We start from the raw sequence: 57,671 nt of genomic DNA on the forward strand, positions 1-57,671 counted from the left end.
GGGTACCACATCGCTTCGCGATGTGCAAGCGAACACCCGTGCTGCGCACGGGTGTTGCGCTCCCGCTCCGCGGGAGCGCTGGCGGCTCGCTGCGCTCCCCGCTCAACTCGCTTGCTTCGCAAGCGAGTTGCTGTCCCTTTCGCTGCGCTTCAGGGACAGCTGGCCGCTTTGCGGCCTAGGCCGGGCTTCGCCCGGCCGGCGGCTTCCGCTGCGCTCCAGCCACCCCCGCACTGCGTGCGGTTGGTGCGCCACGCTCCGCGCGGCGCACCGGCTGGCAGCAGGGGACGGTGGGGGTGGTTGTCTTGACGGGAAGTCAGGGTGGTGTCTGGTCATGTGATTCTGCTTGGGCTTGACGATAGGCCAGCGTGAACAGGTGCTGCATCAAAATTGACTGCTGATAGACTCTGGAATTATTGCAACCCAGCGGAGGGCGGTCATTGACTGTGAATGACACCGTATATCTGCGTGAGTGGGGTGAGGATATGGCTCGGCTCGCGGACGCATTCTCGGCCGGCTTCCAGGCTGCCCAGGGTTACCCGCCTGCAGAGCACGAGGTGCGTCTCGTCTCCGCTGAGGAGGGTACGGCCGCTGTCGCACTGCTCGTTCACGCGGGGGCGGCCGAGGCACTCCAGGAGTACTACGCCCGGCTCGGCTCTGTCGTCCTGCCTGATCTGGGCAGTGGCGTCTGGATTGATGACGCTTCCTCAGTCGTGTTGCAGGCCGAGGCCGGCAACTCCCCCAAGAAGCTTGCTGGGGCCGTTCATGACACCGTGACAGTGTTCGGGACAGACGGCGGAGGAGGCATGTACGCGGTCAGCCACACCAGCGGCGGGATCTACCACCTCACGCTCGGCGCCCTCACCAACGACAGCTACGACCTCGACGCCGACGGCTACCGCTGCACAGCCACCAGTCTCCGGGGCTTCCTCGAGCAGCTGCGCACCGACCTCGCCGGAGCCGTCCTGGCCCAGCAGGCTTCACACCCGCGACGGGGACGACAATAATCGGTAGGAGAAAGGACGCTTCGGTGGAAAAGAAAACCCTCCGTCCCCATCAGAGGGAAGCCGTCGACGCCATTGTCAAGGCGCTCGAATTGCCTGCAAGATCTTTTGTGCCTGAGCGCGGGCTCCGGACTCAGGTGATCATGGCCACCGGATCCGGCAAGACCCTCGTTGCCGCCCGCAGCGCGCAGGAGCTCCACGCGGGACGCGTTCTGGTCCTGGTGCCCTCGTTGGACCTGCTCGCCCAGACCGAGGCCGCCTGGCGGGAGGGCGGACGTGGGGGGCCGATGATCGGGGTGTCCTCGCTGCGCGGGGACGAGGTGGTCTTCCCCAACACCACGGACGCGGACGAGCTGGTCGCCTGGGTGAAGCCGTTCGACCACGTCACCGTGTTCGCCACGTACGCCTCCCTGGGCCTGGGCACCCTGGAGCGCGCGCACCGCGCGGGCCTGACGGGCTGGGACCTGATCGTGGTCGACGAGGCGCACCGGGTTTCCGGCCGGATCGGGAAGCCGTGGGCGGTCGTTCACGACAACCAGAAGATCCCCTCCCTGCGCCGTCTCTACATGACGGCCACGCCCCGGCTGTGGCAGCTCGGGGACGAGGACGAAGAGGGCGCGCCGGGCGAGCTGGTCGCGAGCATGGACGACGCCCCCGAGGGCCCCTTCGGCAGCAGGGCGTTCACTTTGACGCTCTCGGAGGCCATCGATCGGGGAATCTGTGCCCCCTACCAGGTCGTATGCGTGGACGTCACCGACACCGCGCTCCAGGCCGCGCAGCTCCTAGGCGCGGAGGGCCATTCGGCAGAGGTGCGCGGGGCCCGGCTCGCCGCTCTGCAGACCGCCTTGGTGAAGGCGTCGGCCGAAGAGGGCTTCCGGCGCACGCTGGTCTTCCACCACGTCGTGAAGGAGGCCGAGGCATTCGCGGCCGGCCTTCCCGGTATTGCCGCGCAGTTGCACGCCGCCGACCCGCAGCTGTATCCGCGCACGATCTGGGCCAACTGGCTGTGCGGCGAGCACAAGCCCCTGTACCGCCGCCGTGTGCTGGAGGAGTTCGGCGACGGTATCGCCACCGACGGCACCGTCGTGGAGAAGAGCTACCTCGGGTCCGTGAAGGTCCTCGGAGAAGGCGTTGATACATCCCGGTGTGACTCCGTGTACTTCGCGGACGTGCGCGGCTCCATGCCCGACCTCGTCCAGGCCGTCGGCCGGGCACTGCGCATCCAACCCGGCGAAGGCAAGGTCGCGTCGCTCGTCGTACCGGTACTGCTCGGGCCCGGTGAGACGGCGGACAACATGCTGACCAGCCGGGCGTTCGGCGGGCTGGCCAAGCTGCTCGAGGCGCTGCGGGCGCACGATGCGCGCATCGTGGAAGCCCTCGCGGAGCAGCAGGCCCCCAGCCGGTCCCCCAAAGGCCGCGAACGGGGAGCCGAGAGTGAGGAGCCAGGCACAGTGTGGGAGGGACTCAGCGGTGGCGCAAAGGCGCTGCTGAAGTTCTCCACGCCGCGAGATCCAGCTCAGCTCGCGGCGTTCATCAACCTGCGCGTCCTGCATCCCGAGCACGAGCACTGGCGGCGCGGCATCGAAGCAGCCGTCATCTACGGCCGTGAGCACGGTGATCTGCGGGTGCCGTTCACGTACCGCGTGCCCGCCGTCGCCGACCAGGAGGCGGAAGCCGCGGGGTGGCCGGCCACGCTCGCAGGTTTTCCACTTGGGCAATGGATCGCCGACGCCCGCCGGTTCTACGCCCGCGGCGAGATGGACCAAGACCGCGCCGTCCAGCTGGAGAAGCTCGGCATGATCTGGTCGCACTTCGACGTCGCGTGGGAGGAGGGCCTGTCCGCCGCACGCGGGTGGGCCGCTGAGAACGGCCACCTCCTGGCGCCGCTGGACGCCACCTTCCAGGGCGCGGCGGTGGGCATCTGGTTGAAGAACGCGCGGGCCGCTGCCCGGAAGGCGCAGGAGATCGAGCGGCGGCGCACGGAAGGTCTGCCGGTTCAGTCGTCGGCCGGGGCGCTGTCGACCGAGCGGCGCGAGCAGCTCGAGGAGATCGACGCGTCCTGGTGCCCGTCGTGGCCGGTGACGTGGCAGCGGTGCTTCCACCTCGTGCGGATGCACCTGGACGCGGGCGAGGCGCTACCCACCGAGGCAGGCGAGGTCGTGCGCCAGGGCGAAGACCTCGGACGGTGGGTACGGGCACAGCGGCTCGGATGGGACCAGCTCACCGGCGTGCAGCAATGGATGTGCGAACAGGTCGTCGGGATCACCCCCGCGGCCGAGGACGAGAAGCCGAGGCCGCGCCGTACGCAGGCCGACAAGTGGACCGCCAACCTCGCCGCCGCCCGGCAGTTCTACGAACGCGAAGGGCACCTGAAGGTCCCGCGCAAGCACGTGGAGACCGTGCTCTCCAAGGACGGCCTAGAGGACCAGTACCGGCTGGGGGCATGGGTCAACAACCAGCGCAGCAGGGCCGCGACGCTGTCGCCGGAGCGGATGGAGCAACTGTCCAAGGTCGGCATGCGCTGGTCGTGAATTCAGTGCCTGTGTCGCGGGGCCGTGATCGCTCACCGAAGGTTTTCGTCACGGATCATCCTGCGGAGACTGCTGTCCCCCAGGGCAATGAGTGGTCTGTCAGGTGAAGCTGGCTGGTGGTGTTGTGGATCCGGGCCGGTAGTGGGCGACTCCTGCGTACGACATGCCCAGCGAGGCGGTGAGTACCTTGATGTCGAGTTCGTCTGCGAGGGTGAGCAGGCGGGTGGAACGCAGGATGCGTGGCAGCAGGCCGAGGGGGGCGAGGCTGTCGCGAATATGAGCGGCGCCGGCGGGGCCACGGTGCGTCCGGGTGAGCCGGGTGACAAGCAGGTGAGGGTTGTCCGAGCCGAGCCCGCGTCGGTGTTCTCGGCAGCGCTCGAGTGCTGTCCAGGTCGCGTTGTCCAGTGGGAGGGCCGCTGATCTGCCGGGGAACTGAACGCTCTGGTGGTGGGAGTTGATGCCGCTGTCGGTGAGCCGGCGCAGCTCGGCGATGGACGCTGCGTGGAGCAGGGCGGCAAGTCCGATGAAGGCCTCGTGCGGGTGGATGTTCCGGCTGGTGGCCCACCGCCGGTACAGGGTTCGCTGCTGGGACGGCGTGAGGGTCGGGCCGTGAAATCCCCTCTGCTGCACCGCAGTTACCGGGCCGGCGGGGTTATGGAGGACTGCCTTGGCGCGGTGGGCGCAGGCGAAGAACTGACGCAGTCCCGCGAGGCGGGAGGCGCGGCGGGCGGGGTTGAGAGCCAGGAAGGATTCCAGGTCTGCAGTGGTGACGCCCGCCCAGCTCATATGACCCTCGGCGTGAAGGTGGACGGCCAGGTCACGGACGGCGTCCAGGCGGATCTCAATGGTCTTCAGCTGGTTCGGCCGTAGTCCCAGCTGCTGCGCCTGCTCACGCTGCAGCAGCAGGGTGTCGGCGAATCCGGTGACCTGGGGGCGCAGCAGGGCGGGGATGGCCTCGATACGGCGTGCGCGGCGGGCTGCTGCTCGTTGGTCGGCGAGGCCCGGCGGCGGGTCGAGGTGGCCATGAGTTCGGAAGAAGTCGGTGAGTGATCCGACAAGTTCGGGGGTGTCGTTTCGGGCGTGGGCGAGCAAGGTGCGGGGCTCGGAGGTTGTTGCCGTGAGGATCAAGCGCGCGATGGTGGCAACCACGTCGGCCGCGTAGATCGGGTGGCGGTGCTCCGCCAGGTGAGCGGCGAGGTCGCTCCACCAGGAGGGCGGGGTGGGCATACGCTCTGCCCAGCCGGCCGCACGGGTCAAGACGGTGCGCGGTGAGTGCTCGTAGCAGCGCTTGCACAGCTCCTTGGCCCACTGGCCGCTGGTGCCGCACCCCTCACAGCGTGCCGGGAGCTCAGCGGTGGTGGGGGTGCTGCAGGGGCGGCAGCACTGGGTCGCCGCGTCGAGAACGCGTCGGCGTCCGCAGCGCTGGCACTTGCCTCGTCCGGGTTGTCCCGCGGTGCGGCGTCGGCACGCCGCGCACTGCTGCTGCGTTGACCGGCGAGGGGCTCCGCAGACGGCGCAGGTACGCGAGCACCAGGCGCAGCGTCCGGTGTCGGGGCGCAGCCAGCGCAGTCGGTGGCAGGCCGGGCAGCTGTCCTTGACGGTCCGGGATGCGGCACCGGCGGTCGCGTGCGGGTTCGTTGCGCGGTGGCGTGCGGTCACAGCGGCGGTAAGGATCGGTGGCGGGGTACGGACTGCTGCGGGGGCGGTGGGGCCGGGTCAGGGGCAGTGCGTGGCGGCGGAGCTGGAGACGCGACGGGCTCGCGCAGGGTCAAGAGGTCGCCCGGAGTGCAGTCGAGGGCAGCGCACAGCGCGGCCAGCGTGGACAGCTTCACCTGGGAGGGCTGTTTGGTGAACAGCACGGACACCGATGCCGCGGACAGTTCGAGGCCGGCCCTCTCGGCCAGCAGACGGCGCAGTTCGGTGCCTGTCCAGATGCCGCGCTGTGCCGCGGCCATCCGGAGCTTCCACTCCACCTGGAGTGGCGGGGCGGCAGAGGCGATGGCGTGCAGTTCGGGTGTGGTCATCGGCACTCCTGCCCGTGGGTCAGCCGGCCAGGCCGGTGACGGCGGTGACCGTGGCGCGGCGCCAGGCGTCCTCGACGAAGTTGAGGGAGGGGCGGACGTAGGCCATGGTCGCGGCGATGTGCCGGTGTCCCAGGAGCTGCTGGACGGTGAGCAGGTCCATGCCCTGCTCATAGTGGTGGGTCGCGCAGGCGCGGCGCAGGTCGTGGGGAGTGAACCGGTCGCCTTCGGGCCGGGCTTCCGCATCCAGGAGGCGGGCCAGGCGATCTCGCACGGATTCCGGCTTCAGCGGTTGTCCCTGGACATCGCAGAACAGCGGGGCGGTATCCGGGAACAAGGGGCGGACGTCACTCTGGTACCAGGCAAGGACCCGGTCCAGGCCGTCGAGCAAGGGGGCCCATCTCGGGCGCGGTCCCGAGGCACTGGCCGCCTTGCCGAACCGTACGTGGAGCTTGCCTGACGGGCCGAGTCCGGGGTGAACGTCGCACCGGTCGAGGCGGACCGCTTCGCCCACCCGAGGCGCGCAGTGGTAGAGAGTGCGCAGCAGCGCATAATCCCGTGCCGCGGCCGGATAGTCAGACGTGGTGGTCAGACGGGCACGCGCGAAGGCGAAGAACGCTGTCAGGCGCTCGGCCGTGGGCGGCAGCCGAAGAGAGGATGTGCCGTCGTAGACGTGCCGCAGCCGGTTGAACCGGTCCAGCGGATCACCCACGGGCACGCCGTACAGAGCCCGGATCTCGGTGGCGTACCGGTCCTGGACAAAGCCGTGGAACATGCGCAGCATCTGCAGATACTGACGCCTCGTCCCCGGGGCCCGGCCCGCACGCAGCAGGTCCCGGAGCATCGCATCCACGTCCGCAGGCTCGATCTGCCATACCGGCCGTCCGAAATGGTTCAACACCCGTTCCAGCAAGGACGTGTAACAGCCGACCGTCGTGGCGGCAAAACCCCGTACCACCCACGTCGAAGCGAACGCCTGCGTGCAGCGGGCCTGGAAAACCCACGCATCCGGCGCCTGACCGGCATCAGACGCCGGATCGGCAAGCCCGCCCTCGACCAGCCGCAGAAACCGCTCCCCCATACCCCACCGCCATCTCGCAACGACCCATACCTAAGGCGCCACCTGAACCATGCACCTGCCACCGAAGCCATCAACGAGACACCACAAGAAAAGCAACCCTTGCCTTACACACAACCGTGTAACCCACACGCCTCCCCGTTGAGCCACTGGGCCTCGTCAACGAGGAAGGTGCGGGGGCGCTCGGCCAGGGCGGTTTTCAGCAGGCGGTCGAACTCGCTGGGGTGGCGCGGTGGTTCACCGGCCAGGTCGAGGGCGGTGAACAGTTCGTAGCGCACCGCGCGGGCGGTGGGTCGGGCCCGGAAGGTGATCTTTCGGATGTCCTCGCCGGGTTCGAGTGCGTGCAGGCAGGTGTTGACGGCGAGGGTCTTGCCGAAGCCGGCGCCGCCGTGGATGCACATCATCGCGCGGGCGGCGACGGTGTCGGAGATGTTCTCCCGGGCAATGAGCAGGGCGCGGGTGGTGACGACGGAGGCGTCGGGCAGGTCGACGTACTGGTAGGTGGCCGCAGTCATCAGGCGTCTCCTGCGGGTCGGGAGTCGGGTTCCGGCGCAACGTCCGCCGACGGGTCGGCGGGAGCGGGAGCGGGCGGGGGCGGCGCTGTGCCGGCCGCAAGGGCGGGCGGGGTGCGCCAGTGCGCCGGAGGCGCGGCGTGCGGGATCAGGTCGGGGAGTGCCAGCCGTGCGACGTCGGTGTAGTCGGCGGCGGCGAGTTCACGCTCGGCTTGGGCGGCCGTGACGGCTCCCAGCCGCTGGGCGGGCTCCGCGGTGGTGGCGGGGGCGAATCGCTGGCGGCGTAGGCGTTCGGCAGCCTTCGCATCGGAGCGCAGGCGTCGGGCGCGCTCCGCGCGTGCCTCGCGTAGTGCCTGCAGCTGCACGGGGGTGGCCGCGTCCGCGAGGTGCGCCGGGCCGAGGTGGCGGCCACGGGCATCACAGACCTCGATCTCGTGATCGTGGTGCGGCGTGTAGCGCACGCGGACCTGGCGGCCGGCCTGGCCGGTCATCCAGGGGGCGATGTAGGTGCGCCCGCGCCACCGCACGCCGTGGCTGGTCAGCTTCCGCGGGCGGCCGTCGTCTTCGAGGGTGAACGTCCACAGGTCGGCGGCGGGGACGTCCGTGACGGGAGTCGGATCGGCCTGCCATGCCTGAAGTGGCGTACGGCCGGACAGCGCCTGCGGCCGGTGCTCGGTATTCCACCAGTGGGTCCAGGCCAGCACCTCCGCGGTGAAGTCCTGAAACGACATGGCACCGGACGTCTCCGGCCTGCGGCCCGCGCCTTTACTTCGCCGGCCGGAGCGGCGCTTGATGGGGGTGAGGGTGTAGCCGGGCAGGGCCGCGAACAGCATCCGGTCGACGGCTCGGTTGAGGTTTTCCACTGTGCCCTTGAGGTGAGGGCTGTAGGCGGGAAGGTCCTTCACCGTCACGCCCATCGTGCCGAACGCCGCGGTGACGGTGGTCGACAGGAAGTCCTTGCCCCGGTCCACCCGCACCTGCTCCGGTGTCCCGCCCGCAGGGCCGTAGGGATCTTCACGCAAAACAGCGGCGCGCAGCGCGACCAGTACGGAGGCGCGGGAGGGGACGCCAGGGGTGACGGCGGTGCCGGTGATGACTTTGGTGGCGGTGTCGATGAACCAGGTCACCCACGGGCGCACGAGGTCGCCGTCGGCATCGACCAGTAGCGGTGCCTGGACGTGATCGGTCTCCCACACGTGATTGCGCCAGGAGGCCGCCCGTTTGCCGAAGACGTCGTGCGCGCGTGCCGCATCCGGTCCCGTCGCAAGACCGGCCCGCTCCCCCGCGGTGAGATCACGACGCACCGCGCGCAGGAACGTCGACAGCGACGGCACCGGGTCCAGCAACGGCACCGCAGCCTGCGGGGCGCCCGCGGGAGAAGCCGCGGATTCAGACGCCGTCGTCGGCTGACCGTCACGGCCGCCGGTCTCGGCCCGGGCCACCAACTGGCGGTGGACCGCGGAAGCGTTGCTGTGCCAGTACGCCAACAGCACCCGGATCTCTCTGGTGATCTCGAACCGGTCACCGCGGCGTTCCCCGGGGCGGGTCGCGGCCCGGGGCGACCGGGAGGCCTCAGCCAGCCACCGCCACACCGTCCGCTCCGACACGCCCAGGCACTCCCCGGCCAGGCGCACATGCTCCCGCGACAGCCGCCGCTCGGCGCGCAGCGCCAGCAGACGACGCACCGCCGGCGCCCGCAACGCCGTCAGCGACTCCTCCCCCAAAACACCAGCCGGATCCTCCGGCGGTGCCATCGGCTGCCCGTCCATGCCATGCCCCTTCGTTCTCATCCGCTTCCGTGGAGCCCGTCTTCGTTCACCCCGTCGGAACAGGTGAAGGCCCCCTACACGAGCCCTCCGAGCAGCCCGGACCGTCACGGGTAGGGGCCAAGACGCGCGCAGGCCTGCTCGATCAACTCCCCGTCCACACGCCTCGCGGGGTCGCGCTCGCGGGCCGCGTAGACATGCGACGTGATCTTCGCCCACGTGCGGAAATTGCCGCGCGCTATCTGCTCATCGGCCTGAGCAAGGTCGTCCGGGTTCGCCTGCGCCCACACGGGATGGAACAGAGTCAGCATCTGCGGTACTTGAGACGGCTCAAGCCGGCCGACCTGATGCCAGGTCAGCACGCGCGAGCGCAGCGCCGAAGCACGGGCGAGGGCCCGCTCGCTTCCAGCCCCACACAGCACCAGCGCCGCCGCACAGCCCGGCGCATCCCACAACTGCCGCAGATAATCCAGCAAGGGCGGCGTCAGCCGCTGGGCGTCATCGATGAACAGCACACCCGGCTCGGCCAGGGCCCGCGTCAGAGCATGGCCGACCGGTCCGGCCCGGTGCGGCAGTGCCCCCGACGGCAGCCCGAGCGCTTCACACAGCGAGGCCCGCAGCTGCGGCAGACCGGGCGCCACGCCGGCCACCGCCCGCCACACCGGCACCCGGCCGGGCAGAAAATGCAACGCCTGCTCGACGGCGACCGTCTTCCCCAGGCCCGCGTCCCCGTACACACAGCACATCCCGCGGGCCGCGACCGTATGCCCCACCGCCTCCGCCACAGCGGCCACCTGCCGGGTGGACACCAGCCGGGCCGCCGGCACGTACAACCGCACACCGCCGCCCCGCACCCCCGCATCCGCGGAGCCCTCCGCCACCGGCACGTCGGCGGACGGCCCATCGACAACAAGCGGACCACCCGCCCCGTCCACGAGCCCCAAATCCGCCAGCGCCCTGTCATACCGGCTCGGCTCCAGCCCCACCCTGGCCCCAGCCAAACGGGCCACCTCAAGAACCCGGCCCGCCCCCAGATCCCGCTTGATCACGCGGTGCAACGTCGGCAGCGAGGGCACACACTGCGCACCCCACCCCTCCAACGCCCCCTCTTCCTGGGCCCGGAGCATCCTGCGCCGCAACTCCGCGACGTTCCCGCCCGCCTGTGCGAGGACCTCCCACAACGCGTCACTCAGCGAAAACCCGTCCTGCCGCGGCCGCGCCTCGACATGACCCCGGCGCCCATCGGCCAGCCAACGCCACACCGTCCGCTCCGACACACCCGCCAACTCCGCCGCGATCCGCACATGCAGCGCCGACAGCGTCCCCTCCCCATCCACCGCAAGAAGCCGCCGCACCACCACACCCCGCGCCAGCGGCACACCCCCGGCCGGCACAACAGCCGATCCCGCCTCGGCCCCACCCGCCGAAACCCCCTGAACCGTCATACGGCCAGCCCACCCAACCCCGCCAGCCCCTCACACAGGAACAGCGAAAGCCATGACAGCCAGCAACCAACCTGCTAACCGCCCCACAACACCCGTTTGGTCACCCCATGACAGCGACCACAGCCCAGCCCCACACCCACTACCAGGACATCCACACCGCCATCCCGCTGACGCCCACCCGCTGCCACCCCACCACCCACTCACACCAGGAGCAGGTCACGGACAGGGACCAGCCGGGCCAGCGGGCGGTACAGGTGGCTGTGGGGGCGTGGGAACCCGGGGGAAAGAATGTGTCCGACCAGACGGCGACCATCCGAGCCCGGCAGCCTCACCGTCCCCTCCCCACGCCACGCGCCCGGCACATCGGCGGTCGGCCGGGTGGGTGAGATCGGAGCCCGAGTCAGTGACCCCTCGTTCCTCCAGGCGTGCGCGGCCCAGTACATGGCGGCCGGGTTCGGGGTCCGGGTGAGAGCGAGGTGCGCAGCTGGCGCAACAGCTGGCCGCCTCTGCTTGCGGCTTCGCCGCGGGCGGGACTGCCGCCGCGGCCCTGCAGCGCCTGCCCGCCCCCGGCGAAGCCGCGGTGCCCACGGGGGACGGGTGGCGTACGCGAAGCGAACCGGCGTGCCGTTCCGGGTGCTGTGGCCTGAGGGCGCCAGTCGCTGACCGACGGGACGTGTGGTTAGAAGTCGTCGTCCTCGACCCTGACGCGTGCTCCTGCCTGTTGTGCCTTCTGCTCAATGGCCCCTTGTGCGCCCTCCGCGGTGATGAGCGTGACGCTCAGGCTCATGAGTTGGTGGTTTGCGCTGGGGGCATCTAGGACCTTGCTCAGTTCCTTGAGGAGTTGCCAGACCTGCTCACGCGTTTCCGGTGCTGTGATGCTGCGATTGGTGAGTTCGATGATGTACCGCTTGAACGAGGCGGGCTCCAAGTTGGTCGGAGCAGCGTCTTCAGTATTGGCCTCGCGGGCCCTTTCTGTGTTGGTGGCCCGGTATTCCTGGTCGTCGATGCCGAACAGCTCACTGGGGTCTCTGCCGTCGGCTGGCTCGCCTGACTGCTTAGGAATCGGGATCGTCGTGGTGCTCTTGGACGCGCCAGTGGCGGCGGACACGGCCTCAGCTGTCTTGACCGCGCGGCGAAGGTTCTGGCTGATGGAGCCGATCGAGATTTGTTCCGGAGAGGCGATGGCGAGCTTGTCACCGTCGGAGTCCGCCAGTTCCCAGCCGTTTCGGAGCAGAGCGTAGATTGCGTGGCGTATCTCGTCGGTCGCGGTGACCAGGGGGAACAAGGGGTTCTTGTAGAAGGATTGGACGACTTCGCGGGGGGTGAGGGTGCGCTCGAAGGTTTCTAGTAGGGCTGCAAGGTAGTCCGGCGAGAGGCCTGTTGTGTTCGTTGCGCGACCGGCCTCGACGAGCGCCGCCCACACCTGGTCCCCGCGCAGGGATGACTTGGTGTCGTCGTCGAAGCGCTTGAACTCGACGTGCAGCCCGTCCGAGGCGCGGACGAGGTAGGCGTAGTGCTGGAAGGCCTTCTCAATGTCCTTCTTGAGCTTGTTTTCAGCCTCGGCCACCTTGGTGGTGGCCTCGTGGAACTCGTCGGTGTCCTCGGGGTTGATCTGCTTGAGGACACTGCGCCAGGCGAGGACTTCTCTGGCGCGCTTGCGTGCCACGTCCCGCCGCTGTGTGTTTACACAGGCCACGATGCAGCTGGCTGCATTGTCTACGCGTAGCGGGTCGGGTCCGAGCCCGAGGAGAGCGGTGATCTCGGCGCGGCTGAGGGTGTCCTTGCCGTTGAGTAGGGTCCAGCGGCGCGGGTCGAGCACGACGAGGCGGGTGACGGCCGAGTCCACCCCGTCAAAGGTGCGCGCACGGTCGATGTCCCCGGTGGCGGTCGGCGCGTCGATGAAGCGGATCTCGTCAAAGATTCCACGCCGAGCAAGACTCTGCGTCTGCTCCCAGACCAGCTTTTCGCACGAGGGCGGGTCCACCAGCGCGAGGGATGCGGTGAAGTACATCCGGAGTGTCTGCCTGATGGACAGGTAGTAGCGCCCGGGTGCGTTGGCCGGTTGGGTGATCTCAAGTGCGCCGAGGCCGTCCTCGCCGGTGAGGGCGTTGAATACCTCCTCAGCGTCGGTGTAGGGGGTACCGGTGGCCGGAGTCGGCTCGAGGATGGCCGCCAGCATCTCGGCCTTGGTCGCTCCCCGGCCGCCGCGCGGGCGGGCGACCATCGAGTAGCAGAACAGTGCGGTGGCCATGCGCACGCCTGCGTGGTCCTGCAGGGCGGTGACGCCGGCAGTGCGCAGTCGCTGATCGATGGCGACGGCGCGTCCTGCGGAGCCGTCGGTGCTGGTGATGTCGGTGGTGGCCACGGAGCGATAGCCCTGGATAGCCCGGTCGTTGCCCATGAAGAGGCCGGAGGACAGCAACTGCTCGAGGGCGATGGTGAGGGGGATGTCGCCAACTCCGATGAGAGCCGGCGCCCACCGCCCGTCCTCGTGCTCGGTGACCCAGTGCAGCGCGGTCCGGGCGAAGATCGCGACCGTGGAGCGGACGCGCTGGAAGTTCTGGACCTGTGACCACTCCTCTCGCACCAGTCGCATGAGCTCGGGGTGGAAGGGGTAACTTGCCTCGACTCGCTCGGCGAATCCGGTCACTCCGCGGTTCGGGCCGAGCTTGTCGAGCACCTTGTCTCGCCAGCCGGTCTCGCTCGCCGTGCCGTACTGCTCGGCCACACGGGACGCGGCAGCGCCCACCTCGGCTGGCTCGAACAGGCGGCGCTGGATGATCGAGGTGAAGTCGTGGGACTCAGTCACCGCGACTCTGCCGTCCGGGCCGTTACGCACAAGCCGGTCGGAGACGTAGCTGCGGAAGTCATCAGCAAGCGGCGGATAACCGCGCTCGTCGAGCTCGCTGCGTATCATGACCACGACACATACGACGCGGGGAACGTCGTCGCAGGCGTCCATGAGGGCGTTGAGGAACGCCTTCTCGTTGGGCATGCGGTCGACGTTGGTCGCGTCGGCGAGCTGCAGCACGTAGTCCATGAGCTCGTCGAGCAGGATGAGTACCGGCCGTCCCGCGTCGCTGAGCGCCTGTTGCAGGGTCCCCTTGTTTGGCCCGCCCGCGACGTAGCGCTTGTAGCGGTCCATGTCGCCGCCGGTCAGCGACCAGAGAAATCGCTCGAACAGGTTCGTGGCCGGGCCGAATGTCTCGCTGGGCCTGCCCGGGCTGAAGTAGTCAGCCGTGAGGACGACGGCCTGGGCGTTGGTGAGGTCTACGTCGCGGCCGCCCTGCTCTGCTTCACTGCGGACCTTGCGGCCCAGCTCCGTGGCGAAGAACTCCTGCGGTGAGTTGGCCATGTGGTATAGCCCGACGAGAGCGTGGCTCTTGCCTCCACCCATACCTTGGTCCAGGTGGAAGAGCGCCGTGGTCTCGGCGTCGGTGCCCAGCCGGCGAGCGACGCGGCTGAAGAAGCCGACGAGATTGGGGGTGGGCTGGGTGATGTCGCCGTAGTAGTCGACCTTGCGGTAGGGCACGTCAATGGTCTGGTAGACGGCTTTGTGCAGGCTCATCTGCAGCTCGCCGACTGAGCCGTCGGATGCGGTGACCTCGGGCCGCAGCGTGAGGACGTCGGCCCAGTGTGAAGCGGTGCGGGTCGACATGCTCAGGACTCCTTGGTGGCGAAGGGCAGGGTGGGCTGGTTGTCGCGCTCGCTTTCGGCGAGTTCGGTGGCGACGCGGTGGGTGAGGTTGGCGATGGTGCCGGCGTTGCGCTGAACTGCGGTGAGAGCCTTGGCCACTGTGTCGCTGGGCGGCAGCTGCGAGAGGATCTCGCCGACTACGGCCCACAGGTGCGCGTCAGTGGGCTGCCGGTCGGACTGGGCGACGACAGCGGCGACTGATTCGGTGGCGCCTTGGTCCCAGGCGGCGGCCATGGCCCGGACCACCTCGAACGTCGAGGACTTGTCGCTGACAGTGCTTGGGGCGTCGATTCGCAGCTTGTAGCCGCTCTTGCTCTCAGTGAGGAGCGCACCGCGCAGATCCTCCAGGCGCAGGTTGTCCGCCTGCGCCTGAAAGCGGGCCTCGCCCTTGGGAACGTCCGAGCGCGCAAAGAGCCGCTGCCAGAAGACGGCGAAGCGGGTTGGCGCGTCGAACGTCTCAAGCGGGAGCTCGTCCAGCTTGAGCGCCGTGGCATCGCGGACCGCGGTGCGCGCCAGGGTGAGGTAGCGGTCGAACTCGGCCTGGGTGCCGTCAGGCTTGAGGATCTTGGCGTAGCGGCCGTAGACCTCCATCGCCGGTCCGTAGGCAGCCATGAGCTGGTCGGTGAGGGCCAAGCCGTCGCGGTCCCACTCCCGCGCAGCCGCCTTGACCCGCTCGGCGACCTCACGGTCGACCTGAGCGGCCGTGGCGACCGGCCGATTCACGGTGGCGACGCGACAGCCGATCGCGACTGTGACCTTGATGCTCGCCACACCGGTCGAGGCTGTCTCGGTCCTGGAGGGCCAGGAGCTGGTGACGACGAAGCCGGCATCGTGCAGGGCACCGACCAGCCGTCGCCACGCATCAGGGTCAGAGTGTCCGAACACGACGACAAGGTGGCCGTCCGCGCGCAGCACGCGCCGCGCCTCGCCGAAGGCACGGCTGAGCATTTGCTCGTAGAAGTCGCGGGTTCGGTGCTCGCCAGGGGCATTGCCGTTCTTGACGATGATCTCGTCGGTCTTGTCCTGCAGGCCATCACGTCCGGGGTGTTCGAACAGGTCAGGCATCAGCTCGCGAAGCGCGCGGCGAAGCCAGACATAGAAGAGGTCCGACGCGTCGGCGTAGTCGATCATGTTGTAGTAGGGCGGGTCAGTGATGACGGCGTCCACGGATCCGTCCCGGAAGGGCAGGGCGATTGCAGAGGCTTGCCGGAACCGCCCGGGGCCGTCGGCGGGCGACTCCGCAAGGACTTTCTTAAGAGCGTTGATGCCGCTCTCGCTGACGCTGGACCACGTGCCTGGGCCGTTCCCCGGCCCGGCCTCGACATAGTCGAAGTTGAACGAGACCTTGCTTTCGTTGGAGAAGACGTGGTCAACCTGCACACGGTTCTGAGCTGTGCCAATCGGGTTGCCGTGACTGCGCAACTTGGCGCCGCGGGTGGCCACGCGCAGCTGGCGCTGTAGGTTCGCGGCTGCGTAACCGGCCAGCGCAGTGGCGTACTCGGAGCTGACGCCAGCCGCGACGCACTCAGCAGTGATCTCCTGAATTGCACGGGCGGTTGCAACGAACTTGGTCGTCTGCCGCTCATTCATCAAGTCCCCGTACGTGCGATAGCCGTACGCGCTGGCCCTGACGGTGTGGTTGTTCCCTGCTGGTATGACCTCATCGGGTACAGCGCAAAGGCCGGCCAGCGACGGTAGTGAGGACAGGTCAACCGAAGTTACTACGTCTACCTCTTGCTCGGTTGGCGCCCTGAAGACCTTGCGGGATCCCTGAAGCTCCTCGCCCACGGCTAGCAAAGCGTCACGGTACTGTCCCGCGTGTCCCATGCTCTTCACGGACTCGAGTGTGTGCACGTGCCCGCATGTGGGGAACGGGCACCGCGCGCTCTTCCCCTTCTTGCCGGAAGCCGCGGCGAAGGTCGGCTCCTGGGGCGGCGGCCCGTCGATGACCTCGGTGCGCCACGTGTCCTGCTCGGTGACCAACCGCAGCGACTGCCCGTCATCCTCCGTACGCGTATAGGGGTGCCGGAGGACGAGAGAGCCAATCAGGGGAAAACGGCGCTTGCAGTGGTCGCAGGGGATGGTGACCGCCCACACGTAGGCCCATGGAAAGGCGCCGTTGCTGCTGCGCGGGTAAAGCGGAGATGTGGCCGCCGCGACGCGAGACCCGACCTCAGCCAGAACCAGGCGTACGTCCTTGAGGAGGCGAGGCTCGTCTTCCTCGAAGAGGCCCTCATCCGTTGAAGGACGCCCGAAGGGAAGATCCGGCTCCGCAGACCAATCGCGCAGCGTGTAGTCGGCCAGCAAACGACCAGCCAGGGTGGCGACCGGGCTGAGGTCCGTGCCTACAGCGGTCACGCCGAGGCGGGCGGCTTCGAGTGGAATGATGCCGCGACCGCTAAACATGTCGAGAACGACGGGGCGACCCGCCGGATATTGAGCGGCGATCGCCTGACGGAGGCGCTGCTGAGCGCCCAAGTCCCCTCGCTCGATCGCAAGACGCACATCATTGTGGTGGATCGCTTGGTTCGGCAGAAGCGCCGCCAGCACAGCGGCGCGCGCTTGGGCGATAGGGCGCGAGGCGAACCAGGTGAAGAGTGCCTTTTCACTGCGGCCGGATCCGGCCGGGGTGCCGACCGCGGCATCGACTGAGGAACACGGGAACCAGTGATCGATGAGGCGGCTGCGCACGTCACTGGTTGTGTCCGTAGTGATCGTCGGCGCCTGAGTGGTGGTGGTCACCGCTGCTCTCCCATCAGCCGACGCAGGTCGGCAACCTTGATCTGGAACCGTTCGATGCGCCGTGGCCCGGTGGCTAGGAGCTTGGCTGGGTCCTGGGCGCGAACGAGGACTGTCGGGGATGTGGCGCAGTCAGTGACGACGTAGAGCCAGTAGTCCTGGCCGCGCTGCTGCGCCTGCGCCCACTCGTGCTGCTCCAGCCACACCGGCTCCAAGCCCGCGTGGAAGCCCTTGACTTCGACGAGGCGTTGTTCTCGGGTCGTGCGGTGTCGGGCGAGCAGGTCGTAGCCCACGCCGGCGGTCTGGCGGTCGTCCACGTCGAACCCAAGCCGGTCCAGCTCGGTCAACACGGTGGCCACCGCGACCGCTTCACTGTCCGGGTCGTAGCCGAGTTGGTCGGCGCGAGCTTCACCGACAACGTGTGCCCAACCGGCCAAGCGGGGAGCGCTCTGCCCGACCTTGCTGATGTCTTCGAGCTGGGCGAGACGGTGTTGCTTGAGCTCCTCGAAGCGGGACATCCGCTCACGCCGTTCGGTGGCGGGCAGGTCCTCGAGCTCGTCCATGTAGCGGTATTCGACCTGGTCAAGCTGCTGCCGTGCCTTGTCGACCCACGCCTCCCGCTCCGCGCGGGCGCGGGCAACTTCACGTGTGAGCGCCGCGCGGGCTTCCAGTGCGCTGTCGTGCCGCAGGGCCGGGGACAGGGGCGGGGCGCTATGGCTGGCACTGGTTGGCCTGAGCAGCATGAGGGACTCCCAGGCGCTCTCGAATGCTCCGGCGCCGGAGTAGCGGATGAGGACCGGGGACTTGCGCCGCTGGCGTCGGATGCCGTCGTGTACCTCGACTTCGGCGTCGTAAACCAGGACGGTGTAGTTCGTGAGCGACGCGGGGTCGCTGAGGACTGTGCCCCGGATGAGTTCGCTCTCGCCGCTACGCAGCGCGAGGTCGGTCAGTTCGGCGAACGGCTCCTCGGTAGGGCCAAGCACGATGACGTCGTCCAGCCCCTGGGAGCCGTCGTTGATCGCCTGCCGAACAAAGGCGCCGTCTGCAGCGAGCAGCGCCTCGTGTTCACCGCCGAGTGTGGGCGGCAGTAGCCGGTTCGAGGTGACACGGCGGATGCCCTTGGCCGGCCCCGGGCCGAGGCTCCACTGCTCGGCGCGAGCGAGTTGGTCGACGAAGCCGTCAACGATGACGGGGTTGATCGCTTCGAGACGGTCGCTACGGAATCGGTCGAGCGCGGCCTCGGTGTTGGCGGGCGTGTGGAGCCGGTCCTCGTCGCTGACCAACTCCTGTGCCTTGGACAGCAACTCGGCTGTATCGGGAACCGTGACGGCTTGACCGGCTTGGGCGTCGATGAGCGCGCGGGTGTAGTCGAAGCCAGTACGGGCGGCGGTCGCGTCGAGCAGGTCGAAGATGCGTCCGTCGAGCGCCTCTCCGGCGGCCTCCAGGTTGCCGAGCATGACCTCTTGGACCCGGCCCTCGCGGGTATCGGGCGCAACGAGGTGGTAGATGTGCACCGGCTTGGTCTGGCCGATCCGGTGCAATCGGCCCATGCGCTGCTCGAGGCGGACCAGGGACCACGGAATGTCCCAGTTGATCATGACGTGGGCGGACTGCAGGTCGATGCCTTCGCCGCCGGCATCGGTGGAGACGAGGATCTGGAACTCGCCGGCGAGGAACCGCTGTTGGAGCTGGTCGCGATCATGGTGTTTTACTGCGCCTTCGAGGGTGTCGACGCTGTACCCGGCGTGGGCGAACTGGCCGGCGAGCCAGCGGGCGGTGTCGGCGAACTCGGTGAAGATGAGCAGCTGGCCCTGCCCCGGTGCGATGCCGTGCTGGGTGAGCAGCTTCTGGGTGCGTAGCCACTTTGTGGAGGGGCCGGCGGTCGTGGCCAGTTTTATGGTTGCGATGACTGCGTCGATCGCTGTGAGCTCTTCGCTCTTGCTGCGGCTGCGGGCGTTGACGACGATGCCCTCGGCGCGCTCCCATGCCTCGTCGTCCTCTACGGCCAGGTTGACTGACCCGTCGCTTTGACTGAACTCGTCAGGTATGGGGCGGTCGACCCGGCTGGACGCTGGGCCCTTGAGGGCCTCGTGCCGTCGCGAGATTGTGGCGGCGGCGGCCAGCAGTGCAGAGGCGGCTCTCTTGCCGTAGATCGAGCGGGCCAGGGTTGCGTTGTCGCCGTAGTACGTGTCGACGTAGTCCATCACTGCGGTGTAGGCGGCGAGTTCGGGGCCGCTGAGGTCGATGGACACCGTCTCGGCGTACCGAGGCGGGAAGAGATCATTTCCGTCGAAGTCTTTCAGCTCCTCCTTCATCCTCCGCAGGAAGGACAGAGTCGAGGGCCTCAGGGCGTTGTCGTACTCGGTCTGCCGCGGGTCCCAGGGGTACAGCGTGGGGTCGAGGAGGCTGAGCAGGCCGCGGAAGTAGTGCTCCTTGCCCCGGTGAGGTGTGGCGGTGAGCAGCAGGAAGTGGTGGGTGCGGTTCGCCACCTCCCGTGCGGCGCCGAGGTACTGGGACGTGGGCGTCAGTCGGTGCGCCTCATCGAAGACTGTGAGCGACCACGATGCCCGGGCTCCGGAGATCTTGCGCCGAACGTCCGGGTTGTAGGTGTACAGGTCCACGCTCACGACCCATACACTGACGCGTGGATCGAGGTCGCGGGGGTCTCTGGCGACGTCAGGAGTGACTGTGGCCGCTTCGATCGCGAAGTATCGGCGTAAGTCCCGCTTCCACTTTTCCACGAGGTGCGCGGGAACGATGATCACCGTTTTGCCAGGTATCAGACCCCGCCTCGTGCCCTCGGCGATGTACATACCCGTCATGATCGTCTTGCCGGTGCCTGGTTCGTCGGCGAGCAGGAACCGCAGGCGTGGCTGGGCCAGCATGTGGCTGAACACGGCCTCGTCCTGGTGCGCATACGGCCGCAGCGGGCGCGTGGCGAGGACGGCGGACCGGATGCGGGGGACGGCGTACTGCATCCATCGGCCCCACAGTGCGCTGAGCGCCCGGGCAGGATCACCATCAGCGTCGTTGACGGGCACGACAGCCGCATGCAGTTCAGCAAGGCTCAGCGCAACGTCGGTGAGCGTGCCGTCGCTGCGGCGCACGACGAAGTCAACTCCATCGCCAGCACCGGTAGCTGCGACGACTGTGGCCATCCCGCCGTCGATGAAGAGTTGGCTACCAGGGGACGGCAAATCGTCCGAGCCCTGCGCACTCATACCCAACCCCGCCTGCAACTGACAGCGCCCACCGGACCACGCCCCTAAAAGCCTTTGCGGCGCCCAGTACCCCCCGAACACCACAGCGAATCGTGCCGAACTGTACCTATTTCTAGGGGAGTTGGTTACCAAATGACCTCTGGATCGCCACCCTCGAGCACGCCACTGAGGCCCCCTCAGAGGTAGAGCTTCGCTGGTGAGCGACCATGTGGATCATCATTCACATAGCGAAGATAATGTGAAGACTATGTGATCAGAATGTGATCCACTAGCCTCATGGTCAGACTGCACCGCGCGCCTGCGTCGGCACGGCGACGTCCCCAACTAAAGTCGGCTTCCAACCCTCTTGGCCGGCGATGATCCTGCTGTGGCTTCATCGGCATGCCTGCCATGCCGTTCCGGCAAGAGACGCAGGAGCGACGCCTCCTCGAGTGTTCTGCCCGCAGATTCGGCGGATCGCGGTGCGGCCCCTCGGTGGCACTGGCCATACCGCTCACCGGGTGCGGATACCGGGCGTACACACATGCCGTCCTGACCCGGGCACTCGGGATTCGCCGCAATCACCGCCACCTCGAGAGGATGCCGTCCGGCGGGTTCACCAGCCGGTGCGGGCGGCGTGCGGTGTTCGGCGCGGGCCTGGTCCGCGGTCGCTGCGAGGCGTCCGAGTTGGTCCAGGCGCGCGGTCGCGCTCGGCCACAAGCTGCAGGAGGCTGTCGATCAGTTCGGACAGATGTGGCCACTCGTCACCGAGTCCGAGGTCGCGTTTGTCGAGTTCGAGGATCCTCTGGAGGCCGGAATGCCATACACCGTTCGCCACAGATAGCCCTAACCCAGTAGCGGTGCTCTGAACCCTTGCCGTCCACGGTAGAGCGGCCGACTGACAATCACTCCTGCAGCGCGGCCGCGCGGTACTCCCGGCACGGAGGCCGGGGTCTACTCGGGAAAGTGGCCCAGCAAGGCCTTGAGTCGGCACACAAGGGCACGACCCGTCACCGCCTCATCCCAGGCCTACCGGGGGGCGAATTCGCGTCAACTCTCACCGCCCGGAGTGAGACACAGTGGGACACCAGCGGACCACAACGGACACCAATGAACAACGATGACTGCCAACGCCCGTGACCGGCACTGGCCGACGGCCGTGCCTGCGTTGTTTTGGCACGTCGCCCCTGCGCAACACTCCCCGGTATGACGAGCTTTCAACGAAGGAAGGATGTCGGCGACGCCCACGAACAGCGCGTCGCGCGGGAGCTGGACATCCGCGGGTGGGCCGTCGACGAGTGGGGCCAGGGCGTACTGAGCCCCACCGTCAGTGCCGCACTGCGCAGCACCGACAGCTTCCTGCGCTGGACCCCTGACCTCATCGCCGCGCAGGGCCGGCACCTGTTCATGATCGACTGCAAGAGCCGGATGACCAGCAGCACCACCGACCGGCACGCGGTCGAGACCGCAGCCGTCAAAGCCCACCTGCAGCTGGCGGCCTGGACCGGGCTGCCGGTCTGCTACGTCTTCGACAACCTGGACGTGCTCACCCCACTCGACATCCTCACGACCGGCCGCACAGGCCCTCAGACCGTCCGCGGCTCGGGAAGCCCTTACCACCTCGTGCCCGCCAGACACGCACTCGCCTTCGATACTGTCTTCGGACGAGCCCCCGGCGACGCGCAGCAGTTGCCCGCGGCTTGACGGACCGCCTTCCCCACGGCACGGCCCCTCTCAGCCGCTCCGGCACCTGCACGGGCAGACCCTCGGCTCAGCGTCAGTCACCAGCCTGCAGGAAGGAAGGGCCATTGCAGCATCGCCGTCACGCTGCTCGTCTCCGTCATCGGTGTGCTTGCGGCCGAGTCGGCCGGCGTGGCCATCACGGTGGTGGCGGTCATGCGGTTCACGGTCGTACCCGGCACTGACATCCCGGGTGCGCCCCGCTCACTCTGCGGGCCGACGGCTCTAGATCGCCTGATTCGATCACGTAGGCATCCGTGGACAGGTAATCTGTCGCTCAAGCCCTTTCTCAAGCTTCAACTGCCCTACTCGTTTTGCGGGTTCGTCCGCCCGGCGGCGCCGGGTGGCGCCTCCGTGCCGACTGGGGCGGGCCATTGCTGAGAGAGGAATCCTCTTGCACGCGGAGAAGTACACCAAGCGGCGGACCGTTCTGCGGCACGCCGGGCAGGCCGTGACCAAGGTGGGCGTCTACGTACTGGGACAGCTCATCTGTTCCTGGCTCGGTCTGTAACTAGCGAGAAAGGGCCCAGCGCTGGTCGGCCGGTACGGGCTGACCAGCGCAAGCTCATCGCCTTCTGCAGGCGACGGTGATCATTGGGCGGGCTTCGCCGCACGGGGGATGTCGTTGACAGCACAGGCGGCTTGAACGCCTCTCCTGCAGAAGAGGGCCCTGCGGCGGGTCGGGGCCCGGCCGGCCCATCACGTTCGGCCTCGGCCGCGCAAGCCAACTCCACGATCGTGTGGACTAGTTGCGGCTGATATAGATCATGCATGCGGATCCTGGTGTCGACGTCCGACGTAACGCGGGGGTGGATGTGACCGACGTTCGTCTTCCCCACAGCTGGCTGTGGGTTCGGCTCGCTGATGTCCTGGCGGAGCCGCTGGTCAACGGCCAGGCATCGCACGGCTCCGCCGACGGCTTCCCCGTTTTGAAGCTCACTGCACTGACGGAGGCCGGGGTTGATTTCACTCAGGTGTCAGAAGACGATCGGCCTCGTGGATGGTGCGCACCGCTTCTGGCCGGCGAGGGGGACTTTCTCGTGGCCCGCAGCAGCGGGTCGGGCAACCGGATCGGACGGGGCGCGCTGGCACGCAACGTGCCCGGGCCGGTCGCCGTCCCGGGCACCATGACGAGGGTCCGGGTGAGCCCCGAGGTCCTCGCTCCCGGCTTCTTGGAGCCCGTCTGGGCGTCTGCCGTTGTGCGACACCAACTGGAGAAGGCCGCAGGCAGTGCCTCCCGCAAGTCACTCAACCACCGTTCGCTGGAAGCCATCCGACTGCCTGTGCCGCCTGTTGAGGAGCAGCATCGAATCGCCGCAGTGCTGGGCGGGCGCCTGGACCGTCTTGATCGCGGCGGTGAGGTCTTGCGAGCCGCCTTCGCTCGTCTGCCGGCTCTTCGCGCTGCGGCTCGTCGCGCCACGACGCCCGGGGGCGACCCTCTCCTGGGTGACGTCCCTCCAGGATGGAGACTGGGGAAGATCAGTGATGTGGTCTGTCGAATCGAAGCGGGAACGTCACTTCCCAACGAGGCCCGGCCTGCCCGCAGCGGCGAGTGGGGGGTGATCAAGACCAGTGCGATGACGCGAGGGGTCTTTCGCGACACCGAGCACAAGGCAGTGCGGTCAGACGCGACGGTGAACCCGGGCAAAGCGATAAAGCCCAACGACGTCTTGGTCTGCCGCGCGAACAGCCGTGACTATGTCGGCACCGCGGTTCTGGTCACCGGCTGCCGTCCACAGCTTCTGCTGAGCGACAAGAGTCTGCGCCTGGAACCGAAGCCTGGTGTTGACAGGCGTTGGCTTGTCCACCTGCTCACTTCGCCCTACGTCCGTGAGCAGATCGCCCGGAGGAGCCGTGGATGCCTGGATTCCATGCAGAACATCACCCAGCGCGACCTGCTGGAGATCCCCATCCCCGTTCCTCCGCCGGGAGAGCAGGAACGCCTTGGGCGGATGGCTCAGAACTGGATCACCGGCGCAGATCGCCTCTCGGAACAGATACAGACGGCGACGGCTCGCGCAGCACGTCTGCGTCAAGGGCTTGTGGACGCCGCCTGCGCCGGCCGGCTGGTGCCCCAGGAACCGGGTGAAAGAGCCCTCACGCAGGCCCTCCTGCGGCTCCTGAGCGCCGAGCCGGCGCGGGGTGGACCCCCCGCGCAGTCTCCACGCAGGCGCAAGAAGGCTCGGGCCGCGCTTTCCCCCGCCATGACCACATCCGCTGTGCAGCTGGAGTTCGAGCTATGACCAACACGCCGGACGCTCACAGGGGCAGCACGGCCGAAGAGTTGACCAACCGGCTCTGGGAGTACTGCGGGCTGCTGCGCGACCGGGGACTCGCCACCATCGAGTACGCAGAGCAGCTCACCTATCTCCTGCTTCTCAAGATGGCGGATGAGCAGTCGCGACAGCTTGAGAGACGGGCACTTGCGTTCGGTGAGCCGGAAGCGGCGCACCTCGTTGTTCCACCTGAGTGCGGATGGGAGTCGCTCACGCGTTTGCGCGGAAAGGCCCTTCGCGATGGGCACCGCCAGGCCCTCGCTCACCTGTCTGCGCAAGATCGCGGAACGACATTCGAAACCGTCTTCGCCGACGCCAAGAGCAGGATCCACGATGCCGGTCTGCTCGAAAAGTTGATCGCAGACTTGATCCGCCCTGTGGAATGGACCTCCCTGCAGCCTGACGTGCTCGGCAGCGCATACGAGTTCCTGCTTGAGAAAGGAACGAACGAGGTCAGGTCCGGCGCGGGGCAGTTCTTCACCCCGCGACCGCTCGTCGATGCGATCGTCACTGTCATACAGCCACAGCTCGCAGACACGGTCACCGACCCTGCGTGCGGCACGGGAGGGTTTCTCATCGCCGCACACCAATATCTCCAGAAACATATTCCCGGGGGGCCGTACGGCCGGCGCGGGCACGACCTGGGCCCGGGTCGGATCTGGGGCCAGGAACTGGTTCCCCGGACTGCTGGGCTCGCGGCCATGAACCTGCTGCTGCACGGACTCGGGTCCATCGACGGGCCGTCGCTGGTCACCGTGGGCGACGCGCTCGCCGAGCCGCCGTCCCGGCGTGCTTCTCTTGTCCTTTCCCACCCTCCGTTCGGAACGAGGCAGGCGCTCCCCCACGCCGGCACACCACTGGCGGACGGCCGTTACCGCCGTGCCGACTTCCCTTTCCCTACCGCGAACAAGCAGATCAATTTTCTGCAGCACATCATGTCTGTGATGGACGCGCCTGGCCGTGGCGCCGTCATCCTGCCTGACAACGTCCTGTTCGAGCCGAACGCAGAACCTGTACGGCACCACCTGCTGCACGAATTCGACTTCCACACGCTTCTGCGTCTCCCGACCGGGATCTTCTTTGCGGGGGGCGTGAAGGCCAATGTCCTCTTCTTCGAGAAGGACCGGCAGTCCGCCGCTGCCGGGCCCCGGACCTCACAGCTGTGGGTCTACGATCTCCGCTCCGGCAGCCGGTTCTCGCCAGGCCGCAATCCGCTGCAACGTACACACCTGGATGATTTCGTCCAGGCCTACCTGCCCGGCAGGCCACGCACAGAACGTCGTGACACCGAACGCTTTCGCGCGTTCGGTGTCGACGAACTGCTGCAGCGCGACCACCTCAATCTCGATCTCTGGTGGGGTCATGATCCGAGTGAGGATCCCGGCAGCCTGCTCCCCCCGGAGCAGATCGCGCAGGACATCGTCGCAGATCTGCAGGCTGCCCTAGGCGAGTTCGAAGCGCTGGCGTCGGCTGTGCGAAAGGGCTGAGTCCAGGCCTCGCGCTCGTGCCCTCATGCCTCCCAACCGTGTTCCAGGCCGTGAGCCGCGCCGTGCAGCACGGCAGGTGCCGGCGGCGCGGAAGCGAGTCGTGGAGCCAGGCTCGGTGGCGTGTCCGGCCGCCGGCTTGTTGACGGTGGCAGCCGGCCAAGGCCAGAGATCGCTTGTCGGCATCCTGAACCGCTGGGATACTCGTCCATCTCGTTGACACCAACGGCACCACTGTCAACGCCTTTGGCGTCCACGTGATGTGTGCAGTCGGCAACGGGGAGTGCGTGGACATCATGGCAAGCGGGTCGGAGTGGTCGGAGCTCGAGGCGTACTGGCCCGCCGAGGAGATGGTCCGGGACCGGGAACGCGTCAAGGACAAGATCGCCGCGTGCTACCGCGCCGCACACCCCACCGGACAAGAGCCATCGACCGGTGACATCGACTCATGGCGGGAGAGTGTCTACGAGGTCGCCACGGCTCTCAAGGATCTCGGGCTCGGCCAGGTGTGGGTCTTCGTGGAGTACCGGGTACATCCGAAGATGAACCCGATCGACGTGCTCCTGGCCGGCCACCACCCACAAGGCGGGCTCAGTTTCGCAGCCGTCGAACTCAAGCAGTGGAGCTCCGTCGAACGCCCGGGCCTGGCTCACCTTGCCAAAGGGCTGTGCGCCGAGTGCCGAAAGCCGGGCGCAGCAGCGCTGTGTGCTCAGTGCGCGATCGAACGCGTCTACGCGCCGTGCTTCTCGGCACACAAGAAGCATCCGGCCGTGCAGGTGCGGGACAACCTCGAATCCCTCAAGCAGCACCACAGCATGTTCGACGACCGGTACGTCCGCATCGCGGGCGCTGCTTACCTGCACAACCTGAAGGATCCGCAGTCACAGTGGGTCAGCCAGGTCATGCCGTGCCCCGGCATCCGCACCTTCACAGCCCGTCAGCCGGCGAAGCTGCGGGAGTTCCTCAAAGCCACGTTCAGTCCACTCAGCGGCGCGGATGCCGCGGAGGCACTGCTGGAGCGGCGTCGTTCCACCGCGCTGTTGACCTCGGAGACCGGGGCAGTCGTCAACGGTCACACCCGCTTCAGCTTGGTGGAGAACCAGTTGAGGGCCGTGAACGAGGTCATGGATTGCGTCCGTACGCCGTCAGCCGGCCTGAAGAAGGTCTATGTGGTGCGCGGACGGGCAGGCACGGGGAAGTCTCTGGTCGCGCTCACCTTGCTGGGCGACGCGATCAGGGAGGGCTACGACGCACGCTTCGTATCGGGAGGTGTGGCGTCCCGCGAGAACTTCCGAAGCGGCGCACGCGGCTACGGCCAAAAGTTCATGACCCTCAACAAGCTTGCCGACAAACACGCTCCAAACGAAATCGACCTCATCGTCTGCGACGAGGCGCACCGGCTGACCGAACGCCCGATGAAGGGCTCCTTCTACATGCGGGACGGCGAATCGTCCGTGGAGGTCATCGCGTCGCGCGCCAGGGTCCCTGTCTTCTTCATCGACGGAGACCAGCGGCTGTTCGCTGACGAGGTCTGGTCCGAGGACCTGCTCATCGAAGAGATCCTGAAGCTGCCTGCGGAGGTCGTGGAGATCGGCTTCGACCGGCCACTGCGCGCGGTGGGCAGCTCCACGTTCGACACCTGGGTGAAGCGTCTGCTCGATGGCGCCCCCCTTGAGTGGAAGGCCGGTGACGGCACCGAATCAGAGCCCTTCGAGCTGTACTACAGCGATAGCGCCGCACGGATGGAGAAGTTTCTGCAGTCCAAGCTCGACACCGGTGCGAGCGCCCGGATGACAGCCGGCATGTGCTGGGAGTGGACCGATACATCCGGCACGTTCCCGGACGTCGCCCCGGAGGAGGACTGGGCACGGCCATGGAATGCCGAGGACTCCCACGGCACACCGGGCGTCCCCAAGCGCCACTACTGGGCAACAGCAGAGGGCGGGTTCGGGCAAATCGGCTGCGTACACACCGCGCAGGGCCTGGAGTACGAGTGGGGCGGGGTCATCATGGGCCCTGATCTGACCTGGAACAGCAGCTCCTGGCATGTGAACCGGGAGTACGTGAAGAGCAAGGCGATCCGCATCGACTCCGACGAGATCCTCACCGAACGTCTCCGCAACGCCTACGGGGTCCTGCTGACACGCTCGATCCGTGGCACTGTTGTCTACTCCACCGATCCGGCCACCCTAGAGCTCTTCGCACGGCTGAAGGTGCCGAAGCTCTGACGCTCAGGCCGCCGGCGGCCGGGCTTGGTCAGACCGCCGACCGGGCCCGCGAACCGACTCGGCCCTGCGGCCCTGCGCGTAGGCGAAGAGCTCGCCGCACTACGCCGCGACGCCCTCGGGTCCCCGCGTTCCAGCCCGGGTTCGTGACCGCGGAGAACGGGCCCTGCGAGCCGGTCCTGAAGCCGCACTGGAGTCAGTGGAGCAGACGGGGCAGGGTCGCCGTGAAGAAGCCGCCGATGCGCCGCGTCAGCCGCGTTGCCTGTGTCAGCCCGGCGCAAAAGCGAGCAGTGCATTGTCAGTGGACTGCCCGACGCTTCGGGCATGAGTCTGGCCAGTGCGCTCAAGAACCCCAACTCCCCCCTGTCCCGTTTCCTGGCAGCGCAGTTGCCCACGCCGGACGGTGTACTCGACGCCCTGCGTGCTCAGTTGCCACCGCGCTCGGCCACAGTCGCTCCGCAAGGAGCTCAGCGGTTCAACCACCGCAGCCTGGGGCGTGCGACCGACCGCCGCCTGCGCGTGGCGTTCGCTGCACCGGCCGATGCCCCGCTGACCGCCGGCGTCGGTTTCGCTCCCGGCGAGCTGGCCACCGCATCATCCCGAGTCGAGGGCCGCGCGGAACGGGAGGCGGGGCAGGACTTGCCGGCCGCGTCAACGGAGCAACGTGCGGCACACGACGGTGTCATGCAAGCGGAAGCGCAGGCAGAAAAGCGGCTCGCACGGTTGTGTGACGCCGCCTCCCGTTTCGAGGAGGTCTACCGGGCCGGCTTGTTCCCCGGCAACCCGCTGACGGACCGCTACGCCTGCGGACGCGCTGCTGGAATGCCCTTCCGCCCCGCAGTGGGAGACCATCACCCCGTCCGCTCACGTCAGGCAGCTGGTTGAGGAGTTCGCCAACCGAGCACTGATCACCCCCCCTCCAGCGACGAAGCCACCCGACCACTGAGCCGGTCTCCATCGATCCTGCCGGCCTGAGCCATGGTTGCAGCCAGCTCAGACAACGGCAGGACGATCTCGCCGAGGACGTCTAGAGGACGAGTATGTGGTCGGCCCTCGCGTTCCGTGCTCTGTCCCGGCATTCGCCTTCCAATCGAAGACACAGGCCCGCGCTGACGCTTTCGAATCCTTGGCATACGAAGCGAGCAGCGCGGTGCGCGGTCACAGGTTCCACCTTGCCGTGCAACAGGCCGTCTACCGGGCGCCGGGCATCGGCCCAGGCGCCAGTCCGAAGTGCGCAAAAGCCGCATGAACGCAGACAGTAACCACTGAGGGGCAAGTGCCCACCGCAGAGCCGATGTCGATGAACCGCAACCGCCCGCTCAGGCCTCACCCGCAGTTGTCCTCGGCGAGGGCGTGCAGGGTCGTCGTTGCCCCGCGCCGAGCCTGGGCAGCCCCAGCTGTGTCCCGTGCCGCTGCGCCTGGAGCGGAAATCACGACTCCGCGCACCGGCTCGGTGTGGGCACGGCGCGATGGGAGACGGCTTCGGCTTCCAGATCTGGCACCCGCGGAGAGAGTAGCTATCACCTTCGGCCTGTCGACCTTGCAGCCCTATCCGGCGCTGCCCATCTCCCCCGGATCTGCTGCGCGCGATGGTGAAGACGTTCGCCGACGCGCTCATGTACATCCCTGTCCTCCTGGACGACGCCGATACGGACAGGGTTCGGCAACCGGGTGCGCCGTGGATGTTGCCGGTGATGCCGAGTTCTTCGCGAAGTCCCCTATGCTCGCGGGGCAGTTGGTATGAACAATCCGTTGAGGGGGCGCGGAGCCGCATGGTCGACGAGATCAGGTACGAGTACAAGACTGTGCAGACAATTCGCGGCACCAACAGCTTGGTGATCTCGAAGATGGAGAAGGATGGCTGGGTGCTTGTGGAACAGGCCCAGGGCACGCTTCGCTCCACTCTCAGCTTCCGTCGGCCGAAGAAGCCGCGGCCGTGGCTCCTGATCGGCGCGGCGGCCGCCGTCCTCGTGATCCTCGCCATCGCCATCGGTGCTTCCTCTGTGCTCAGCGACGGAGGCGAGAAGAAGGACGAGTCAGACAAGTCAGCGGCCGCTGCGAGCGAGGAACCTTCCGCTACGCCGACTCCGACCACGGTCGAGTCGGCTGCCACTGAGGTGATCACGCCTCAGAACAACCGAGAGTTCGCGGCGCTGCTGAAGGCGGACTCGTGCGACGACGCGAACCTGGACTTCGCGACCAAGCACGGGGGCCAGACGGTCGCGTTCAACGGCTCGATCGTGAGCATGGCGCCCCGCGGTGACTACGACACCCGCTACGACTTCCTCCTGGGCCCAGGCGACAAGGGACCGAACACGACGGTCGGCCCGGCCTTCAAATACGAGGACGTCAACACCTTTGACCTGAAACTGACCGGCAAGAAGATCCCTGCCACTGTCCGCGCGGGCGACGAGTTCCGCTTCGTCGCCGAGGTGGGCAAATTCAACGCGGACCAGTGTGTCTTCTTCCTCGACCCGGTCTCGACGGAAATCCGGTAGTCAAGATGGGCGGCCGCGTCACCGCAAAACAGCGTGCCTGGCCATTTTCTCAGCGGTGATCATTTCCAGATTCCGTTGAGGACGAGGGCGCCACGAGCGATGCCGCCGATCCGGCTCGGGCTGAGGGAAACGTGCTGCAGGATGCGCCAGTGTTGCGTGCGGTCGAGTTCCCGGCTGCCTTGCGTCACGGCTGGGGGTGCCTCGTGATCCGCCGCAGCTGACTCTCGATCTCACAGCGGTTGAGGCGCTTTCGCCGCGCATACTGCGTCACAGCACTTTGCGCAGCGGCTGCTGCCCTGAACCAGACGGCACGCTGGATTGTGCGCTCCTCCTCGCTGGTAAGGCGCTGCAAAGTGCGGTGCTCGGCGTCGGCGGCCCGCTGCAGGGCGAGGAGGCTGTCGGGCAGATCTGGCGGCGAGGAAGCGGTGCCGGTGTGCGCCGCGGGCGCGTCCTCGGTGGGGGGCGTGAAGGGCTGCTCGGGCACTTGTGACTGCGGGACGGGACGTGTCATCACGATGCCGGGCCGGCAAGTGGGGCGGTTCCGGCTGGCAGTCGCAGGAGCTTCAGTCTCCCGGGCCGGGGGCAGCTGTGCGTCGTCGCTGTTGAGGTCGTCGAGCCGGTCGCGGTCGGCGCTGGTGACCCAGAACCGGTGCAGCCTGGTGGTGATGCGGTGCTCGATGGGCACGATGGCTCCGGCGGCGGTGTGGCGCACCAGGTCGTCGAAGAGGATGTCGCGTGGTTTGGGGGTGACGTGGGTCTTGCCACAGCGGCGCGTCCCGTGGGGGCAGGGATAGAGGGCGCGGAGGTCGCAGTGCCAGAAGTCCAGGGCACGGAAGCCTGAGATGACGCGGAGGTCGCCGGTCTTGGCGATGACGTAGGCGGGGAGGTTGTTGCTGCGGGTCCAGTGGGTGTCGTGGCGCTGGGCGTAGTCGGCACGGTCGGTGTGCCAGGCGGGGGTGATGCCGTTCTTGTGCGCTTTGGATGCGCGGGCGCGGACACTGCGCGGTCCGTTGGTGGCGGCGGAGGAGAGCTGTACTTCCCAGCCGATGCGGCGTCCGCCGGCGCCTTCTACGAGGGTGTCGGTCTGGATCCAGCTGCGGCCCACACGGGTGCGTACCTCGCTGTTGCCGTGGAAGCCGCCTTCCTGCGCGGCCCGCAGGATCCGTTCCTGGTAGGCCTTGTGCTCGTCGCTCACGGCGGTGGTGTGGCGGTTCTCGTCCTCGGTCTTCTCGTGGACGGCTTCACGCCGGCCGTTGGCCCGCAGCCGCAGATGCATCCACGCCTCAACACCGGCATCCCGGCACACGCCTGCGCACTGCAGGTCCCGTTCGGGCACCGGGACGTTGCGCGCGGCGTACAGCCGGTCTGCCCCGTAGATCGTCTCCCACAGGTTCGGCAGCTCCTCATGCCCGAGATCGTCCTTGGTGAGATCGAGGTAGATCCGCAGCTTGGTGTGCCAGACCATGTTGGCCACTGATACCGCCCTTCCCCTGTGAAACACCGTCAAATCACGGTAGGGGAAGGCACTGACAACAGCAGCAGCGCAAACCGGGCACACTTCTCGGAAGGGAACAGAGCGCGAACTCAGCGGTCCCTCTGCTCCCTCCCGGACGGAAGGGTCGGGCAGGGATCGCAGGCCTGCAGAGGGACTGGGACAACGTGCACGGGCGGCACAGAGGCCCAGCAGTCTCTGTCCCACCGGCTAGGAGATCGCACTAGCGGCCTGAGCACCGCACCGATGGCGTCTGCCGCCGGGGGGATGGGCACGGTGCATGCTGCGGTGGACGCGAGCGGCAGGCGTCTGGCGGTGAAGGTCGTCCACGCCGCTCAGGCCGGTGACGGGGAGTTCCGTGCCCGGTTTCCGGCGTGAGGTGGCCCTGCCGAGCAAGGTGGCCCTCCCACGACAACCGGGCCCCTGCACCTCCGACAGGTGCAGGGGCCGTGCGACAGATGATGGGCGTCTTCTCCGAGCTGGAGCACTCGATGATCGTGGCTCGGCTCCGGGCAGGACATAAGGAGAAGGCAGTGCAGGGCGGGTACGCCTACGGCGCCCCGCCCTACGGTTGGCAGGCCATCGCCGGAGAACTGGTCGAGCACCCCGCCGAGCAAGCCGGTCTGACCCGAGCTCGGGAACTACGGACAGTGGGCGCCTCACTCCGTGAGATCTGTCGGCGCCTCGCGCTCCGTGTTCTTCCCCGACTTCTTATCGGTGAGGACCCGGCTGCAGCCGGCCGCTTCCAGAGCGGCGATCTGCCGGTCGAGCAACTGCCCCTTCGTGGAGGCCCTGCTCTCGTATAGCTACGGCCGGGTGGCGAGTAGCCCTGTGTAGCGTTCTGGGCTGCGGTCTCGGCGGTCCATCAGCGTCGAGCATCGGCTACGAGGGCGTTGACGCGGGAGCAGCACCCTGGCGTGCGCGTGGACATGCTGGAGGTGGAGACAAGGGCGCTCGCCCCGTTCCTCGCAGTAGCAAGGACGACGCCGTGCTCTCCTCCGTAGGGGTGTCGGTCTTCGACAGCCTGCGAAGGGCCCGCGGATAGGGACGGATGGGTGCTGTACGACGCGCTGCGCGCCTCCATCGGCCTGGGGAATGCGGTAACGACCTGCTGGGGTGCACACCAAGTCAACGACGCTGCAACGCTGTTGCTCATTTCGTGATCTCCGCTGGGCGGCCGGAAGAGATCACCAAGCCGCTATGCTGCCGCACCTTGGAATGCTGTGCGCACGCCTACAGGGGACCCATGACGACCACGGACGACACGAATAGCCCTGACACCTCCAACACCAGCTCCGGCTCGCCCGATACGAAGCGCTTCCGAGACGTCTTCAAAGACCACAAGTGGGTGGTCACCACTGCCGTGGCGCTCATCGCCGTAATCGTCCCCGCAGTCATTTCCATCGTCACCAGCGATGACGGGGGCAAGGATGACAAGGCTTCCACCCAGTCGCCCACCCCCACGGTCTCCGCACCGACAACTCCAGCAGGCACCTCCTCGCCCACAGAGTCTTCGGCATCATCCGCAGCGCCGTCACCGAAGGCGCCCGCCGTTCGCTCCTTCCCGGTGACTCTGACCATTGGTGACAGCTACGAAGCCATCGACTTTGATGCTGCTCCGGAGGAACCGGTGACTCGCGGGATCGCAACGGACGAGTTCGAGTCCATGACCGAGGCCGAGAAGGCGCGGTACGACATGGACACGAACGACCGGGGAGCGCCAACTGTGGAGTTCTTGTCGGCGTCCGGCGCCGCAGTCCTACAGCCGGACGAAACAGTCACTGCCGAGGCATGCAGGCAAGCGAGCAGCGGCGGCGGCATCACCACTTTCGAACTGGACGACAACAGCGAGATGTCGAACCGAACTGCGGGAATCAAGAAGGGCGCCACCTTCTGCATCCGCACCGATACGGACGCCGTGGTGGCAGCCAAGATCAAGGAGATCACGTTCCCCTACACCAATGGGATCATGAAGCTTGATGTCACCGTGTGGAGCAGCTGAAAAGCGGATCAAGCACCGCCTCCGCCCAACGAGCACGTGCACCTATGGCTGGGCTGGGCCTGGGACCAGCTGCCTCGCTCTACTCGCCGGTAAATCGAGACCGTCGGGCGCTAGCCAGGGTCTTCAGGCGTCGCCCTGTGGCCTCGATCGGCGGCGGAGAGGTCCACTAGGGCCTGTGTGAGGTTGTGATCAGTTGCCGGTTCTACCCTCTTGGTGGGGTGGAACCCGGTAGGAATTGATGACGGACAGCGGCGCGAGATGGCCCCGGCGGGTGGATGGCATGTGGGGTCGTTCACGATGTGGCCCGGGAAATCACTGAGGCGACCGCGGCGACGCGGTGGGACAGGTCGCCGGCGGGAATGTCGATGAGCTCGTAGCCGAACGCGCGGTAGCTCTGTTCGTGGATCTTCTCGAAGACCAACGACTCCTCAAAACTGATCCGGCGGGCCGCGGTGGGCTCGCAGAAACCCAGATGGCGAACGAAGAGCACTTGCCGCTCGTAGATCCCCAGGGAGGTGATCCGTTCGAGCTCCGCGGCCAGCGCCGGGGACACTGACCGCCCCAGGTAGGTGGCGAGTGCATGGGTGCAGACCGGCGACCGGTCGAACACCTGGACAGAGCCGGGGGTGATGGCCTCCAGCTGTCGCTGTCGCTGCAGAGCGACGATCTCGTCGATGAACGATGCCCGTGTCCATGGCTCGTCCTCGCCCTGACCCTGCGATTGCTCGATGACCGCGGTTGCCGCCTCCTCGACAACCCCGTAGCCAAGCTCAGCCAGGAGCCGCACGATCGATGTCTTGCCCGCACCTGGCGTGCCCGTGAGAACGTACCGCTGCATGATGCGAAAGCCTTTCGTAGGTGTCGGGACACGACACACTCGTCCTCGACGGGACCTCTGGTGGAGGCGTCGAGCGAGTGGCGTCTGGGGATGTAGCAGTGAGAGAGGGGCGGATCCTCGAACAGCTCATATGCCGGAGATATCTCTGATGCCCCAGGTGTTGAGCAAGGCGGCCACTGCCGGGTCCGGACGGCAGATCAGATGACCGGCGGTTAGCGCACAGTGCTGATCGGAACGGACTGATCCAAGTCGCCCCCAAGCGCAGTGGACTGGACAGTGGAGCCAGCTTTCGGCCCAGTTCCCCGACATGCCGTTGGCTCTGATGCGACTCAATCGACGACATGGACGGGTGAGGGCTGCTGCGTTCCCTCAGGGTGCACTACGTGGGTCTGCTCAACCTCTTCAACAAGGTGCCGTTGACCCGTTCATGAATGATCGTGACCAGAGTTCCGCGAAGTCAATTCCCAGGAAGGCCTCTGCGGAGAGGGCCACGGCTGGCCGTCAGGTGCTGCAGCGGGGCGACCAGCCAGTACGTAGTCGCGGTACTCGTCGCCAGCCATGGACTGATTTACCCATCGTCCGCGCACGGATCCGGTGCTGGTTTCGGCAGCGTCCAAGGCGGCAATCGGATCGCTCCCGGTTACCAGAAGAAGACCGAAGTCCTCCTCCTCGCTGTCAATCAGCGGTGGCAGCGCATCCAAGTCGCCTGTCAGCGGTTCACAGTCGAGAGCCGAGTGCAGATAGACCTCGCAACTGCCGCCGGTCGGCCGTATCTCGACCCCATAAATTCCCGGCCACTCAGGGCTTCCTGCCGGTCCGAGGAACTGCTCGACGGCACGCCCCCGCTTGAGTTCGCTGGACCAGGTAGCGCATCTGCGCGGGCGCACTCTTGGGCGCCAGGCGGGTGAACGCCTTGTGCACCGCGGCGTCCAGGCCGTCCCCGATCATGCTCATCGCCTGCCCACTCCCCTATTCGCCGTTGTCGGCGTCGGTGACGGTGCCGTCCTTGATGTACCGGGCGAAGTTGAGGTCCGGGCGTTGAACCGTTCGCGGACCTCTTCGCCCCCTGGACGGACTGGGTGCCCCCCACCACCGATCCCACGTTCCACCCGCGGTACGCGGCCGAACCTGAAAGGCATTGTGCAAGTGCTCCCCGTGCTGGAGAGATCCGGGATCATGAAGCATGCTCCCGGATGACTGGCACCTCACCCAAGATATTGACGACTTCCTCACCCGAGCCGGGGACTTCCTGCGCTCGCGCCCTGCCCTGCACAACACGCCGCTGACGGACATCGAGAAACTGCGGATACGCGGGGCGGGCGAACACGATGCTGCAGCCCCCGTCTTCGGCCGACTGCAGTCAGGAGGTGAAGTCCACGCGGTCTTCTATCTCACTCCGGGCGGCCGTCTGGGCCTCACCCCCCTGTCTGTCGAGCAGGCCGACGCCCTCGCCGCTCACCTGGCCGGCCTCGGCCACGCGCCCTCCCACGTCATCGCGGACCGCGACACTGCCGACGCTTTCGCCGAGTCCTGGCAGCGGCACACGGGCGCTGCGCCGGTACCGCCCTTTTGGCGGACGCATCTCTACCGTCTCGGCACGCTCACCCCGCCGCAGCCGCGCCCAAAGGGCCGGGGGCGCCTCACGGGCGGGCAGGACCGTGAGCAAGTCGTTCACTGGTGCCGTGAGTTCTGTGTCGATGTCGGGGAGCAGCCCTCCATCGACTTGATTGACGCCGGCTCCTGGGACGACTCGCGCTTCGGCGACAGGCATTTCACGTTCTGGGAGACCCCTGACGGCACCCCCGTCGCGATGGCGGCCGTGACCTCGATGGTCGGCGGCATGGTCCGGGTGGAACCCGTCTACACCCCGGCCCACCTCCGGGGCCGCGGCTACGCGGGCGCCGTGACGGTCGAGGCGAGCCGGGCAGCACTGACCGCGGGGGCGACTGACGTCGTCCTGTTCACGGACCCGGACAACCCCACCAGCAATGCCCTCTACCAGCGCATCGGCTACGTCCACGTCGCTGACTTCGCCGGGTACAAGTTCTCCTACGGCGCACCACAAGCCGGGTGAGGGGCATGACCGACGCACACGCACCTGCCACCAGTACCGGCTGCGACCGCCGCGAAGCGGCTGAAGCTGCGTCACAGCGATCCCGTCGATGCCAAAGTTGTGGGCGACACCGACCCCGTGGCGCGGGGCACTCGCCGTGCGTCTGCCCGACGGGCGCATCGCCTTGTCGCGGACCCTGCCCGGTCCGCTCGTCGCTCACCTCGGAACGCTGCTGGCTGAGTCCGGTCCGCCCCATCGCGCTCACACCGCCGCGGGGCGACTCGTACAACACCGTCCCGTACGACCTGCCGTCGAACGGCCCGCTCTGTCTCGCCGCCGATCAACCTTCGGCACCCGGCGGCGGAGTCTCAGCCGGACTCGATCACTCTGTCTCGACGGGTCTTGCGCATCACGGCCTGCGGCGACGCAGCGGCATGCCTCTTGCAGCCGTAGAGCACGAACGGTGGCCCGCTCGGCCGCTCAACCTGACCGACGACCACGGGCTCGTCCGTCATGTGCGCGCCGGTCGCGCACCACTCACTCACTGGTCGCCTCCGGCGAACTGGTCGAGGGTGCGCAAGCAGCGACCGAGTGCGGCCACAGCGAGCGCCGCGGCGAGCGGGCTGGGGCTGAGCCCCTGCGACAGCTCTTCCTCGGCGTCGGCGATGGCGCGCTCGCGGGCGTAGAACGCCGTTGTGCCGTGGGTGATCTGGTCGGCCTGGCTCCGTACGCAAGGGATGAGATGCCGGAGTTCTGCTCGGATCACGAGGTTGAGCTCTTGCAGACGAGCGAGGCCGGGGATGGTGCGCGTAGCCGACATCGCTTCTTGGATCAGCTCGGGGATCCGGACGGCCGGCTGTGTGACTGGGGCGTCTTCGGTGGTGGGCATTGCGCCTCCGCAGGGCTGTGCCCGCGCACCTTGGCGGGCCGTGGTCGTTGCTGCGTGACCACGACGCTAGAACCACGCCGTGCGGCGGCTCCACTTCCGTGCACCGATGTGCACAGAATCAATTTGCCTCGGCAGATGGCGCGTTCGCGGCCTTGACTCGCGGCTACCGAAGAGTGACGGTGGTGCACATCCCAGCACCGCCCACAGAGAAGGGGCAGTCATGGCCTTAGAGTTCATCGGCATTGACCCGAACACCGGACAGAGCGGATCCCCAACCGCTTGGGTCGACGCAGAGACCGCCGACATCGTGTTGCAGAGCTACACCGCCGACGATGCGACCCGAGCCCAGTGCATCGAGAACACGGCGCCTGGGCACGCGAAGGGGATTCCCGCCCATGAAACCGTGATCCGCATCCCGGCTCACCTGGTACCCATGCTGAGGGAGGCTTGCGATGCCGCCGAGCGGCGAGCTGCGCTTTAACGACCTGTTCGAAGCCGCCGAGCACTCCGCCGTACACCTGGAGATGCGCGACGTGTACGGCGTGGGTGATGAAGCCGACGACTTCCGCCACTGGCAGGAAACAGGGCGGCGCGATACTGACCCGGATTCCGCGTACTGGGCGCCCTGGGTTGACCTCATCTCCCCTGCGACATCGCGTGGTGTCGAGGTCCGCCGGGCGCGCATCGTCTCGGAACCGGTGACGGACTACATCCGGTACGAGCACGCGGGGACCAGCGTCAACGTGAGAGCCGGCGAGGACGTGCGCTGGCTTGCGCGGCGGCGCGCGGCCGACCTGATGTTGCCCGGCTGCGACCTGTGGATCTTTGACGGATCGAGCGTCCTGTTCAACCACTTCACCGGCGAAGGCAACTGGGCCGACCCGCCCTTGGAGCTGTGGACCGAGCCCGCCGTGGTCAAGCAGTGCGTTGACGCGTTCGAAGCGGTCTGGAGCCGGGCGACGCCTCACGAGCTGTACGAGATCCACTGACGAGAGAACCGGATAGGCCCGTTCATGCCCAACTCCCCGTCGTCCTCCGCACAAGCTGCCCGCGAGACCGTGGCCGGCCGACTGCGTGGCCTGCGAAAGACTGCCGGCCTTACGGTCGTTGAGCTGGCCAGTCGGTGCCGGTGGCACCATGCCAAGGTCTCTCGTATCGAGCACGCCAAGACGCCGCCCTCGCCCACCGACATCCGCCTGTGGTGCACTCACTGCGACGCCGTGAGCGAGGTCGAGGACTTGATCGCGTCGTCTCTCAATGCGGAGTCCCTGTACACGGAGTGGCGGCGGCGAACTCGCCAAGGGCTGCGGCAGCTTCAAGACAGCTACGTGCAGCTCTACCAGTCGACCCGCCTGTTTCGCGTGTACTCACCGACCCTCATTCCAGGACTGCTCCAGACCGAGGGATACGCGCGCGCACTGCTGAGCATCAACGCAGAACTACTCGACGTTCCCAACGACGCCGGGGCCGCGGCGGACGCCCGCGTGGAGAGATCGCAGATCATCCACCAGGCCGGGCACAGATTCGTCCTGGTCGTCGAGGAAAGCGCCCTGTACTACCAGCTCGGCGATCACGACGCGATGGCCGCACAGCTCGGCTACCTGCTCACCGCCGGCGCCCTCCCGGCGGTGTCCCTGGGCATCATCCCCATGAACACGCCAGCACGCGGCCAGTGGCCCCAAGAGGTGTTCCACGTGTACGACGACACGCTCGTTTCCGTGGAGCTCCTGTCAGCCCAAGTCAGTGTGACGCAGCCATCAGAGATCGCACTGTATCTGCGTGCGTTCGAGCAGCTGCGGAGCATGGCCGCATACGGCGCGGACGCGCGAGCGCTGATCGTGAAAGCCATTGATGCACTGGGCTGACCGTGTGGCTTCGTTCTTGGGCCTCGTGCGACGGCTAGCTCAGAGTGTGAGCGCGAACCGGCGGCAGACATGGATGCGCGCGAACTCGCTCCTCAGCTGCCGTTCTTCCTCGAGGCGGGCGTGCAGGAAGGCAGCCATAGGCTTCAGGCCCGGTCGACGACTTCCTACGGCACGATCCGGCTCCCCAGGCTCGCTTAGTAGTTCGCGTAAACGTGCAGATAGTGGTCGCTCTCGATGAACCCCATGGCCCGATACCAGCGCAGAGTCTCAGGAAGGTCTCGAGTCCAGGCATCGAGCGTGTCCAAGCCCAGGAAGCGTGCGCGAGCTTGAGCCTCTGTGAGGAGCGCCCGGCCGTGGCCTTGGTGCTGATGGTCGGGATGGACAGCAACCGTGTCGATGGTGGCCAGACCGCCGTCGACCGTCACGTCCATGGCGCCGAGCACGGTCCCGGAATCCCCCGTAGCGACCAGCTCGAACCCTGGTGCAGGGATCTCTGGTTTCGTCTGCAGAACATCATCGAAGTAGGGGGTGTTCAGGAAGGACAGCACTCGGCAGCGGAGCCATGATGCTTCGTCTACGGGGGTGTACTCACGGATGATGCGGCTCACGTTCGTGGTCCTCGTTCGTCGTAGAGTTCAACGGGGCGTGGTCACGAATCGGCGAGATCATGGACGTCAGCCTGACCCTGAGCCCACCTGGCAGCAAACGTATTTCCGTGCCAACCGAACTGGTCGAACGCCGCGGCCAGATACGGCGGTCGTAATGGGCGTCGTGGTCACCGCGGCCGCCGCGCTCACGGCTGGCTATCTGCTCGGACGGCTGCGCCCGTGGCGGCGTGCGGGCGACTGGGCGGCCGATCAGGTCCGCTTCACAGGGGCGTGGGTCCGGGACGGCAAGGGGCGCAGGCGGTCGCCGTCCTGGTCCACGTCGTCACCGCGCCGCGCACCAGCTGGCGCACCCCAGCCACCGACACGCTGGCGCCGAGGGCAGGCCGCAGAAGCACTCCCCCAAAACCCCCATCGTCCACGCACTAAGCACACTCAAGAGGTGCCGTGCCGAGCAGGCCCCTGAGGATCGGCGGGCCTTATCCGTCACCGGTCCTCAGCGCAGGCGAGTCATAGTGACCACCGCGTGCCGCGTGGTCCCGGCGGCGATCTCCACGACCAAGCTGTGTGGGAGCGTGGCGTACCTGTCGCCGGATGCGGTCCGGGCGCGACGGGGCGGTCCCGCGTCCGTGAGGAGCGGGTGACTTCGGGTGGTGCTGTGGTTCAGGTGGGCTGCTGGACCGGCGCACGCGGGTCAGGCTCTGCCGTAGTCGGTGCGGGGACCAGTAGACGCAGTCGTGCCTGGGTTTCGGGGTCGGTGGAGTACAGGAGGGTTCCGGACATGCCACGAGTGAGGAGGACTTTGTAGGTGTTGCGGACCAGGCGGAGGAAGGTGACGCGGTCGGTGCTTGTGAGCGCGGGATCCCTGCTGGCCTGAGGGTTGGGGAGCCAGCGGTCCTGACGCCAGACGAGGTCGTCTCCGAGGATGACGCCGTTCCAGTCGTACTCGAAGCCCTGGGCGGTGTAGATGCAGCCGACCTGGCCGAAGCCGTCGGGGTCGGTGGCCCACAGCCAGGACGGGGGGACGCCGTCGAGGCGGGACTCACCGCGCAGGTTCCACGGCTTGCGCCAGGAGCCGATCGTGATGTCGTCGACCAGACGGCCGCGGCGCGGGTCGCTCCATCGCCAGCAGAAGCCGGCCGTGATGCGGGCGGTGAGGTGCTGCGACTCCTTGGCCTGCAGGATGTCTTCCATCTGCTGGGGAGAGTCGACCACACGGACGTGGAAGGCCCGCTCGTCGGCCCACTCGGTGGCGGGCTCGTCGGTGAGCTGCAGCAGGCGCAGGACCCACTGTTCGTAGGCTCGGCTGCCGCCGTTGCGGAACTGGCCATTGAGGTCGATGTGGCGTGGGCGCAGGCCTCGGGCGGCGGCGGCCTGGTCGATCGCTTTGCGGCTGCCCATTTCGCCGGGGCGTACGACTTGGTGGTCGTCCAGGAGGAAGACAGGGACGCGGGCGGCGTCGAGGAGTTCGTCGACCTGGCGTACCCCGCGGTGGCGGACGGAGTGGGCGCGGATGCGGTGGGCCTCGTCGCAGATCAGTGCGTCCAGTCCGTTCTTGGGGGCGTCGGCGAAGTTCATGAAGTAGCCGAAGAGCTTGCGGACGCGGGGGTTGTTGGTGCCGACGGCGTGGTGGAGGGTGCGGGTGAAGGACTTGGATCCGGTGGCGTGGACCACGGTGTGGCGGTCGTGGGCGAGGTGGCTCATCAGGTGCAGGGCGATGACGCTTTTGCCGGAGCCGGGGCCGCCGGTGACGATGAGGACTTCTTTGCTGTCCGCTTCGCGGGCCTTCTTCACCGCGCGGCGGACCAGGGAGACAGCGACCTGTTGTTGGTCGAGCAGGACGAACCGGTCGGCGTGCAGGATCTCTTCCGCGGTCGCGCGCAGCAGGGGACGGCTGGGGGCCAAGGGGCTGTCGACGAGTTCGTCGGCGGCCGCGGTGCCGTGAGCGGGTGAGAGGCGCGACTGCAGGTAGGTGATCAGCTGATCGCGGGTGCTGTGCGTGAACAGGCGTCCGTGGTGGTCGGGTTCAAGGTCGAGCAGGTCGGCCACGCCGTTGGTATGGGCGTTGTGGAGGTAGGCCACGCCGGCCACCGCGTCGGGTTCCGCGTCCAGCACGGTGGTGAAGTCCTGCAGGTACTGGCAGTAGCGCCGTACTTGGGCGACCGGGTGCAAGAAGGCCCGGTTGTTGTTGCCGACCTCTGGCAGGCAGAGGTCTTCGGTGTCGGGCAGGGCTCGGGCGTGGGTCCACTGCTTGAGCTCGACGATGACGTAGGACGGCTGGGATGTGTGGGGGTGCCAGCCGGCCAGCACCACGTCGGCCCGCAGGCTGGACAGGGCCAGCTGGTACTCGATCAATACCTCAACATGCTGCAGTCCGGCTTCGTTCAGCACGCGGGCCAGGGCGGGCAGGCTGTTGCGCCAGGACTGTATCTCCCCGTCTTCCAGCCGGCCCAGTCGCGCCTGCCGGTGGCATTCGGTCAGATCATCGGCCACCGTGTCCTGTTGACAGCGGTCGACGAACTCGTGCACGGGCATGCGGAGTAACGGCATTGTCGTCTCCTTGGTCGGATGCGTTTCATGAAGGAGCGCGGGTGGCCCCGCGCGGGGTGAGTGCGGCCCGGTGGTGGTCGGGCGGCGTTGCCTGGGCACGCGGATCCGGCCCGTTGGGGGCTGTCCCCGCCCGGCACCACAGGGGTCCGCCGCACCCCGCGTGTGCCGCGCGTGTCGTGCAGCCGCGCCCGTGGGTGCAGGAGGCCAGATCGGGGCGAGCCGGGCCGTGGTTATTGCTGGGGGGCAGCTGGGGGCTGGGGGACGAGATACTGGTAGCGGGTGGGGCGCAGGTCTGCCTCGGCCGGCTGCCAGTCCTCGAGCAGCAGGACGTCGCCGCCGCTGCAGTGGTACGCGCCGTCCGTCTTGGTGACCTTGATGTCGCTGACGATGAACAGGTCGACGGTGTGGCGGGTATCGCGGGCGTGGAAGACCTCGTTCACGGTCAGCTCCACGCTGGTGGGGGCGCCGGTGGTGCCCTTGACCTCCACCCGCCGCTGCCGTCCTTCCCGCTCCAGGCGCAGGTCGTAGGGCTTGCCGACCTTGTGCGCCGTCCAGCCCCGCTCGGGATTCTGGTAGTGGGTGACGGCCTTCTCCTCGGCGTACAGTTCGACCGCCTTGCGCTTTTCCGGGTCCATCTGCCGGCCCGCGCCCCGCCGCCCGCGCCGGGGGCTGTTGGGGCCCTCCAACTGCTCAAGCGTGACCCCCGGCGTCGCGGCGAGCGCGACGTCATGGTCCCCGGCCCAGTCGGCCTCGATGCCGGCCGCGTCGAACAACGGCTGCGGGTCCATCGCCACCAGGTACCCCACCCCCTGCTGGGTCCCCGACCGGCGCGCCGCCTGCGACGCCTCCGCGCTGAGCGGACCGTTCGGGCCCAGTGGCACATCGTCGAGTACGGCCAGCGGTTCAAGGCCCAGCCGGTAGGGGTAGATGACCCGCTCCTCGGCGGCCTCGTCCGGCCAGTGCGGCGCCGTGCCCTCGTACACACCGACCTGCACCTTGCACAGCACCATCCGCACAGACTTCGCTTCCCACTCCCCCGGCTGCACCCGCGGCGCCGCCCCGGTCACCAGCACCGCGAAGTCCGGCTCCCGCCGTCCGTACCAGTCCGGCTTCCTCGGAAAACCCCAGGAACGCGTCACCATCCCGTGCTCCAGGTTCCGCTGGTGCCCGACCTTCTGCCCCACATGAATCATCACGAACAACGCCTCAGAAACCACCAGGGCACCTTAAGGAACTCGCTAACGACAGGTCAACAAGGTTTCATTTACTGCTCCCTGGCAGCTCGACGAAGCCCCCGCCAGCCGACGGTGCACTCCGCAGGCATCGCCGACAATCCAGGACGCTGAGTGCCACGACCTCAAGTCCGCTGCCAACGGCAGAACACCACGTACAGCTGCTCGGCATCCCGCATAGCGGCGCGCAGAACGGTGCGCTGCAGGATGGCAGGGTTCCATCATCGCCGGTGCAAGTGACCTGCCTGATGCCCTCTTCGCGCCCCGCCGGCCGTCTCCCGACCAGGAGGAATCTGTCTGGCCCGCGCGTATCCACGATCCGCATCACGAGGCGTTCGGCAGCCATCTGAGCACGGCGGAGGGTGAACGAGTGCTGGTGCGGCTGTGCGAGGGGCGACGCGACGCCGATCATGCGCTGCGTTCCCTGGCCCTGGCCCGCGGCGTGGCCGACCTGGGCCAGTTGGAGGCTGTCGGGTACGACGGCCGGGATTTTCCGCACCGTCCTTTCGCGTCGGCGGTCTGGCACGGTCTGCTGGCCATGGAGCAGCTGGACCTGGAACCCTTCGAATCCGTCACGGACACCGGATGGCAGAGTGGGTCGGGGCTGCCGCTGGGCATCCTCGCCGGGGTTCAGGCCTACACCTCGGACGCGGACGGCCGGTATCAGGGTCGGCCCACTCCCCCGATTGCAAGCACCGGTGTCCGGAGCGCGGAGTCAGCCGCGACGATGACCTGATGACCATCGGGGAGTTGCTGGGCAACAAGGGCTTCGACCCGTGTAGCAAGTGTGGCGGGTACGCCGTCCGCCGTCTCAGCCAGGACCAGGTCGCCTACTACCGTGCCGCACACCGGCTGCATGTCCTCACGCACCGGGTGCATACCACGGCAGCCCGCAACCACAGCACCGACGGCGCCGAACTGGCAGCAAATTTGCAGGAGTTCACCGGTCTGGACCGGCAGACTGCCCAGGCATGGTTTCCGTTGCGGAGGGATGGTGCGCTCAACGACCCAGCGGAAGACGCCCAAGCCGGTGCCGTGCGGGTGGCCCCGCTCGGCGATCACCGGGCGGATGCCGCGCTCCCAGAGCAGTCGCCGGTACTTGTCGTGGTCGTAGCCGCGGTCGGCGAAGAGCATGTCCGGTCTGCGTCGCGGCCGCCCGACCACGCCGGCAACCGGTGGAACCTTGTCGAGCAGGGGCAGCAGTTGGGTGACGTCATTGCGGTTGCCGCCGGTCAGCGACACCGCGAGCGGGATGCCCTGGCCGTCGGTGAGGACGTGATGCTTGCTTCCCGGTCGTGCGCGGTCGACCGGGCTGGGCCCGCTTTTGGGCCGCGCCGAGCCGCCCGGACGTGCGAGGCGTCGATCACCGCCCTCGACCAGTCCAGCTTGTTCGCGGCTCGTAGCTTCGTCAGCAGCACGACATGCAACCGGTCCCCCACGCCGGCCTCGTTCCACGCGGTTAGGCGCCGCCAGCAGGTCATGCCGGAGCCGAAGCCCAACTCCTGCGGCAGGTACTCCCATTGAATGCCCGTGTGCAGCACGAACAAGACCCCGCACAACGCCTGTCGATCGGGGACCCGCGGACATCGTGGCCGAGAGTCTGCGGACCCTGTACTGCCTTTCCACAAGCACTCCAGCAGCGTGTCGATAGCATCATGGACATGTCCGAGGTGTTGATCGGTTTCAGTGCTGCCGCTCGGCGTAGGTACTGGTGGCGGGGCGCCATTGTGATGGTGATGTTTGCCAGTGGGACGGTGGCGGTCGGCCTAACCGCGCCAGCTTCGGAGCGCTGGTGGTGGGTCGGCGGTTTTGGTGCATTCGTCCTGGCCGTAGGCTTCGACATGATCAACCGAATCTATGGCCGGGCGGCCCTGACCACTGCTGGCATAGAGTTCCGCACCATCGCGAGCAGGCGCTCGATCCCCTGGAACGAGATCGTCGGCATCGAGGAGAAGTCGCGAGCGTCACGGAGCGGGCTCTGGCATTACCTGCAGGTCGTCCGGATTAAGGATCGATCGCTCATGATTCCCGGGACCCTCACCAATCGGATGTGGGATGCGGAACTCGATCACAAGCGGGTCCTTATCCAGGAGCACTGGTCCCGGGCGCTCACTGATTGACTTGGGCGTCAGCCGCTCACCATGGAAAGGCCGTGCGGGGCTGCGGTGTGGCGCTTCCCGCCGGTCTGGAACTGCAGGAAGAGCCGCCAGTTTCCGGAGGTGGGCAGTTCAGCGTTGGATGACCATTCCGGCCCGCCGCGGTCGCCGCTCACCTTAGACCGTGTCCTACATGGTGGGGTTGAGAAAGCGTTTGTAGCTGCACAGGGCTCCGGCGAGTCTGAGAAAGGCGAGGTAGTTGGCGGGTTGGCGCTCAAAGCGGTGGTTGAGCCAGCGGTAGCCGGACAGCCAGGGCATGATCCGCTCGAGATGATGCCAACTGAGGGCCCTGCGGCCGGCGGAGGAGACTTGGCTTCGTTCACTTCGAGCAGCAGCGTCTGTCGATGAGATTCAGCAGCAGTTGGTCACCAGCTGGCTTGCGGATTTTCACAAGAAGTGACGGCAGTGCCGTGACACCGAGGTGGCGACGGGACACTGCTTGCAGTTCCCGTGAGTCCCAGCCCACCTACTCAGCATTCGGATGAAGGTGTGATGATTCGTTCGTGGTGACAGGTGCCGAGTGGGCGCGGATTCGGCGAGGCCTGCGTTTCGGGCAGGTCTTCGAGGGCACTGTGGTGCAGGTTCCCCGGCCCGGGACGATCGGGATCTTCGTGGACATTGGCCTGAGCGTCGGAGGGTTTGTCGACGCACTGTGGCTGTCGGGCGAGATCGAGGACTGGCCATCGGAAGGCACGGTTGCCGATTTCAAGATCTGGTGGGCTGACAGTCGCCAGCAGATCCGGCTGATGCCGTGCGACTCTCGGTACCTGCGGAACGACTTCGCAGCCTTGGTCGAACGCTTCCGTCCCAATTGGCCATCTGACGTCGGCCAGCCCGTGCCTGACCCAGAGCCTGCGAGTTCCCACGAGTCGCGAACCGCGCTTCGCTCTGATGGGCCGCCGGCCGACTCCCGTTGATGCTGGGGAAGCGGCCGACGGACCCGGCGGAAGCAAGCTGGCCGCGACTTCTGCTCGGGCTCGGGTGCTGTCGTGGCAAGTACCGCAGCATTGTCAAAACTTGTCGCGGTTACCAGCGCACTCCTAGCTCGTCGAGGGCCGCGATCTGATCTGGGGAGAGCCGACTGTCGCATCGTGCGGCTCTCTGCCGGGTGAGCCAGGAATCCAGGCGTAGTCCGTCCCCTACCTCGTCCTCGCCTCGCAGCCGACCTACCGCTGGCAGCTCGCACCAGCTGGCAACAGCAGTGGACACCGTGACTTCCTCGACCTGCCGCTTGCTGAGCAGAACGCGGCCTAGCCCGCGCCGGCGAGCCGGGCCCATCCTCGACGCAATGGGCACAGTTTCAACACGCCAGCCACACAAGTGGCGTTGCCCGCGCGATACTCACGCTCAACAGCACATCCCTGGGGGGACCATGAGCACCCGCACGATCACGATTCCGGCCATCCTCACCATCACCGCCATCGCGCTCACAGCCTGCGGAACACAGACCAAGACCGACGAGCCCGCAAAGAAGCCCGCCAAGTCCAGCGCCAGCAAAGACCCCGCGCAACAGTTCCTCGACTGGGCAGATAATGGCGGCAGCGAACGCATCGACACCATCGCCACTGACCTCGGCGCTGTCGACAAAGCCTCCCACCCCGTCGACCTCGCCGGCCTCCGCGAGAGCTGCTCCACACTCACCGCCGACATCGAAGCCGCCCAAGGTGGCGACTCCATGCCCGACACAGCCATGGCCAAGCGATGGGACCTCGCCCTCAAACACCTCGGCAACTCCGCGACGGCCTGCACAGAAGGCTCCATCAGCGAAGACCAGGCATCGTTCGACCTCATGGCATCCGAGATGGACATCGGCATCAAGCACCTCAACGCTGTAAACAAGCACCTTGACGAAGTCATCGCCGACTAGGCCACGCAGGCCGGCTGCAGCGTCGTCGCCCGCTCTGTCTACGGAACCCGGACATGAAGACGCCCCGCCTTCGGTCGGGGCGTCACCTTGCCCCGGTCATCTCCGCCAGACGTTGGCCTTCTCCGTCAATAGGAGCGGCGCGCCGTCGGGACCCTTCACATGGGACGGGATCCAGTGCTTGGCTCTCCGCAACTCGTCGCTGTAGCGGTCCGACTTGTACATCCGCCAGTGCCCGGACACGACCCACCGCTTCCGATTCCGCCTGCCATCCGAACCGGCATCCGGATCCCGATCGCTCGGCGTGTACTGGCGCCGCAACGCCACAAGGGTTTCCAGGGGGTCGCACTGCCCGACTACCCAATGTGGACGGGTCCGGAGGACTCTCCAGTGCGTTGGTTCTCCGCCCCAGGGCAGTTGCTACGCCAAGACGGCTTGGGCGTCCACAGCTGGTTGCACGTCCGGTGCCGGACCCGGGCCGACCTAGAGACGATCTGCGAGAGCGTCCCTGGGCGCTGGGCTCTGGGATATACCGAGTCGCTGCATGCGGAACCGCTGCCGTTTTGAACTCTCATGATGCGGGCTGCCTGTTGAGACGTCACCGGCAGATGAGGGTGCCCTCCCAAGACAACCGGGCTCCTGCACCTGTGACAGGTGCAGGGGCCCGGTTTGCGTCCGCCGATCCGCTACGGGGGGCGCGGACCGGCGGGGTTCGGGGATGGTTCAGTAGCTGAGCGTGGGCAGGTGCCAGCTCGGGCCGTCCGGCTCGCGGTACGTGACGGTCTGCCGGGTCGGGGTGATGGTCAGAGCGAAGTCGTCGCGGGCGATGTCGCCGGTGAAGGTCTTGGCGAGTTCCTCGACGCGGTCCCACAGGCGGACCGGGCCGCTCTGGCGCACGGTGCCGGTGGTGTCGACGGTTGCGACGGAGCCGTCCGCGGTCCACAGGCCGACGGCCGTGACCTGTCCTTGGTCGTCTTTCCAGGTGCATGAGGTGTAGCCGGGCAGGGCGAGCGAGAGGGGGAACTTCAGGCGCCCCAGGACGTCGTGGGGTGCCACGGACGTCGCCTTGGGGTCTTCGTTGCGGACCGCGTCGAGATCGGGCGGTGTGACAGGCGAGCGGAGCGTCATGAAGTGGGCGGGGGTGGGCAGGAAGCGGCCGGTGGCGTGTCCGGGGCCGGTCACCTGCGCGCGGACGATGCCGTAGCCGAGCGGGGCGACGATGACCGCGCCGTCGGCGGCCTGCTCCAGCAGTGCGGGCGGGATGGCGTGCAGGCCCGCGGTGGCGATGATGCGGTCGTAGGGGGCCCGGCGCGGGTAGCCGAGTGCGCCGTCGCCGGCCGCGAGGGTGGGGCTGTGGCCTGCCTGCTTCAGGCGGCCGATCGCTGCGGCCACGAGCCCGGGGTCGACGTCGACGCTCGTGACGCGTTTCTCGCCCAGGCGGTGCGACAGGAGCGCGGTGTTGTAGCCGGTTCCGGTGCCGAGCTCGAAGACCCGGTTGCCGTCGTGGACGTCGAGGGCCTCAAGCATGGTGAGCATCAGGGACGGCTGGCTCGATGAGCTGGTGGGGAAGCCGTGTTCGTCGAGCTGGGTCGTCAGTGCGGCGTCGGCGTAGACGGCTTCCAGGTATCCGGCGTCGCCCCAGGACACGGGCTGCCATGCCGCGTCGGTGCCCTGCGTGTAGAAGCGCGGAACGAAGACGTGCCGCGGGACGTCGGCGAACGCCTGGAGCCACCGGCCGTCGTGGTCCTGGGCGAGATCCGTGGCGTATTTGTGCCGCAGGGCGGCCGACGTGCCGGTGTCCGGCCAGGAATTCATTCGGTGACTCCTTGCAGGTAGGCGGCGTGCGCGGCGGCGATCGGCAGGCCGGTGCGGTTCTCCACCCAGGCCCAGGTGCCGGCGGGGTTGTTCTCGAAGAACACCCACTCCCCTTGCGGGGTGACGGCGAAGTCGAAACTTCCGAAGACGATGCCGTAGTAGGCCAGGAAGCGGCGTACGGCTATCGCGATGTCGTCGGGGACGGTGATCGTGCCGTACTCGATGTGCTCGTAGTCGGTGCGCCAGTCCGTGGCGGCCTGGGCGGACGTGGTGTGCAGCATCCCGCCGAAGACCTGGTCGCCGACGGCGACGAGGCGTACCTCGAAGTCCTTCTCGACCCTCTCCTGGAAGTAGTGGGCGCTCAGGCGGATGCTGTCGTCGAAGTCGAGCGGGTCCACGTGGTGGGTCGCCACCATCAGTGCGCGGCCCTCCTCGATGGGCAGGCGGCCGCCCAGGACCGGTTTGCAGATCAGCGGGGCGTCGATCTGCTGGGCGAAGCCGCGTGCGGCGGCGGGGTCGTTGGTGATCAGGCTGCGCGGCACGGTGAGCCCGCAACGGGTCGCGGCGACGAGCTGCTGAGGCTTGTGGGCTGCGACCCGGTCGGCGTGCGGGTTGTTGATCCACACGACGCCCGGCAGGGCCGCCAGGACGTTCAGCAGGGCGGCATCGGCCTGGTTCTGGGCCCACGTGCGGTAGGGCTCGGGGACGGTGTCCGCGATGAGGGGGCGTCCGGGCCGCCTCCAGTAGATGGCCCGGACGTCCTCGAGCCGCGCCGTCCGGCGCCCGTCGTCGAGGATCCCGCTCCAGCCCGCCTCACCGGCTGCATGCGCGGCGGTGAGGGTGAGCTGCTGCGGGAACGTAGCGACGTCGAAGCGGATGACCGGGACATCGCGCCGGTTGAGCTGGTCGACGACCATGTCGGCGGACGCGTCCAGCTGCTCGGCGACCACGAGCACCGGGCGGGCGGCGGCGGTCATGACGCGGACGCGTAGTACGGGTCCTGGACGTCGTCGCCCTGCCCGTCGTGGTTGGTGTCCGTCGTCGAGGCGGCCATGTCTGCGGTGTGCCAGGGGCTGCCGTCCGCCTGCACGTTGATCTGGAGCCCCTCGTTCCAGGACACGCCCCTGATCGACGTCTCAACGAGGCAGGGCGGGGCCGCGGACCGCGCGGCGAACGGAATGGCGGCAGTGCTCATCGGATCCTCCATAGATGTGGAGCGGATGGTGCCAGGGCCCGCTCCCCGGGTGCCGAATGCCGTGCGGAGGTCCCGGGGAGCGGGATCTTGCAGCCCGCCGCGTCTCAGCCTTCCTGTGCGAGACGCGGCGGGGGCTCAGGAAAGGCTGTGCCACAACGCGATGCCGATCGCGCCGATGCCGGCGGCAGCCAGGACGGTGGTGATCAGCGCCTGTGTGATACGTGCGTGCCGTGGCGGGAACGGTGGCGCAGTCACGGGTGCTCCCGCGGGGCCTCGGGCGGCAATCCGGGCCGGGCGGTGAACACGCCTGTGCCCGATGCAGGGGTGCCGTCGGCTGCGGGGAGCGGCGCGCCCACAGCACGGCACGTGTTCGGGCGGCTGGCGGCGGCCACCTGCTCGGCGTGCAGGATCAGGAGCGCATTCGCCGTGTTCGCCAGGTCCCGGCTGTACTCCCACGCCAGGTAGTGCGTAGTGAGAGGCGACGGCCGACGCGCTGTGTGCAGGAGCCGGAAGGCGGCGAGGCATGTGGCGCGTACGGGTGCGGTGTCGTCCTTGACGGTGGTCAGGAGCTGCCGTACGTGCTCGGCGAGTTCGGTGATACGGGTGTCGATCGTGGACCGCTCAGGCATGGCGACTCCGGGCGCGAGCGCGGCGCCGATCAGGTGCCGCAGCGCGGCGGAGTCTACGGGCGTCTGCGCGGTGACCTGGTCCAGCAGCGCCTCGTTGGCCCCTTGCGGGGCGGCGGCATGGCGCGCCGACTGGCCAACGTCGCGTCTGGATGTACTCACCCTGCTCACCTGGTTCCCCATAGGCCGAGATCGTTCGGTGTCCTGCCAAGAGGTAACCGCGCGGTCACCGTGCGCGGGTACCGTTGGAAGCCGGTGGAACCGTGAACACCGTGAACGATCATGGAACCTTTCGGGAGTTGAGCTCATGGCCGCTCGGAAGTGCACGCCCAACCCCGCCCTCGCTGGGTTGCTTGACCAGGCGAAATGGTCGCGGACGCAGCTGGCTCAGCAGGTGAACCGACTCGGCCCGCAGGCCGGTCTGGAGCTGACGTACGACCGCACCGCGGTCGCGCACTGGATTGCCGGAACGGCTCCGAAGCCCGAGGTCAGGGCCCTGATCATCGAGGCTCTGTCAGCGCGGCTGGGCCGCCCCGTCACTCACGCGGAAGCGGGCCTGACGCCCGCTCCGTCCATCGTCGCCTCCCAAGGGGCTGACACTGTCGAGGAGTTGATCGACCTAGGAAGGGCAACGATGGACCCATCCCGCCGTGGCCTGCTCGCCGCGACCGTGTTCTCAGCGGCGCTCACCGTTCCCGCTTTCGCCGGGCAGGCACAGGCCGCCACGCCAGTGAGGCAGGGCAAACAGACCGTGCGGATCGGTGCCTCACAGGTCCAGTCTGTGCGCACCATGACTGACCGCATCGCCGACATCCTCGACGAACTCGGCGCGGGGCACGCCATACCGATGGCCTCCGCGTTCCTCGTCAACACCGTCGGGCCGTGGCTGAAGGCGCAGTCCAACGACACAGTCCGCAAGGACATGCTGGCTGCGGCGTCCGACCTGACGTACTTGACCGGGTGGATGGCCATGTACGAGAAGGCGCACGGTCTGGGGCAGTCCTACTACGTCAAGGCGCTGGAGCTCGCGCGGGACGCAGAGGACCACGTGACGTACTGCCGCACGCTGCGCGGCATGTCGCTGCAGGCCTCCAGCCTGCGCCACGGGCAGAAGTCGCTCCAGCTCGCCGACGCGGCCGCGGAAGCAGCCCCCTGCGCCGGTCCGCGCCTGGTGGCGTTCCTGCGCGGGCAACAGGCGCACGCTGCCTCCATGGTCGGTGACCGCCACCAGGCCCACACCCGACTGCGGGAGGCCGAGGACGCGCTGTCGAAGGCGGACGACCGGCGCGACGCGATCGGCGGCTACGACCGGACGGCGTGGCTGTTCCATCTTTCGCATGTGCTCTACGAGGAACGAGACCTCCCCGGCAGCATCAGAGCTCTCAAGCAGTCGATCCGAGTACAGCCCCCGCAGGAGCGCCAGGGCCTGGTGCACTCCTACGCGATGCTGGCCCAGCGCCAGCTCGCCCACGGGCATCTGGACGCCGCCTGCGCATCATGGGGCCGATTCCTCGACGAGTACGAACACGTCTCCAGCGCCCGCGGCGACGACCACTTCCAGACGATGCGCACACAGATGCGCCGGCACTCGGCAACCCGCCCCGTCCAGGAGCTGGCAACCCGAGCACGCGAGGTCGCGGCCCTCAAGGCATGAACACAAGGCTGCCCTCTATGGCCAGGCAGCCGCCTGGCCATAGAGGGCTAACGAAGCTCGGCGACGATGCGCCTCTCCTTGTCGGGGTCGCTGTCATGGTCATCCCAGCGCGGATGCTCCACCGGCATCGACCCCGACGTGAGCCACTCCCAGGTGTCGGCGACGGTCTGCGCGAGCGGACGGCACACGAGCCCAGCAGCTTGCGCGCGCGTGCTGTCGACGGCCCACGTGCCCTGTGCCGTGCGCCACGACGGGAGCTCAGTCCACTCCCGAACACCGTGCGCGGTGAGCAGCTCGTTAGGCGCCCGCGCCCGCCGGTGACAGCCACACAGGCCCCCAGCAGGTCCTCCATGGTGTCCCGGTCGCGCGGCGCGGCCACGTTGTAGGCGCCGGGCACTGCCGAGAGCGCGAACTCGGCGACGTCCCGGACATCGACCGGCTGCACGTGCGTGACCGGCCGGCCCGGGGCGAGGATCGCGGCCTCCCCGCCTGGCCCGGCTCAGCCACCACGGCAAGCGCCCCGACCGGTTGATGGACACCGGCGATGCGCAGATCACGGCCGCAGCAAGAGGTGCAGGAGCGTGACGACCCCGATGCCCGCCAGAGGGCAACGCCGAATGCGGGATGGAGGAAAGACACGTACGGCTGCGTGCGTTGCCCTCTCTCGACCGCCGGCACCTGTCGGTGGCACAGCGCGACTAAAGTTCTTGGACAACACGCCCGGCAGGCGCTGACCACCGCATTCACCCGGGAAGGTGGCCCATCGCGAGGCCGCCAGCTGACTTGCTGTCAGTTCTCGCCTGAGTGTGGAGAGTCAGCCTCGACGTTCTCTTCTGAGCCGGGCAAAGCGGTATCGACCGGCCCCTCGGGGATCTCACGCACGTGCACCTGGACCTTGCCGGATCGCTTGAGATCAGGCCGGGCGAGCAGAACCTCTACAAACAGGCGGTCACCCACGCGGACCTGGTCCCCCAACAGGGCCTCCTTCAGCGGAGTGCTCATCGCCGTGTGGTACAGCATGGCGAGGGAATTGCCCGGGAGCTGCGGATATCCGTCAAGCGCCAGCAGTATGAACGCCTTCTCGGGCCGGGGAGACGTGACCGTGGCCCCCATACGTTCCCCCTCCTGGGGACAGCCGGTCAGGAGAGCAAGGTCAACGCTCGAGGCTCGGGTCGGAGTCGGGGCCGGGGCCGACCAGCCGGAGCGGGTCACGTTGATGCAGCGCTGCTTGGGCAGGATGGACCGGATCGTGACCTCTAACTGGGTCCCCTTGACCAGCTCTCCGGTGACCTGGCTGGGCACGATGCGGGACGTTCCGCCGTGTTGTAGGTCGATGAAGACGTCACCCCTGGCCGTGACCCGGCTGACCGTCGCCCGGAATGTGGCACCCCGCTGGTAGATCCTGACCCACTGGTGCCAGGGGCTGAGTTGGCCGTGCCTTTCGGTGAAGTGGGTGCCGTTGCGATCGGTCACGAAGTGGCCGGCGATGGTGTCGCCGATCGGGTACCGCACGGAGAGGTCCGCAGGGATGGTCCGGTCCCAGGGCAGGTGCTCCGCGAGGAGTTCGCCTGTGCGTCTCGGGTTGGCCGTGTCTCGTACGAACACGGACTCGGCCGATCCCCAGATCACCTCGGCCACGGCCTCGACGACGATGGGGAAGGCAGGCTTCTGCGCAACGGCGGGTAGCCCCTTGCCGGCGCGCGCTCGCTTAGCTTCGGAGAGGAAATGCTTGGCCTGTTCCTGCAGCAGGTGCTGATCTCCCCGGGGGGCGAACTCCCGAATGATCGTCGCCAGCAGGGTCGGCGAGATGTCCTGCTCGCCGTTCATCAACGCGTACCAGGTTGACCGCCCAGGGCCGTAGATGCTCTTTCCCAGGCTTGTAGGCGTCTGACCGCCCAGGTCCATCACCTGACCTACGAACCGGCCCAGTTCCCGGCACTCCACCGGCCCTCGGTACTCCGTGTTGCGTGTCATCCGCCCCGCCTCTTTGTCCACGGACTATCCAATAGTCCGAGGTTAGTCCGCGCATCACCTGCTACTTCACCGTCTACCAGAAGACGTACACCTTGCCCCTGGGCAATCTCGGTATCCACCCCCGGACAGGCCGGGGGTAGATACCGATGGAGTTAGAGATGAAGAAGCAGAACAAGGACTGGCGTCACATGCGTCGCGCGATCACCTTCGGGCTGGCTCGTGGAGCAGCCACAACCGTTGGAGGGCTGATCGTCACGGCGTTCGTGTGGTGGGTGCAGCAGAAAGGCTGAGCGCCTGTTGTTACCACTGCTTACTTAGTCCTTATTTATTGAGAGTTGTCCATTCCGGGGGTGAGGGGCGAAGCCCCTCACCCCCGACCACAGACGAGGAAGCGATACTGTCCGCACCGGCCGGGACACTCAACTCGCCCGGCAGCAGGCGGCATCCGTACGATCAACGAACCGCACGTCGGCCGCCGGGCCGTGGCCCGCAGCCCCAGGCCCCCGCCGTTCCCAAATCGGGCACGGGCCCCACCCACCGAGCGAGCGCCAACGAGACCGACCCGGAGCCGGTCCCGCTCCACCGGTCCGGCGGACCGGACCACCTCGCCCAACGGCGCGAGCGCGGCGTACTCGCCTCCCCGGACCGATCCTCGTGAACTGATCCAGACCGCGAGTGAATGAGGAGCGGGGCACACGACCCGTCCGCCGTACAGTGCGCACCGCGAGATGGCAGGACATGCAGGCGGTCAGGTGTAGCCGACGATCCGGCGGAGGCTCAGACCTGCAGGCCATGCGACCGAGTTCATCGGTGTGATGACGGTGCTCGGCATCGCCGTTGGGGCAGTCCCGGCCGAGACCGAACAGGACTTGCAACCGATCACCTGCGGCGCACAGATGTGGGAATTCTTCTGTTGAGCCGAAAGCAGACTGAGCGCGGGCTGCGGCAGTGGCCGGTCGGCCTCATACTCTTCCTGGCCTCCATCGCCGCGCTTGTACGGTCGACGACGTCCTATGGCACCATCCGGTTTCCCGGACTCGGTGTAGTAGTTCGCGTAGACGTGCAGGTAGTGGTCGCTCTCGATGAACCCTATGGCCCGATACCAGCGCAGAGTCTCAGGAAGGTCTCGCGTTCAGGCGTCGAGCGCGACCAGGCCCAGGACGCGTGCTCGAGCTTGAGCTTCTGCGAGCAGTGCCCGGCCATGACCTTGGTGCTGGTGATCGGGATGGACAGCAACCGTGTCAATCGTCGCCAGGCCGGCGACCAGCTCGAACCCTGGTGCAGGGATCTCTGGTCTACAACCGCAACGGGGCGATCGAGCACCTCGAATCCGTTCCGGACTCGCAGGCCAGCCTACTCCTGTGGCCTCGGCTGATCATCGGCGCCGGCGATGTCACCCCTATCGGACGTCGCATCCGCAATCGCCGACGCACTCCCCCGCCCCGTCGGTAGCGTCGGCACTATCTCCGACCCCAACAACCCCCAGGGACCATGAACCCGGAAGTCGCACAACCCGTGATCGACACCCATGTCATCCTCCGCGACGGCGACCAGCTGCTCTTCTCCCAGCGCGGAGGCCCCTACGGCTACGGACGTTGGCACCTGCCGTCGGGCAAGCTCGATCAGGGCGAGCCCCTGCGTCTGGGCGCCGCACGGGAGCTGCGCGAAGAAACCGGGGTCATCGTCGATCCGGACCATCTGCGCCTGGTGCACGTCGTCCACCATCACCAGGACGACACCGTGCAGCGGATCGGGTTCTTCTTCGAGGCCACCGAGTGGAGCGGCAAGCCAGTCAACCAGGAACCAGACAAGTGCATGGCTCTGGAGTGGTTCAGGGTTCACGAACTGCCCGAGGACCTCATCGAGTATCCGAAGGAAGGCCTCCTCGGCTACCTGAACGATGACGGTGGCCTGACAGAACACGGCTGGGTCTAGCGCCGGCACACCGCACGAGAGGTCGGCTGCGGTCCGCCTGTATCTACGGGACCGGAGCCAACTGCCGGGTGAGGTGTCACGCCTGGCGGCGCAACTGCGTCCCCCACATCAGAGGCGGCCGTGGTGCGGCAGTCGGAGGCGGTGTGCACCCGCATCCGTCCCTCCCCCTGCGGCCCGTCTCATCGGGCCGCGAGCGCGCAGGCCCCCGGCCGACGCGCAACACGACACAACGCGGCTTTGACCCCGAGCACGCACGCGCCGGCCTTGCCTGCCGTCTGCTCTTTCTCTCCTTCTTTTTCCTTCTCCCACCTGTGGCCAGGCCGGAGTGCGCGTGAGAGGGGTTGTCGGCACCACCGGTACGCCCGTACCGGCGGGTGTGACCTGCCGGTTTCCTCTCTCCAGCGGTGGAGGGTGCACTAGGGGGTTTGAGGCCCTCTTTGGGGGTGACTTTGCTGGTGGTTTTGAGGGGTAGTTTGTCGGCGATGCCGGTGCCGACCAACCGCGGGTGCCCGGGCCGGTCCCACAGGCGTTGGGCCTCCCCCGCCCGAGCTACGGCTTTGTGGTGATCGGCTCGATCCTCACCATCACCGGTTCCTGGCCGCCTGATCGCCGTCGACTTCCGCCCAACTGCCCGGCCCATGACGGGCAGTGGGGTTATTCATCCGGTTCGCTGGCCGTCACACGGCCAGCGGTGAAGGTCAGCCCAGTGCCTGG

The 57,671-nt window shown here is 67.6% G+C and carries 43 protein-coding genes and 3 pseudogenes; 20 read left to right on the forward strand and 26 right to left on the reverse strand.

What is annotated here, in order from left to right:
• Positions 1-482: 482 nt before the first annotated feature.
• Positions 483-1,004, forward strand: coding sequence for a hypothetical protein (locus tag ACFC96_RS43585; protein ID WP_376618104.1), 522 nt, complete (start codon positions 483-485; stop codon positions 1,002-1,004).
• Positions 1,005-1,027: 23 nt separating this feature from the next.
• Complete coding sequence (locus ACFC96_RS43590; protein ID WP_376618106.1) at positions 1,028-3,532, forward strand: Helicase associated domain protein; 2,505 nt, start codon at positions 1,028-1,030, stop codon at positions 3,530-3,532.
• A gap of 99 nt (positions 3,533-3,631) precedes the next feature.
• On the opposite strand, the gene ACFC96_RS43595 is transcribed toward ACFC96_RS43590, so the two are convergent.
• The 9 genes from ACFC96_RS43595 to ACFC96_RS43635 all read right to left on the reverse strand — a co-directional run bounded on the left by ACFC96_RS43595 (position 3,632) and on the right by ACFC96_RS43635 (position 20,010).
• Positions 3,632-4,759, reverse strand: coding sequence for a hypothetical protein (locus tag ACFC96_RS43595; protein WP_376618108.1), 1,128 nt, complete (start codon positions 4,757-4,759; stop codon positions 3,632-3,634).
• Between the two features lie 428 nt (positions 4,760-5,187).
• On the reverse strand, positions 5,188-5,556 hold the full coding sequence (locus tag ACFC96_RS43600) for a helix-turn-helix domain-containing protein (RefSeq protein WP_376618110.1): 369 nt from the start codon (positions 5,554-5,556) through the stop codon (positions 5,188-5,190).
• 19 nt (positions 5,557-5,575) lie between these two features.
• Complete coding sequence (locus ACFC96_RS43605; protein ID WP_376618192.1) at positions 5,576-6,397, reverse strand: tyrosine-type recombinase/integrase; 822 nt, start codon at positions 6,395-6,397, stop codon at positions 5,576-5,578.
• A 341-nt stretch (positions 6,398-6,738) separates the two neighbouring features.
• Positions 6,739-7,146, reverse strand: coding sequence for an AAA family ATPase (locus ACFC96_RS43610; protein WP_376618112.1), 408 nt, complete (start codon positions 7,144-7,146; stop codon positions 6,739-6,741).
• Entirely contained in the window at positions 7,146-8,912 is a 1,767-nt protein-coding gene (locus tag ACFC96_RS43615) for a Mu transposase C-terminal domain-containing protein (protein WP_376618114.1), read from the reverse strand. The genes ACFC96_RS43610 and ACFC96_RS43615 overlap by 1 nt, the downstream gene beginning before the upstream one ends.
• Positions 8,913-9,016: 104 nt before the next feature.
• Entirely contained in the window at positions 9,017-10,354 is a 1,338-nt protein-coding gene (locus ACFC96_RS43620) for an AAA family ATPase (protein WP_376618116.1), read from the reverse strand.
• A gap of 679 nt (positions 10,355-11,033) precedes the next feature.
• Positions 11,034-14,012, reverse strand: a complete 2,979-nt coding sequence (locus ACFC96_RS43625) for a DUF499 domain-containing protein (protein ID WP_376618118.1) — start codon at positions 14,010-14,012, stop codon at positions 11,034-11,036.
• A gap of 2 nt (positions 14,013-14,014) precedes the next feature.
• Positions 14,015-16,792: a DUF1156 domain-containing protein gene (locus ACFC96_RS43630; RefSeq protein WP_376618120.1), complete on the reverse strand. Its 2,778-nt coding sequence runs from the start codon at positions 16,790-16,792 to the stop codon at positions 14,015-14,017.
• On the reverse strand, positions 16,789-20,010 hold the full coding sequence (locus ACFC96_RS43635; protein WP_376618122.1) for a helicase-related protein: 3,222 nt from the start codon (positions 20,008-20,010) through the stop codon (positions 16,789-16,791). The genes ACFC96_RS43630 and ACFC96_RS43635 overlap by 4 nt, the downstream gene beginning before the upstream one ends.
• A gap of 1,185 nt (positions 20,011-21,195) precedes the next feature.
• On the opposite strand from ACFC96_RS43635, the gene ACFC96_RS43640 reads away from it, so the two are divergent.
• From ACFC96_RS43640 to ACFC96_RS43665, 6 genes are all read left to right on the forward strand, one after another.
• Positions 21,196-21,693 carry a hypothetical protein gene (locus tag ACFC96_RS43640; RefSeq protein WP_376618124.1) on the forward strand — a complete coding sequence of 166 codons (498 nt, stop codon included), beginning with the start codon at positions 21,196-21,198 and terminating at the stop codon, positions 21,691-21,693.
• Between the two features lie 803 nt (positions 21,694-22,496).
• Positions 22,497-23,972, forward strand: coding sequence for a hypothetical protein (locus tag ACFC96_RS43645; RefSeq protein ID WP_376618125.1), 1,476 nt, complete (start codon positions 22,497-22,499; stop codon positions 23,970-23,972).
• Entirely contained in the window at positions 23,969-25,492 is a 1,524-nt protein-coding gene (locus ACFC96_RS43650; RefSeq protein ID WP_376618127.1) for an N-6 DNA methylase, read from the forward strand. Before ACFC96_RS43645 ends, ACFC96_RS43650 begins: the two co-directional genes overlap by 4 nt.
• A 293-nt stretch (positions 25,493-25,785) precedes the next feature.
• Positions 25,786-27,717, forward strand: a complete 1,932-nt coding sequence (locus tag ACFC96_RS43655) for a DNA/RNA helicase domain-containing protein (RefSeq protein ID WP_376618129.1) — start codon at positions 25,786-25,788, stop codon at positions 27,715-27,717.
• A 321-nt stretch (positions 27,718-28,038) separates the two neighbouring features.
• The gene (locus ACFC96_RS43660) at positions 28,039-28,599 is read left to right on the forward strand and encodes a hypothetical protein (RefSeq protein WP_376618131.1); all 561 of its coding nucleotides are present in this window, start codon (positions 28,039-28,041) and stop codon (positions 28,597-28,599) included.
• 887 nt (positions 28,600-29,486) lie between these two features.
• On the forward strand, positions 29,487-30,212 hold the full coding sequence (locus tag ACFC96_RS43665) for a DUF4839 domain-containing protein (RefSeq protein ID WP_376618132.1): 726 nt from the start codon (positions 29,487-29,489) through the stop codon (positions 30,210-30,212).
• A 184-nt stretch (positions 30,213-30,396) separates the two neighbouring features.
• On the opposite strand, the gene ACFC96_RS43670 is transcribed toward ACFC96_RS43665, so the two are convergent.
• Both ACFC96_RS43670 and ACFC96_RS43675 read right to left on the reverse strand, forming a co-directional pair.
• Complete coding sequence (locus ACFC96_RS43670) at positions 30,397-31,686, reverse strand: hypothetical protein (protein WP_376618134.1); 1,290 nt, start codon at positions 31,684-31,686, stop codon at positions 30,397-30,399.
• 677 nt (positions 31,687-32,363) lie between these two features.
• Positions 32,364-32,486, reverse strand: a pseudogene (locus tag ACFC96_RS43675) (hypothetical protein); the annotation flags it as partial.
• 464 nt (positions 32,487-32,950) lie between these two features.
• On the opposite strand from ACFC96_RS43675, the gene ACFC96_RS43680 reads away from it, so the two are divergent.
• Positions 32,951-33,706, forward strand: coding sequence for a hypothetical protein (locus ACFC96_RS43680; RefSeq protein WP_376618135.1), 756 nt, complete (start codon positions 32,951-32,953; stop codon positions 33,704-33,706).
• 292 nt (positions 33,707-33,998) lie between these two features.
• Here ACFC96_RS43680 and ACFC96_RS43685 read toward each other — a convergent pair whose 3' ends face one another.
• Both ACFC96_RS43685 and ACFC96_RS43690 read right to left on the reverse strand, forming a co-directional pair.
• The gene (locus ACFC96_RS43685) at positions 33,999-34,544 is read right to left on the reverse strand and encodes an ATP-binding protein (protein WP_376618137.1); all 546 of its coding nucleotides are present in this window, start codon (positions 34,542-34,544) and stop codon (positions 33,999-34,001) included.
• Between the two features lie 425 nt (positions 34,545-34,969).
• Positions 34,970-35,498 (reverse strand): annotated as a pseudogene (locus ACFC96_RS43690) (hypothetical protein).
• Positions 35,499-35,727: 229 nt separating this feature from the next.
• Here ACFC96_RS43690 and ACFC96_RS43695 point away from each other — a divergent pair.
• Positions 35,728-36,618 (forward strand): GNAT family N-acetyltransferase, encoded by an 891-nt coding sequence (locus ACFC96_RS43695; protein ID WP_376618139.1) that lies wholly within the window; start codon positions 35,728-35,730, stop codon positions 36,616-36,618.
• A 520-nt stretch (positions 36,619-37,138) separates the two neighbouring features.
• Here the strand turns inward: ACFC96_RS43695 and ACFC96_RS43700 are convergent.
• Complete coding sequence (locus tag ACFC96_RS43700; RefSeq protein WP_376618141.1) at positions 37,139-37,486, reverse strand: DUF6415 family natural product biosynthesis protein; 348 nt, start codon at positions 37,484-37,486, stop codon at positions 37,139-37,141.
• Between the two features lie 220 nt (positions 37,487-37,706).
• Here ACFC96_RS43700 and ACFC96_RS43705 point away from each other — a divergent pair, with 220 nt between their 5' ends.
• From ACFC96_RS43705 to ACFC96_RS43715, 3 genes are read left to right on the forward strand one after another with little or no spacing between them, the layout of a single operon-like run.
• Entirely contained in the window at positions 37,707-37,967 is a 261-nt protein-coding gene (locus ACFC96_RS43705) for a hypothetical protein (RefSeq protein WP_376618143.1), read from the forward strand.
• On the forward strand, positions 37,939-38,475 hold the full coding sequence (locus tag ACFC96_RS43710; protein WP_376618144.1) for a DUF6879 family protein: 537 nt from the start codon (positions 37,939-37,941) through the stop codon (positions 38,473-38,475). Before ACFC96_RS43705 ends, ACFC96_RS43710 begins: the two co-directional genes overlap by 29 nt.
• A 24-nt stretch (positions 38,476-38,499) precedes the next feature.
• A complete protein-coding gene (locus ACFC96_RS43715) occupies positions 38,500-39,351 on the forward strand; it encodes a helix-turn-helix domain-containing protein (RefSeq protein WP_376618146.1) in 852 nt (283 codons plus the stop codon).
• A 194-nt stretch (positions 39,352-39,545) separates the two neighbouring features.
• On the opposite strand, the gene ACFC96_RS43720 is transcribed toward ACFC96_RS43715, so the two are convergent.
• From ACFC96_RS43720 to ACFC96_RS43730, 3 genes are all read right to left on the reverse strand, one after another.
• Positions 39,546-39,959 (reverse strand): GNAT family N-acetyltransferase, encoded by a 414-nt coding sequence (locus ACFC96_RS43720; protein WP_376618148.1) that lies wholly within the window; start codon positions 39,957-39,959, stop codon positions 39,546-39,548.
• Between the two features lie 660 nt (positions 39,960-40,619).
• A complete protein-coding gene (locus ACFC96_RS43725) occupies positions 40,620-42,506 on the reverse strand; it encodes a DNA/RNA helicase domain-containing protein (RefSeq protein WP_376618150.1) in 1,887 nt (628 codons plus the stop codon).
• A gap of 230 nt (positions 42,507-42,736) precedes the next feature.
• Entirely contained in the window at positions 42,737-43,699 is a 963-nt protein-coding gene (locus ACFC96_RS43730) for a DUF3883 domain-containing protein (protein WP_376618194.1), read from the reverse strand.
• 409 nt (positions 43,700-44,108) lie between these two features.
• Here ACFC96_RS43730 and ACFC96_RS43735 point away from each other — a divergent pair, with 409 nt between their 5' ends.
• Positions 44,109-44,474 carry a hypothetical protein gene (locus ACFC96_RS43735; protein WP_376618151.1) on the forward strand — a complete coding sequence of 122 codons (366 nt, stop codon included), beginning with the start codon at positions 44,109-44,111 and terminating at the stop codon, positions 44,472-44,474.
• A gap of 257 nt (positions 44,475-44,731) precedes the next feature.
• On the opposite strand, the pseudogene ACFC96_RS43740 reads toward ACFC96_RS43735, so the two are convergent.
• Positions 44,732-45,318 (reverse strand): annotated as a pseudogene (locus tag ACFC96_RS43740) (IS5 family transposase); the annotation flags it as partial.
• A gap of 81 nt (positions 45,319-45,399) precedes the next feature.
• On the opposite strand from ACFC96_RS43740, the gene ACFC96_RS43745 reads away from it, so the two are divergent.
• Together ACFC96_RS43745 and ACFC96_RS43750 are read left to right on the forward strand one after the other, a co-directional pair.
• Positions 45,400-45,858, forward strand: a complete 459-nt coding sequence (locus ACFC96_RS43745) for a hypothetical protein (RefSeq protein ID WP_376618153.1) — start codon at positions 45,400-45,402, stop codon at positions 45,856-45,858.
• Between the two features lie 539 nt (positions 45,859-46,397).
• Positions 46,398-46,811 carry a hypothetical protein gene (locus ACFC96_RS43750; protein WP_376220283.1) on the forward strand — a complete coding sequence of 138 codons (414 nt, stop codon included), beginning with the start codon at positions 46,398-46,400 and terminating at the stop codon, positions 46,809-46,811.
• A 109-nt stretch (positions 46,812-46,920) separates the two neighbouring features.
• Here ACFC96_RS43750 and ACFC96_RS43755 read toward each other — a convergent pair whose 3' ends face one another.
• Positions 46,921-47,172, reverse strand: coding sequence for a helicase associated domain-containing protein (locus ACFC96_RS43755; RefSeq protein WP_376618196.1), 252 nt, complete (start codon positions 47,170-47,172; stop codon positions 46,921-46,923).
• A 94-nt stretch (positions 47,173-47,266) separates the two neighbouring features.
• On the opposite strand from ACFC96_RS43755, the gene ACFC96_RS43760 reads away from it, so the two are divergent.
• On the forward strand, positions 47,267-47,761 hold the full coding sequence (locus ACFC96_RS43760; protein WP_376618155.1) for a hypothetical protein: 495 nt from the start codon (positions 47,267-47,269) through the stop codon (positions 47,759-47,761).
• A 720-nt stretch (positions 47,762-48,481) separates the two neighbouring features.
• On the opposite strand, the gene ACFC96_RS43765 is transcribed toward ACFC96_RS43760, so the two are convergent.
• The 4 genes from ACFC96_RS43765 to ACFC96_RS43780 form a co-directional block, all read right to left on the reverse strand.
• Positions 48,482-49,573: a methyltransferase domain-containing protein gene (locus ACFC96_RS43765; protein ID WP_376618157.1), complete on the reverse strand. Its 1,092-nt coding sequence runs from the start codon at positions 49,571-49,573 to the stop codon at positions 48,482-48,484.
• Complete coding sequence (gene tgmB / locus ACFC96_RS43770) at positions 49,570-50,550, reverse strand: ATP-grasp ribosomal peptide maturase (RefSeq protein WP_376618158.1); 981 nt, start codon at positions 50,548-50,550, stop codon at positions 49,570-49,572. The genes ACFC96_RS43765 and tgmB overlap by 4 nt, the downstream gene beginning before the upstream one ends.
• Complete coding sequence (locus ACFC96_RS43775) at positions 50,547-50,768, reverse strand: hypothetical protein (protein ID WP_376618160.1); 222 nt, start codon at positions 50,766-50,768, stop codon at positions 50,547-50,549. Before ACFC96_RS43775 ends, tgmB begins: the two co-directional genes overlap by 4 nt.
• 251 nt (positions 50,769-51,019) lie before the next feature.
• Positions 51,020-51,556, reverse strand: a complete 537-nt coding sequence (locus ACFC96_RS43780; protein WP_376618162.1) for a DUF6415 family natural product biosynthesis protein — start codon at positions 51,554-51,556, stop codon at positions 51,020-51,022.
• Between the two features lie 145 nt (positions 51,557-51,701).
• Here ACFC96_RS43780 and ACFC96_RS43785 point away from each other — a divergent pair, with 145 nt between their 5' ends.
• Entirely contained in the window at positions 51,702-53,048 is a 1,347-nt protein-coding gene (locus ACFC96_RS43785) for a hypothetical protein (RefSeq protein ID WP_376618164.1), read from the forward strand.
• Between the two features lie 47 nt (positions 53,049-53,095).
• Here ACFC96_RS43785 and ACFC96_RS43790 read toward each other — a convergent pair whose 3' ends face one another.
• Positions 53,096-53,236: a hypothetical protein gene (locus ACFC96_RS43790; RefSeq protein ID WP_376618165.1), complete on the reverse strand. Its 141-nt coding sequence runs from the start codon at positions 53,234-53,236 to the stop codon at positions 53,096-53,098.
• Positions 53,237-53,837: 601 nt separating this feature from the next.
• Positions 53,838-55,022: a hypothetical protein gene (locus tag ACFC96_RS43795; protein WP_376618167.1), complete on the reverse strand. Its 1,185-nt coding sequence runs from the start codon at positions 55,020-55,022 to the stop codon at positions 53,838-53,840.
• Between the two features lie 158 nt (positions 55,023-55,180).
• Here ACFC96_RS43795 and ACFC96_RS43800 point away from each other — a divergent pair, with 158 nt between their 5' ends.
• Entirely contained in the window at positions 55,181-55,312 is a 132-nt protein-coding gene (locus ACFC96_RS43800; RefSeq protein ID WP_376618169.1) for a hypothetical protein, read from the forward strand.
• Positions 55,313-56,154: 842 nt separating this feature from the next.
• Here ACFC96_RS43800 and ACFC96_RS43805 read toward each other — a convergent pair.
• The gene (locus ACFC96_RS43805) at positions 56,155-56,352 is read right to left on the reverse strand and encodes a GNAT family N-acetyltransferase (protein WP_376618198.1); all 198 of its coding nucleotides are present in this window, start codon (positions 56,350-56,352) and stop codon (positions 56,155-56,157) included.
• A gap of 161 nt (positions 56,353-56,513) precedes the next feature.
• On the opposite strand from ACFC96_RS43805, the gene ACFC96_RS43810 reads away from it, so the two are divergent.
• Positions 56,514-56,957 (forward strand): NUDIX domain-containing protein, encoded by a 444-nt coding sequence (locus ACFC96_RS43810; RefSeq protein WP_376618170.1) that lies wholly within the window; start codon positions 56,514-56,516, stop codon positions 56,955-56,957.
• Positions 56,958-57,671 lie beyond the last annotated feature (714 nt).

Origin of the sequence: Streptomyces sp. NPDC055955, assembly GCF_042270245.1 — a bacterium.
Classification (GTDB): Bacteria; Actinomycetota; Actinomycetes; order Streptomycetales; family Streptomycetaceae; genus Streptomyces.

Coding starts and splice junctions, on each gene's coding strand:
- ACFC96_RS43695 (WP_376618139.1), top strand. CDS start 35,728: ATGCTCCCGGATGACTGGCACCTCACCCAAGATATTGACGACTTCCTC.
- ACFC96_RS43700 (WP_376618141.1), bottom strand. CDS start 37,486: ATGCCCACCACCGAAGACGCCCCAGTCACACAGCCGGCCGTCCGGATC.
- ACFC96_RS43665 (WP_376618132.1), top strand. CDS start 29,487: ATGGTCGACGAGATCAGGTACGAGTACAAGACTGTGCAGACAATTCGC.
- ACFC96_RS43605 (WP_376618192.1), bottom strand. CDS start 6,397: ATGCTCCGGGACCTGCTGCGTGCGGGCCGGGCCCCGGGGACGAGGCGT.
- ACFC96_RS43710 (WP_376618144.1), top strand. CDS start 37,939: ATGCCGCCGAGCGGCGAGCTGCGCTTTAACGACCTGTTCGAAGCCGCC.
- ACFC96_RS43760 (WP_376618155.1), top strand. CDS start 47,267: ATGAGCACCCGCACGATCACGATTCCGGCCATCCTCACCATCACCGCC.
- ACFC96_RS43730 (WP_376618194.1), bottom strand. CDS start 43,699: ATGATTCATGTGGGGCAGAAGGTCGGGCACCAGCGGAACCTGGAGCAC.
- ACFC96_RS43795 (WP_376618167.1), bottom strand. CDS start 55,022: ATGACACGCAACACGGAGTACCGAGGGCCGGTGGAGTGCCGGGAACTG.
- ACFC96_RS43595 (WP_376618108.1), bottom strand. CDS start 4,759: ATGCCCACCCCGCCCTCCTGGTGGAGCGACCTCGCCGCTCACCTGGCG.
- ACFC96_RS43655 (WP_376618129.1), top strand. CDS start 25,786: ATGGCAAGCGGGTCGGAGTGGTCGGAGCTCGAGGCGTACTGGCCCGCC.
- ACFC96_RS43745 (WP_376618153.1), top strand. CDS start 45,400: ATGTCCGAGGTGTTGATCGGTTTCAGTGCTGCCGCTCGGCGTAGGTAC.
- tgmB (WP_376618158.1), bottom strand. CDS start 50,550: ATGACCGCCGCCGCCCGCCCGGTGCTCGTGGTCGCCGAGCAGCTGGAC.
- ACFC96_RS43610 (WP_376618112.1), bottom strand. CDS start 7,146: ATGACTGCGGCCACCTACCAGTACGTCGACCTGCCCGACGCCTCCGTC.
- ACFC96_RS43755 (WP_376618196.1), bottom strand. CDS start 47,172: ATGGGCCCGGCTCGCCGGCGCGGGCTAGGCCGCGTTCTGCTCAGCAAG.
- ACFC96_RS43600 (WP_376618110.1), bottom strand. CDS start 5,556: ATGACCACACCCGAACTGCACGCCATCGCCTCTGCCGCCCCGCCACTC.
- ACFC96_RS43585 (WP_376618104.1), top strand. CDS start 483: ATGGCTCGGCTCGCGGACGCATTCTCGGCCGGCTTCCAGGCTGCCCAG.
- ACFC96_RS43680 (WP_376618135.1), top strand. CDS start 32,951: ATGACGACCACGGACGACACGAATAGCCCTGACACCTCCAACACCAGC.
- ACFC96_RS43615 (WP_376618114.1), bottom strand. CDS start 8,912: ATGGACGGGCAGCCGATGGCACCGCCGGAGGATCCGGCTGGTGTTTTG.
- ACFC96_RS43640 (WP_376618124.1), top strand. CDS start 21,196: ATGACGAGCTTTCAACGAAGGAAGGATGTCGGCGACGCCCACGAACAG.
- ACFC96_RS43650 (WP_376618127.1), top strand. CDS start 23,969: ATGACCAACACGCCGGACGCTCACAGGGGCAGCACGGCCGAAGAGTTG.
- ACFC96_RS43620 (WP_376618116.1), bottom strand. CDS start 10,354: ATGACGGTTCAGGGGGTTTCGGCGGGTGGGGCCGAGGCGGGATCGGCT.
- ACFC96_RS43645 (WP_376618125.1), top strand. CDS start 22,497: ATGCATGCGGATCCTGGTGTCGACGTCCGACGTAACGCGGGGGTGGAT.
- ACFC96_RS43625 (WP_376618118.1), bottom strand. CDS start 14,012: ATGTCGACCCGCACCGCTTCACACTGGGCCGACGTCCTCACGCTGCGG.
- ACFC96_RS43705 (WP_376618143.1), top strand. CDS start 37,707: ATGGCCTTAGAGTTCATCGGCATTGACCCGAACACCGGACAGAGCGGA.
- ACFC96_RS43635 (WP_376618122.1), bottom strand. CDS start 20,010: ATGAGTGCGCAGGGCTCGGACGATTTGCCGTCCCCTGGTAGCCAACTC.
- ACFC96_RS43785 (WP_376618164.1), top strand. CDS start 51,702: ATGGCCGCTCGGAAGTGCACGCCCAACCCCGCCCTCGCTGGGTTGCTT.
- ACFC96_RS43685 (WP_376618137.1), bottom strand. CDS start 34,544: ATGCAGCGGTACGTTCTCACGGGCACGCCAGGTGCGGGCAAGACATCG.
- ACFC96_RS43775 (WP_376618160.1), bottom strand. CDS start 50,768: ATGAGCACTGCCGCCATTCCGTTCGCCGCGCGGTCCGCGGCCCCGCCC.
- ACFC96_RS43715 (WP_376618146.1), top strand. CDS start 38,500: ATGCCCAACTCCCCGTCGTCCTCCGCACAAGCTGCCCGCGAGACCGTG.
- ACFC96_RS43660 (WP_376618131.1), top strand. CDS start 28,039: ATGAGTCTGGCCAGTGCGCTCAAGAACCCCAACTCCCCCCTGTCCCGT.
- ACFC96_RS43810 (WP_376618170.1), top strand. CDS start 56,514: ATGAACCCGGAAGTCGCACAACCCGTGATCGACACCCATGTCATCCTC.
- ACFC96_RS43765 (WP_376618157.1), bottom strand. CDS start 49,573: ATGAATTCCTGGCCGGACACCGGCACGTCGGCCGCCCTGCGGCACAAA.
- ACFC96_RS43725 (WP_376618150.1), bottom strand. CDS start 42,506: ATGCCGTTACTCCGCATGCCCGTGCACGAGTTCGTCGACCGCTGTCAA.
- ACFC96_RS43800 (WP_376618169.1), top strand. CDS start 55,181: ATGAAGAAGCAGAACAAGGACTGGCGTCACATGCGTCGCGCGATCACC.